The 54,155-nt window shown below is 64.4% G+C and carries 50 protein-coding genes and 2 pseudogenes (1 of these 52 cut by a window edge); 32 read left to right on the top strand and 20 right to left on the bottom strand.

Translation table 11 applies throughout. The annotated features are described in order from the left end of the window. Nucleotides 1–212 precede the first annotated feature (212 nt). Together LXM55_RS30035 and LXM55_RS30030 are read right to left on the bottom strand one after the other, a co-directional pair. On the bottom strand, nucleotides 213–1,706 hold the full coding sequence (locus LXM55_RS30035; RefSeq protein WP_233323747.1) for a CoA-acylating methylmalonate-semialdehyde dehydrogenase: 1,494 nt from the start codon (nucleotides 1,704–1,706) through the stop codon (nucleotides 213–215). Between the two features lie 73 nt (nucleotides 1,707–1,779). Then, nucleotides 1,780–3,129: an aspartate aminotransferase family protein gene (locus LXM55_RS30030; protein WP_233323746.1), complete on the bottom strand. Its 1,350-nt coding sequence runs from the start codon at nucleotides 3,127–3,129 to the stop codon at nucleotides 1,780–1,782. Between the two features lie 124 nt (nucleotides 3,130–3,253). Here LXM55_RS30030 and LXM55_RS30025 point away from each other — a divergent pair, with 124 nt between their 5' ends. The 6 genes from LXM55_RS30025 to LXM55_RS30000 all read left to right on the top strand — a co-directional run bounded on the left by LXM55_RS30025 (nucleotide 3,254) and on the right by LXM55_RS30000 (nucleotide 9,842). Further along, nucleotides 3,254–4,174, top strand: coding sequence for a LysR family transcriptional regulator (locus tag LXM55_RS30025; RefSeq protein ID WP_233323745.1), 921 nt, complete (start codon nucleotides 3,254–3,256; stop codon nucleotides 4,172–4,174). 267 nt (nucleotides 4,175–4,441) lie between these two features. Continuing rightward, a complete protein-coding gene (locus LXM55_RS30020) occupies nucleotides 4,442–5,104 on the top strand; it encodes a TetR/AcrR family transcriptional regulator (RefSeq protein WP_233323744.1) in 663 nt (220 codons plus the stop codon). Nucleotides 5,105–5,118: 14 nt separating this feature from the next. Continuing rightward, nucleotides 5,119–5,700: an IMPACT family protein gene (locus tag LXM55_RS30015; RefSeq protein ID WP_233323743.1), complete on the top strand. Its 582-nt coding sequence runs from the start codon at nucleotides 5,119–5,121 to the stop codon at nucleotides 5,698–5,700. A gap of 532 nt (nucleotides 5,701–6,232) precedes the next feature. Continuing rightward, nucleotides 6,233–7,798, top strand: coding sequence for an ABC transporter ATP-binding protein (locus tag LXM55_RS30010; protein ID WP_233323742.1), 1,566 nt, complete (start codon nucleotides 6,233–6,235; stop codon nucleotides 7,796–7,798). An 11-nt stretch (nucleotides 7,799–7,809) separates the two neighbouring features. Then, nucleotides 7,810–8,916 (top strand): ABC transporter permease, encoded by a 1,107-nt coding sequence (locus LXM55_RS30005; protein ID WP_233323741.1) that lies wholly within the window; start codon nucleotides 7,810–7,812, stop codon nucleotides 8,914–8,916. After that, on the top strand, nucleotides 8,916–9,842 hold the full coding sequence (locus LXM55_RS30000) for an ABC transporter permease (protein WP_233323740.1): 927 nt from the start codon (nucleotides 8,916–8,918) through the stop codon (nucleotides 9,840–9,842). Before LXM55_RS30005 ends, LXM55_RS30000 begins: the two co-directional genes overlap by 1 nt. Here LXM55_RS30000 and LXM55_RS29995 read toward each other — a convergent pair. After that, nucleotides 9,839–10,276 (bottom strand): hypothetical protein, encoded by a 438-nt coding sequence (locus LXM55_RS29995; RefSeq protein WP_233323739.1) that lies wholly within the window; start codon nucleotides 10,274–10,276, stop codon nucleotides 9,839–9,841. The genes LXM55_RS30000 and LXM55_RS29995 overlap by 4 nt on opposite strands. Before the next feature lie 82 nt (nucleotides 10,277–10,358). Between LXM55_RS29995 and LXM55_RS32855 the strand changes: the two are divergent. The 4 genes and pseudogenes from LXM55_RS32855 to LXM55_RS29980 all read left to right on the top strand — a co-directional run bounded on the left by LXM55_RS32855 (nucleotide 10,359) and on the right by LXM55_RS29980 (nucleotide 13,879). Continuing rightward, nucleotides 10,359–10,530 (top strand): annotated as a pseudogene (locus LXM55_RS32855) (hypothetical protein). A gap of 25 nt (nucleotides 10,531–10,555) precedes the next feature. Further along, a complete protein-coding gene (locus LXM55_RS29990) occupies nucleotides 10,556–11,239 on the top strand; it encodes an SDR family oxidoreductase (RefSeq protein ID WP_233323738.1) in 684 nt (227 codons plus the stop codon). A 159-nt stretch (nucleotides 11,240–11,398) separates the two neighbouring features. Then, nucleotides 11,399–12,757 (top strand): 8-oxoguanine deaminase, encoded by a 1,359-nt coding sequence (locus tag LXM55_RS29985; RefSeq protein ID WP_233323737.1) that lies wholly within the window; start codon nucleotides 11,399–11,401, stop codon nucleotides 12,755–12,757. Between the two features lie 219 nt (nucleotides 12,758–12,976). Further along, nucleotides 12,977–13,879: a formylglycine-generating enzyme family protein gene (locus LXM55_RS29980; protein WP_233323736.1), complete on the top strand. Its 903-nt coding sequence runs from the start codon at nucleotides 12,977–12,979 to the stop codon at nucleotides 13,877–13,879. Here the strand turns inward: LXM55_RS29980 and LXM55_RS29975 are convergent. Then, nucleotides 13,876–14,964, bottom strand: a complete 1,089-nt coding sequence (locus tag LXM55_RS29975) for a calcium:proton antiporter (RefSeq protein WP_233323735.1) — start codon at nucleotides 14,962–14,964, stop codon at nucleotides 13,876–13,878. The genes LXM55_RS29980 and LXM55_RS29975 overlap by 4 nt on opposite strands. A gap of 325 nt (nucleotides 14,965–15,289) precedes the next feature. On the opposite strand from LXM55_RS29975, the gene LXM55_RS29970 reads away from it, so the two are divergent. The 3 genes from LXM55_RS29970 to LXM55_RS29960 all read left to right on the top strand — a co-directional run bounded on the left by LXM55_RS29970 (nucleotide 15,290) and on the right by LXM55_RS29960 (nucleotide 18,535). Beyond that, the gene (locus LXM55_RS29970; protein WP_233323734.1) at nucleotides 15,290–16,372 is read left to right on the top strand and encodes a BMP family ABC transporter substrate-binding protein; all 1,083 of its coding nucleotides are present in this window, start codon (nucleotides 15,290–15,292) and stop codon (nucleotides 16,370–16,372) included. 65 nt (nucleotides 16,373–16,437) lie between these two features. Next, nucleotides 16,438–17,403: a 2-oxoglutarate and iron-dependent oxygenase domain-containing protein gene (locus LXM55_RS29965; RefSeq protein ID WP_233323733.1), complete on the top strand. Its 966-nt coding sequence runs from the start codon at nucleotides 16,438–16,440 to the stop codon at nucleotides 17,401–17,403. Between the two features lie 178 nt (nucleotides 17,404–17,581). Further along, nucleotides 17,582–18,535: an adenosine deaminase gene (locus tag LXM55_RS29960; protein ID WP_233323732.1), complete on the top strand. Its 954-nt coding sequence runs from the start codon at nucleotides 17,582–17,584 to the stop codon at nucleotides 18,533–18,535. Between the two features lie 61 nt (nucleotides 18,536–18,596). Here the strand turns inward: LXM55_RS29960 and LXM55_RS29955 are convergent, their stop codons facing one another. Both LXM55_RS29955 and LXM55_RS29950 read right to left on the bottom strand, forming a co-directional pair. Next, nucleotides 18,597–19,973 carry an MFS transporter gene (locus LXM55_RS29955; protein ID WP_233323731.1) on the bottom strand — a complete coding sequence of 459 codons (1,377 nt, stop codon included), beginning with the start codon at nucleotides 19,971–19,973 and terminating at the stop codon, nucleotides 18,597–18,599. Between the two features lie 135 nt (nucleotides 19,974–20,108). Further along, a complete protein-coding gene (locus LXM55_RS29950; protein ID WP_233323730.1) occupies nucleotides 20,109–21,017 on the bottom strand; it encodes a LysR family transcriptional regulator in 909 nt (302 codons plus the stop codon). Nucleotides 21,018–21,135: 118 nt separating this feature from the next. Here LXM55_RS29950 and LXM55_RS29945 point away from each other — a divergent pair, with 118 nt between their 5' ends. The 3 genes from LXM55_RS29945 (at nucleotide 21,136) to LXM55_RS29935 (ending at nucleotide 22,795) form a co-directional block, all read left to right on the top strand. Continuing rightward, nucleotides 21,136–21,429 carry a putative quinol monooxygenase gene (locus LXM55_RS29945; protein WP_233323729.1) on the top strand — a complete coding sequence of 98 codons (294 nt, stop codon included), beginning with the start codon at nucleotides 21,136–21,138 and terminating at the stop codon, nucleotides 21,427–21,429. 31 nt (nucleotides 21,430–21,460) lie between these two features. Then, nucleotides 21,461–22,474: a zinc-binding alcohol dehydrogenase family protein gene (locus LXM55_RS29940; protein ID WP_233323728.1), complete on the top strand. Its 1,014-nt coding sequence runs from the start codon at nucleotides 21,461–21,463 to the stop codon at nucleotides 22,472–22,474. Between the two features lie 144 nt (nucleotides 22,475–22,618). Further along, on the top strand, nucleotides 22,619–22,795 hold the full coding sequence (locus tag LXM55_RS29935; RefSeq protein WP_233323727.1) for a hypothetical protein: 177 nt from the start codon (nucleotides 22,619–22,621) through the stop codon (nucleotides 22,793–22,795). Nucleotide 22,796: 1 nt separating this feature from the next. Here the strand turns inward: LXM55_RS29935 and LXM55_RS29930 are convergent, their stop codons facing one another. Together LXM55_RS29930 and LXM55_RS29925 are read right to left on the bottom strand one after the other, a co-directional pair. Further along, nucleotides 22,797–23,993, bottom strand: coding sequence for a multidrug effflux MFS transporter (locus LXM55_RS29930; protein WP_233323726.1), 1,197 nt, complete (start codon nucleotides 23,991–23,993; stop codon nucleotides 22,797–22,799). A gap of 92 nt (nucleotides 23,994–24,085) precedes the next feature. Continuing rightward, complete coding sequence (locus LXM55_RS29925) at nucleotides 24,086–24,283, bottom strand: heavy-metal-associated domain-containing protein (RefSeq protein WP_233323725.1); 198 nt, start codon at nucleotides 24,281–24,283, stop codon at nucleotides 24,086–24,088. A gap of 145 nt (nucleotides 24,284–24,428) precedes the next feature. On the opposite strand from LXM55_RS29925, the gene LXM55_RS29920 reads away from it, so the two are divergent. The 3 genes from LXM55_RS29920 (at nucleotide 24,429) to cueR (ending at nucleotide 27,774) form a co-directional block, all read left to right on the top strand. Further along, nucleotides 24,429–24,812, top strand: coding sequence for a hypothetical protein (locus tag LXM55_RS29920; RefSeq protein WP_233323724.1), 384 nt, complete (start codon nucleotides 24,429–24,431; stop codon nucleotides 24,810–24,812). Nucleotides 24,813–24,976: 164 nt separating this feature from the next. Next, on the top strand, nucleotides 24,977–27,373 hold the full coding sequence (locus LXM55_RS29915; RefSeq protein WP_233323723.1) for a heavy metal translocating P-type ATPase: 2,397 nt from the start codon (nucleotides 24,977–24,979) through the stop codon (nucleotides 27,371–27,373). Continuing rightward, nucleotides 27,370–27,774 carry a Cu(I)-responsive transcriptional regulator gene (cueR, locus tag LXM55_RS29910; protein WP_233323722.1) on the top strand — a complete coding sequence of 135 codons (405 nt, stop codon included), beginning with the start codon at nucleotides 27,370–27,372 and terminating at the stop codon, nucleotides 27,772–27,774. Before LXM55_RS29915 ends, cueR begins: the two co-directional genes overlap by 4 nt. A 215-nt stretch (nucleotides 27,775–27,989) precedes the next feature. Here cueR and LXM55_RS29905 read toward each other — a convergent pair whose 3' ends face one another. After that, nucleotides 27,990–28,886: a PA4780 family RIO1-like protein kinase gene (locus tag LXM55_RS29905; RefSeq protein ID WP_233323721.1), complete on the bottom strand. Its 897-nt coding sequence runs from the start codon at nucleotides 28,884–28,886 to the stop codon at nucleotides 27,990–27,992. A gap of 468 nt (nucleotides 28,887–29,354) precedes the next feature. Here LXM55_RS29905 and LXM55_RS32850 point away from each other — a divergent pair. After that, a pseudogene (locus LXM55_RS32850) lies at nucleotides 29,355–30,443 on the top strand (cache domain-containing protein); the annotation flags it as partial. 90 nt (nucleotides 30,444–30,533) lie between these two features. After that, nucleotides 30,534–31,301: a methyl-accepting chemotaxis protein gene (locus LXM55_RS32845; RefSeq protein WP_442799800.1), complete on the top strand. Its 768-nt coding sequence runs from the start codon at nucleotides 30,534–30,536 to the stop codon at nucleotides 31,299–31,301. 12 nt (nucleotides 31,302–31,313) lie between these two features. Here LXM55_RS32845 and LXM55_RS29895 read toward each other — a convergent pair whose 3' ends face one another. Continuing rightward, nucleotides 31,314–32,591 carry an acetyl-CoA C-acetyltransferase gene (locus LXM55_RS29895; RefSeq protein ID WP_233323719.1) on the bottom strand — a complete coding sequence of 426 codons (1,278 nt, stop codon included), beginning with the start codon at nucleotides 32,589–32,591 and terminating at the stop codon, nucleotides 31,314–31,316. A gap of 130 nt (nucleotides 32,592–32,721) precedes the next feature. Between LXM55_RS29895 and LXM55_RS29890 the strand changes: the two genes are divergently transcribed. Both LXM55_RS29890 and LXM55_RS29885 read left to right on the top strand, forming a co-directional pair. Then, a complete protein-coding gene (locus LXM55_RS29890; protein ID WP_233323718.1) occupies nucleotides 32,722–34,074 on the top strand; it encodes a 3-oxoacyl-ACP reductase in 1,353 nt (450 codons plus the stop codon). 2 nt (nucleotides 34,075–34,076) lie between these two features. After that, complete coding sequence (locus LXM55_RS29885; RefSeq protein ID WP_233323717.1) at nucleotides 34,077–34,931, top strand: MaoC/PaaZ C-terminal domain-containing protein; 855 nt, start codon at nucleotides 34,077–34,079, stop codon at nucleotides 34,929–34,931. Nucleotides 34,932–34,936: 5 nt separating this feature from the next. Here the strand turns inward: LXM55_RS29885 and LXM55_RS29880 are convergent, their stop codons facing one another. Next, the gene (locus LXM55_RS29880) at nucleotides 34,937–35,386 is read right to left on the bottom strand and encodes a DMT family transporter (protein ID WP_233323716.1); all 450 of its coding nucleotides are present in this window, start codon (nucleotides 35,384–35,386) and stop codon (nucleotides 34,937–34,939) included. A gap of 407 nt (nucleotides 35,387–35,793) precedes the next feature. Here LXM55_RS29880 and LXM55_RS29875 point away from each other — a divergent pair, with 407 nt between their 5' ends. Together LXM55_RS29875 and LXM55_RS29870 are read left to right on the top strand one after the other, a co-directional pair. Continuing rightward, nucleotides 35,794–37,374, top strand: coding sequence for a collagen-like triple helix repeat-containing protein (locus tag LXM55_RS29875; RefSeq protein ID WP_233323715.1), 1,581 nt, complete (start codon nucleotides 35,794–35,796; stop codon nucleotides 37,372–37,374). 187 nt (nucleotides 37,375–37,561) lie between these two features. Beyond that, nucleotides 37,562–39,238 carry a ShlB/FhaC/HecB family hemolysin secretion/activation protein gene (locus LXM55_RS29870; RefSeq protein WP_233323714.1) on the top strand — a complete coding sequence of 559 codons (1,677 nt, stop codon included), beginning with the start codon at nucleotides 37,562–37,564 and terminating at the stop codon, nucleotides 39,236–39,238. Between the two features lie 159 nt (nucleotides 39,239–39,397). Here LXM55_RS29870 and LXM55_RS29865 read toward each other — a convergent pair whose 3' ends face one another. The 3 genes from LXM55_RS29865 to LXM55_RS29855 are packed head-to-tail and all read right to left on the bottom strand — an operon-like array spanning nucleotide 39,398 to nucleotide 40,339. After that, nucleotides 39,398–39,811, bottom strand: coding sequence for a response regulator (locus LXM55_RS29865; RefSeq protein WP_233323713.1), 414 nt, complete (start codon nucleotides 39,809–39,811; stop codon nucleotides 39,398–39,400). A 57-nt stretch (nucleotides 39,812–39,868) separates the two neighbouring features. Next, nucleotides 39,869–40,075, bottom strand: a complete 207-nt coding sequence (locus LXM55_RS29860) for a Flp family type IVb pilin (protein WP_233323712.1) — start codon at nucleotides 40,073–40,075, stop codon at nucleotides 39,869–39,871. Between the two features lie 57 nt (nucleotides 40,076–40,132). Continuing rightward, nucleotides 40,133–40,339: a Flp family type IVb pilin gene (locus tag LXM55_RS29855; protein ID WP_233323711.1), complete on the bottom strand. Its 207-nt coding sequence runs from the start codon at nucleotides 40,337–40,339 to the stop codon at nucleotides 40,133–40,135. A gap of 331 nt (nucleotides 40,340–40,670) precedes the next feature. Between LXM55_RS29855 and cpaB the strand changes: the two genes are divergently transcribed. Genes cpaB through LXM55_RS29830 form a run of 5 tightly spaced genes read left to right on the top strand, consistent with a single transcriptional unit; the run spans nucleotide 40,671 to nucleotide 45,891 of the window. Then, entirely contained in the window at nucleotides 40,671–41,609 is a 939-nt protein-coding gene (gene cpaB / locus LXM55_RS29850) for a Flp pilus assembly protein CpaB (RefSeq protein WP_233323710.1), read from the top strand. Nucleotides 41,610–41,648: 39 nt separating this feature from the next. Then, nucleotides 41,649–42,836, top strand: coding sequence for an AAA family ATPase (locus tag LXM55_RS29845; protein ID WP_233323709.1), 1,188 nt, complete (start codon nucleotides 41,649–41,651; stop codon nucleotides 42,834–42,836). Then, nucleotides 42,833–44,107 carry a CpaF family protein gene (locus LXM55_RS29840; RefSeq protein ID WP_233323708.1) on the top strand — a complete coding sequence of 425 codons (1,275 nt, stop codon included), beginning with the start codon at nucleotides 42,833–42,835 and terminating at the stop codon, nucleotides 44,105–44,107. Before LXM55_RS29845 ends, LXM55_RS29840 begins: the two co-directional genes overlap by 4 nt. Nucleotides 44,108–44,123: 16 nt before the next feature. Continuing rightward, nucleotides 44,124–45,005, top strand: coding sequence for a type II secretion system F family protein (locus LXM55_RS29835; RefSeq protein ID WP_233323707.1), 882 nt, complete (start codon nucleotides 44,124–44,126; stop codon nucleotides 45,003–45,005). Between the two features lies 1 nt (nucleotide 45,006). Further along, nucleotides 45,007–45,891 carry a type II secretion system F family protein gene (locus LXM55_RS29830; protein ID WP_233323706.1) on the top strand — a complete coding sequence of 295 codons (885 nt, stop codon included), beginning with the start codon at nucleotides 45,007–45,009 and terminating at the stop codon, nucleotides 45,889–45,891. A gap of 63 nt (nucleotides 45,892–45,954) precedes the next feature. Here LXM55_RS29830 and LXM55_RS29825 read toward each other — a convergent pair whose 3' ends face one another. Both LXM55_RS29825 and LXM55_RS29820 read right to left on the bottom strand, forming a co-directional pair. Beyond that, nucleotides 45,955–46,746: a response regulator gene (locus LXM55_RS29825; RefSeq protein WP_233323705.1), complete on the bottom strand. Its 792-nt coding sequence runs from the start codon at nucleotides 46,744–46,746 to the stop codon at nucleotides 45,955–45,957. A 125-nt stretch (nucleotides 46,747–46,871) separates the two neighbouring features. Beyond that, nucleotides 46,872–47,342, bottom strand: a complete 471-nt coding sequence (locus tag LXM55_RS29820; protein ID WP_233323704.1) for a prepilin peptidase — start codon at nucleotides 47,340–47,342, stop codon at nucleotides 46,872–46,874. Between the two features lie 73 nt (nucleotides 47,343–47,415). On the opposite strand from LXM55_RS29820, the gene LXM55_RS29815 reads away from it, so the two are divergent. Beyond that, nucleotides 47,416–47,853 carry a TadE/TadG family type IV pilus assembly protein gene (locus LXM55_RS29815; RefSeq protein WP_233323703.1) on the top strand — a complete coding sequence of 146 codons (438 nt, stop codon included), beginning with the start codon at nucleotides 47,416–47,418 and terminating at the stop codon, nucleotides 47,851–47,853. Beyond that, complete coding sequence (locus tag LXM55_RS29810) at nucleotides 47,850–50,615, top strand: ATP-binding protein (protein ID WP_233323702.1); 2,766 nt, start codon at nucleotides 47,850–47,852, stop codon at nucleotides 50,613–50,615. Before LXM55_RS29815 ends, LXM55_RS29810 begins: the two co-directional genes overlap by 4 nt. Here the strand turns inward: LXM55_RS29810 and LXM55_RS29805 are convergent. From LXM55_RS29805 to LXM55_RS29790, 4 genes are all read right to left on the bottom strand, one after another. After that, nucleotides 50,600–52,618 (bottom strand): pilus assembly protein TadG-related protein, encoded by a 2,019-nt coding sequence (locus LXM55_RS29805; RefSeq protein ID WP_233323701.1) that lies wholly within the window; start codon nucleotides 52,616–52,618, stop codon nucleotides 50,600–50,602. The two genes, LXM55_RS29810 and LXM55_RS29805, sit on opposite strands and share 16 nt — an antisense overlap. Before the next feature lie 167 nt (nucleotides 52,619–52,785). Further along, complete coding sequence (locus LXM55_RS29800; protein WP_233323700.1) at nucleotides 52,786–53,343, bottom strand: DUF4136 domain-containing protein; 558 nt, start codon at nucleotides 53,341–53,343, stop codon at nucleotides 52,786–52,788. A 36-nt stretch (nucleotides 53,344–53,379) separates the two neighbouring features. Beyond that, nucleotides 53,380–53,988 carry a DUF4136 domain-containing protein gene (locus LXM55_RS29795; protein ID WP_233323699.1) on the bottom strand — a complete coding sequence of 203 codons (609 nt, stop codon included), beginning with the start codon at nucleotides 53,986–53,988 and terminating at the stop codon, nucleotides 53,380–53,382. A gap of 11 nt (nucleotides 53,989–53,999) precedes the next feature. Continuing rightward, nucleotides 54,000–54,155, bottom strand: partial view of a methyltransferase gene (locus LXM55_RS29790; protein ID WP_233323698.1) — the final stretch only. It continues 594 nt past the right edge of the window; 156 of the gene's 750 nt are visible here — the last part of the coding sequence; its start codon lies beyond the right edge, outside the window; it ends in the stop codon at nucleotides 54,000–54,002.

Below are 54,155 nucleotides of genomic sequence, written 5' to 3'. Positions count from 1 at the left end.
ACTTCGATGAACCGAAGCGTAACCGCTGTCGAAAATCGTGTAACTCATTGAATCTCAAGGAGTTTTCCGTTTCGACTGCGCCGGAAGTGGGGCGAATTATAGGCCTATAGAATCTGCCGTCAACAGTTTTGTTCATAAATCTGTCAAAACGGTCAAAAAGCCCCATAAAAGCAAAGGCCGGCCCCTGGGGGCCGGCCTTTACGCCTTACGACTTACAAACTAGGGAACGCGAACTGCGAGGCTTCATGGCTGGCGCGCTGCGGCCAACGCTGAGTGATTGCCTTGCGGCGAGTGTAGAAACGCACACCATCAGGACCGTAGGCATGCAGGTCACCGAACAGCGAGCGCTTCCAGCCACCAAAGCTGTGATAGGCCACAGGCACCGGCAGCGGCACGTTGACGCCCACCATGCCCACTTCGATTTCGTCGCAGAACAGACGCGCCGCTTCACCGTCACGGGTAAAGATGCAGGTACCGTTGCCATACTCGTGATCGTTGATCAGTTGCATGGCCTCTTCCAGGCTGTTGACCCGGACGATGCACAGCACAGGCCCGAAAATCTCTTCCTTATAGATGCGCATCTCTGGAGTGACACGGTCGAACAGGCAGCCGCCAAGGAAGAAGCCGTCCTCATGACCCGCCACGCTCAAGCCGCGGCCGTCCACCACCAGCTGCGCGCCCGCGGCAACGCCGTCTTCTACATAGCCACTGACCTTGTCACGCGCCTGGGCGGTAACCAGCGGCCCCATGTCCAGACCACAGGAAGTGCCGGCACCAATCTTCAGCGCCTTGATCTGTGGCACCAGCTTGGCAACCAGGGCATCAGCTACCTGGTCCCCCACACACACGGCTACCGAGATCGCCATGCAACGCTCGCCACAGGAACCATAGGCGGCCCCCATCAGCGCACTGACCGCGTTATCCAGATCGGCATCCGGCATCAGTACCGCGTGGTTCTTCGCCCCGCCCAGTGCCTGGACGCGTTTGCCGCGCTTGGTGCCTTCGGCGTAGATGTATTCGGCAATCGGCGTCGAGCCGACAAAACTCAGCGCCTTGACTTCCGGCGCCTCGATCAGCGCATCCACCGCAGTCTTGTCACCGTGCACCACGTTCAGCACGCCTTTGGGCAGGCCGGCTTCATGCAGCAGTTCGGCAATCAGCAGGGTCGAGCTTGGGTCGCGCTCGGAAGGCTTGAGGATGAAGCAGTTGCCACAAGCGATCGCCAGCGGATACATCCACAGCGGCACCATGGCCGGGAAGTTGAACGGGGTGATGCCCGCCACCACGCCCAGCGGCTGGAAATCGGACCAGGCGTCGATGTTCGGCCCCACGTTACGGCTGTACTCGCCCTTCAGAATCTCCGGCGCCGCACAGGCGTACTCAACGTTCTCGATTCCGCGCTTCAATTCACCCGCGGCGTCTTCCAGCGTCTTGCCATGTTCTTCGCTGATCAGTTGGGCAATGCGTGCTTCGTTTTGCTCCAGCAGTTGCTTGAAGCGGAACATCACCTGGGCGCGCTTGGCCGGTGGTGTATTACGCCAGGCCGGGAACGCGGATTTGGCAGAGTCGATGGCCTGCTGGATGGTTTCACGGCTGGCCAGCGGCACTTTATGAATCGCCTGACCGGTGGACGGGTTGAATACGTCGGCACTGCGACCGTTGTCGCTTACCAGCTCACCATGGATCAGGTGTTGAATCAGACTCATGCGGGGACTCCTGAAAGGGGGAAGGCGCAGGCACGAACCACTTCGTGCCTGCTTCTATATAAGAAGGATCGAATCAGTCGAGCTTGCTCAGCACTTCGCCAACCGCATCGAACAGGCGATCGAGGTCCTGCGGCTTGCTGTTGAAGGTTGGGCCGAACTGCAGGGTGTCGCCGCCAAAGCGCACGTAGAAGCCGGCTTTCCACAAGGCCATGCCCGCCTCGAATGGACGCACGATGGCGTCACCATCACGCGGGGCAATCTGGATCGCGCCGGCCAGGCCGAAGTTACGGATGTCGATCACGTTCTTCGTGCCCTTGATGCCATGCAGTGCATTCTCGAAATGCGGGGCGACCTCAGCCACGCTCTGCACCAGGTTTTCCTTCTGCAGCAGATCCAGCGCCGCCAGGCCTGCCGCACAAGCCACCGGGTGCGCCGAGTAGGTGTAGCCGTGCGGAAACTCGACGGCGTACTCAGGCGTCGCCTGGTTCATGAAGGTCTGATAGATCTCGGAGCTGGCAATCACCGCGCCCATGGGAATGGCGCCGTTGGTGACTTGCTTGGCCACGCACATCAGGTCCGGGGTCACGCCGAAGCTGTCAGCACCGAACATGGCACCGGTACGACCGAAACCGGTGATCACTTCGTCGAACACCAGCAGGATGCTGTGCTGGTCGCAAATTTCCCGCAGACGCTTGAGGTAACCCTGTGGTGGCACCAGTACGCCAGCCGAACCCGCCATCGGCTCGACGAAGACCGCTGCGATGTTGGAAGCGTCGTGCAGTTCGATCAGTTTCAGCAGCTCGTCAGCCAGGGCGATACCGCCCTGCTCCGGCATGCCGCGGGAAAACGCGTTGCTGGCCAGCAGGGTGTGCGGCAGGTGGTCGACGTCCATCATCGCCTGGCCGAACAGTTTGCGGTTGCCGTTAACGCCCCCCAGGCTGGTGCCGGCGATGTTCACCCCGTGGTAGCCACGGGCACGGCCGATCATCTTGGTCTTGGTCGACTGGCCTTTCAGACGCCAGTAGGCACGCACCATTTTCACTGCGGTGTCAGCGCACTCGGAGCCGGAGTCAGTGAAGAACACGTGGTTCAGGTTGCCCGGGGTCAGGTCGGTGATTTTTTCCGCCAGTTGGAACGACAGCGGGTGACCGTATTGGAAACCCGGGGAGTAATCCAGGGTGCCCAGTTGCTTGGATACCGCCTCCTGGATCTCCTTGCGCGAGTGACCGGCGCCGCAGGTCCACAGACCGGACAGCGAGTCATAGATCTTGCGGCCCTTGTCATCCACCAGCCAGCTGCCTTCGGCGCCGACGATCAGGCGCGGGTCACGCTGGAAGTTGCGGTTGGCGGTGTAGGGCATCCAGTGAGCGTCAAGCTTGAGCTGACTGGCCAGGGACTGAGGAGCGGTTTCCGGCATGTTCATGAGCAAAACCTCGCAAGGCAATGAAGCGGCGTAGGAATAAAAGCGTTGTTGCAGCTAAGTTGCCACGGCTATAAAGTCGGTGAAATCCAACTTTAATAACCTTCAGTCTGGCATCCACTAAACTATGAGCAGCCGTCGAGCCGACCCGCTGGCGCAAGTCAGCGACTTTGATATCCGCCTGCTGCGCATCTTTCGCAGCGTGGTGGAGTGCGGCGGCTTCTCTGCCGCAGAGACGGTGCTCGGCATCGGCCGCTCGGCCATCAGCCAACAGATGAGCGACCTGGAGCAACGCGTCGGCCTGCGCCTGTGCCAACGCGGACGCGCCGGCTTCTCCCTCACCGAAGAAGGCCGCGAGGTCTACCAGTCGACCCTGCAGTTGCTCAGCGCCCTGGAAAGTTTTCGCACCGAGGTCAACGGCCTGCACCGCCATCTGCGCGGCGAGTTGATCATCGGCCTCACCGACAACCTGGTAACCCTGCCCCACATGCGCATCACCCACGCCCTGGCGCAATTGAAGGAACGCGGCCCGGACGTGCAGATCCAGATCCGCATGATCGCCCCCAACGAAGTCGAGCAAGGGGTGCTCGACGGTCGCCTGCATGTCGGCGTGGTGCCGCAGGCCAGCGCCCTGCCCGGCCTGGAATACCAACCCTTGTATGACGAACGCTCACTGCTGTACTGCGCGGTGGGTCATCCGCTGTTCTACGTGGACGACAAGCAGCTGGACGACCAGCGCCTCAACGACCAGGACGCCATCGCCCCGACGTTCCGCCTACCGGCCGAGATCCAGGCCCACTACCAGGCCCTGAACTGCACCGCCAGCGCCTCCGACCGCGAGGGCATGGCCTTCCTGATTCTCACCGGGCGCTACATTGGCTACCTGCCGGACCATTACGCCAGCCTCTGGGTGCAGCAGGGCCGGTTGCGCGCCCTCAAGCCCAAGTCGCGCTTCTATGACCTGAGCCTGGCATCGGTCACGCGCAAGGGCCGGCGCCCCCATTTGGTGCTGGAAAGCTTCCTGGAGAGCCTCGCGGCGACCCGCTGAAAATCCTCCAGACACCTGCAAGGTCCTTCGCTCGATGCCCCTGATCGGCAACACGCAAAAACAACCTGGACAGCTTTTTGCAAAAAAAACGCCCGCAGACACTTCAACCCGAACGCCACGCAAAGCGTGGTGAATGACACAAATCCGGCGCCGGAAAACCATAGCCTGAAGGCCCATTGAGGCTTTTGTCGCACCAAGGCTTGTCGGATCAACCTGGGTGCGCTATCAACGCACAGGTTGCACCCACAGACTTGCTCGGAAACCTCCATGACCTTTGAAGTCCCCGCCCACAGCGCTCCTCACCCCGGCAAACCCGCCAGCCGCATTCGGCAGAAAAATGAAGAGGCCATCATCCAGGCCGCCGAAAACGAGTTCGCCCGCCACGGTTTCAAAGGCACCAGCATGAACACCATCGCGCAGAATGCCGGCCTGCCCAAAGCCAACCTGCACTACTACTTCACCAACAAGCTGGGGCTGTACATCGCGGTACTGAGCAACATCCTCGAACTCTGGGACAGCACCTTCAACACCCTCACCGCCGAGGACGACCCGGCCGAAGCCCTGACCCGCTACATCCGCGCCAAGATGGAGTTTTCCCGCCGCCAGCCGCAAGCCTCGCGAATCTTCGCCATGGAGATCATCAGCGGTGGCGAATGCCTCAGCGAGTATTTCAGCCAGGACTACCGCACCTGGTTCCAGGGCCGCGCCGCGGTGTTCCAGGCCTGGATCGACGCCGGCAAGATGGACCCGGTGGACCCGGTGCACCTGATCTTCCTGCTGTGGGGCAGCACCCAGCACTACGCCGACTTCGCCACGCAGATCTGCCGCGTCACCGGCCGCAGCCGGCTGACCAAGCAGGACATGGAAGACGCCGGCAACAACCTGATCCGCATCATCCTCAAAGGCTGTGGCCTGACGCCCGCCTCTTAAAAAGACCGATACGCATGCCTTTTACCTTGGCCGGCCTTTGCGAATACCGCGAGGAAATTCGCAAAAGCCGCTTCATCACCTACGCCGCGCCCATCAGCAGCGCGGCCGAGGCTCAAGCCTTCATCCAGCAGCACAGCGACCTCAACGCTTCGCACAACTGCTGGGCGTGGAAACTCGCCGACCAGTACCGCAGCAACGACGACGGTGAGCCCGGCGGCACCGCCGGGCGGCCGATCCTCGCGGCCATCGAGGCCCAAGACTGCGACCAGGTGGCGGTGCTGGTGATCCGCTGGTACGGCGGCATCCAGCTGGGCACCGGCGGGCTGGCCCGAGCCTATGGCGGCGGTGCCAACAAATGCCTGCAGGGCGCCGAGCGCATTGCCCTGGTCAACCGTGTGCCACTGCGCTGCGCCTGCAGTTTCAGCGAGCTGGCACTGGTCAAACTGCGGGTCGCCGAACTGGGCGGTGTGCTGGTCGAGGAAGACTTCACTGCCAATGGCGTAGAGCTGCAACTGGCCCTCGGCGAAGCGCAGATCGACACCCTGCAGCACCAGCTGGCGGACCTGAGCCGCGGACGCATCCTCTTGCAGCGCTGAGTGCACCAACCCGGCCCGGGGCGTCCTGTGCATAACCCGCCCGGGGCTGGGGCACTTGCCCACATCTACTGTGCACCCGACTGTGGATAAGCTGAGTACATAGCGCTGTAACCCTTCTGCAACGTGGCTTTGCGAGCTTTGTTCATTTTTTGTCCAAAGCTCGAACGGCGCGCTTTTTTCCACAGTAAAACAGCGGCTTAGGCCGGTTTATCGCGGTTCGAAGACAAGCCGGCCGTGCTTATGCCCGAGCTCCGGGCTTGCACACAAATACTGTGGAGCAAGCTGTGGATAACCCGTGCAAGGCTGCTCCAGCCCCTGACTGCACAGGGCCTGCAGGCAACTGATCATTTTCTGCCCAACCCCAGCGGGACAAAAACGGCGCCTTTTCAAGCACTTTGCCCCGAACTGGTGCCAGCACCCGACGCCTTCCAGATCATCCGGGTGCCGCCGGGCGCGCGGCCCAGGCGTTCCTGACCCACTGGCCAGGAAATTGCTTTATCCACAGGCACACCTCCCAGTAGCCGAGCCTGTCATGCCCAATCCTCCTGCCTCCAGCGGCCAGACACCGCGCCTGCAACTGCGCCAGATCAGCAAAAGCTATCCCGGCTGCCGGGCCAACGACGCCATCGACCTGAGCATCGCCCCGGGCGAAATCCATGCCTTGCTGGGTGAAAACGGCGCCGGCAAAAGCACCTTGATGAAGATCATCTACGGGGTGCTCCAGGCCGACTCAGGGGAGCTGTTCTGGCAAGGCCGGCGCCAGCTCATCGCGAATCCGGCCCAGGCCCGTGGCCTGGGAATCGGTATGGTGTTCCAGCATTTCTCGCTGTTCGAAACCCTCAGCGTGGCGCAGAACATCGCCCTGGCCATGGGCCCCGACGCTGGCCCGCCGCGCTTGCTGGAAGGCAGGATCCGCGAGGTCTCCCAGCGCTACGGCATGGCCCTCGAACCCCACCGGCTGGTGCACAGCCTGTCCATCGGCGAGCGCCAGCGAGTGGAAATCGTCCGCTGCCTGATGCAGGACATTCGCCTGCTGATTCTCGACGAACCGACCTCGGTACTGACGCCGCAGGAGGCCGACGATCTGTTCGTGACCCTGCGCCGGTTGGCCGACGAAGGCTGCAGCATCCTCTTCATCAGCCACAAGCTCGCCGAGGTACGCGCCCTGTGCCACAGCGCCACGGTGCTGCGTGCCGGCCGGGTGGCCGGGCATTGCATCCCGGCGCAGTGCTCGGCCCCTGAACTGGCACGGCTGATGGTGGGCGACGCGGCGGCGCTGATCACCGACTACCCGAAAGCCCATGGCACGAATGACTTCCTGCGCATCGACAACCTCAGCTGGGACAACCCCGACCCCTTCGGCTGCTCGCTGAAGCACATCAGCCTGCGCCTGCGCAGTGGCGAGATCGTCGGCATCGCCGGGGTCGCCGGCAATGGCCAGGACGAGTTGCTGGCGCTGCTCAGTGGCGAGCAGCGCCTGCCCCGCGGCGAGGCCGAACGCATCTGCTTTGCTGGCCTTGGCGTGGCTCATCTGCACCCCGATGCGCGGCGCCAGCGCGGCCTGGCGTTTGTTCCCGCCGAACGCCTGGGCCACGGCGCGGTGCCGGAGCTGAGCCTGGAAGACAACGCCCTGCTCAGCGCCTTTCAACAGGGCCTGGTGCGCCATGGGCTGATTCAACGGCGCCAGGTGCGGGACTTGGCCGAGCGCATCATCCAGCGTTTCGGGGTCAAAAGTGCCGGCATCCAGAGCCCGGCCCGCAGCCTGTCCGGCGGCAACCTGCAGAAGTTCATCCTCGGCCGCGAGATCCTTCAGCAGCCCCGCCTGCTGGTGGCCGCGCACCCGACCTGGGGTGTGGACGTCGGCGCCGCGGCAACCATTCACCAGGCACTGATTGCCCTGCGCGATGCCGGCGCGGCGATCCTGGTGATCTCCGAAGACCTGGATGAACTGTTCCAGATCAGTGACCGCATCAGCGCCCTGTGCGCCGGCCGGCTTGCCCCCCTCAAGGCCTGCACCGACACCTCGCTGATCGAAGTCGGCGGCTGGATGGCCGGCCACAACGCTTCCCTGCCCTCAGCCACCGCCCTGGCGGTTTAACGGAGCCCGTCATGCTGCTTTCACTTGAACCCCGCGGCCGCCAGTCACGCCTGATGCTCTGGTGCTCCCCGCTGCTCGCCGCGCTGCTGACCTTAAGCTGCGGCGCCCTGCTGTTCATGGCCCTGGGGCATGACCCGCTGCCGACCTTGCACACCTTGCTGATCGCCCCGATCAGCGACCTGTATGGGGTTTCCGAACTGCTGGTCAAGGCGCTGCCGATCCTGCTCTGCGCCCTGGGCCTGGCGGTGGCCTACCGGGCGCGGATCTGGAACATCGGCGCCGAAGGCCAACTGTTGCTCGGCGCACTGGCCGGCAGCGCCGTGGCGGTCAACCTCATCGAACTGCAAAGCCGCTGGGCGCTGGTGTTGATCCTGCTCACCGGCACCCTGGCCGGGGCCGCCTGGGCCGGGCTCACCGCCTGGTTGCGCACGCGCTTCAACGCCAATGAAATCCTCACCAGCATCATGCTCAACTACATCGCCCTGAACCTGTTGCTGTACTGCGTGCACGGCCCGTTGAAGGACCCCGCCGGGTTCAACTTTCCCGAGTCGGCGATGTTCGGCGACGCCAGCCGCCTGCCGTTGCTGATGGAGGACGGCCGAGTCCACGCCGGGGTGTATTTCGCCCTGCTGGCGCTGGTGGCGGTCTGGGTGCTGTTGCAGAAAAGCTTTGTCGGCTTCCAGATCAAGGTGCTCGGCCTGGACTCGCGCGCCGCCGGTTTCGTCGGCTTTCGCCAGAAGCGCCTGATCTGGCTGGCGCTGTTGATCAGCGGCGCGCTGGCCGGGTTGGCCGGGGTCTGCGAAGTCAGCGGCCCCATCGGCCAGTTGGTGCCGCAGGTGTCTCCCGGCTATGGCTACGCGGCAATCACCGTGGCGTTTCTCGGGCGCTTGAACCCCATCGGCATGGTGTTTTCCAGCCTGCTGATGGCGCTGCTGTACATCGGAGGCGAAAGCGCGCAGATGAGTCTCAACCTGCCCCAGGCCATTACCCAGCTGTTCCAGGGAATGATGCTGTTCTTCCTCCTGGCCAGCGACGTGCTGATTCTCTATCGACCGCGCCTGAACCTGCGCTGGGCGCGCCGCGACATTCCCGCCACCGCTGCCGCAGGAGCCCTGTGATGGATATCGATCTGCTGAGCAATATTCTCTACGCCATGGTGCGCTGCGGTACGCCGTTGCTGCTGGTGGCCCTGGGGGAGCTGATCTGTGAAAAGAGCGGCGTCCTCAACCTCGGCCAGGAGGGCATGATGCTGTTCGGTGCGGTGATCGGTTTTATCGTCGCCCTCAACAGCGGCCATTTGTGGCTTGGCGTGCTGCTGGCAATGGCCGCCGGGATGCTGCTGTCGGCGCTGTTCGCCCTGGTGGCCCTGGTGTTCAACGCCAACCAGGTGGCGACCGGGCTGGCGTTGACCATCTTCGGCGTCGGCCTGTCGAGCTTTGTCGGCGCGGCCTGGGTCGGCAAGCCGCTGACGGGGTTCGAGCCCCTGGCACTGCCATTGCTCAGCGACATCCCGCTGATCGGCCACATGCTGTTCGCCCAGGACCCGCTGGTGTACCTGTCCTTCGTCCTGTTCGCCCTGGTGGCCTGGGTGCTGCTCAAGAGCCGGGTCGGCCTGATCATCCAGGCCGTCGGCGAAAACCCCGATGCCGCCAGCGCCATGGGCCTGCCGGTGCTGCGGGTGCGGACGCTCGCGGTGCTGTTCGGCGGGGCCATGGCCGGGCTGGCCGGGGCCTACCTGTCCCTGGCCTACACGCCGATGTGGGCCGAGAACATGAGCGCCGGCCGCGGCTGGATCGCCCTGGCGCTGGTGGTGTTCGCCAGCTGGCGCGTGTGGCGCCTGCTGCTCGGCGCCTACCTGTTCGGCCTGGCCAGCATCCTGCACCTGGTGGCCCAGGGCCTGGGGCTGGCGATTCCGGCCAACCTGCTGGCGATGCTGCCCTATGCCGCGACCATCCTGGTGCTGGTGCTGCTGTCCCGGGACGCCTTGCGCACCCGCCTGTATGCGCCGGTATCCCTGGGCCAGCCATGGCGAGCGGGGCATTAAACGACCGGCGCACGCCCCGCTGGAGCCGGCTTGCCGACGAAGCCTTTCACCGGCAGCAACTGGGCCACGCACCAGGCCAGCTCGAACAACAGGAACACTCCGATCAACGCCGTGGCGCCGTGCATCAAGGCATAGACCTGCCAGCTGGCGAACAGGACGCGCCCCACCGCGTCGTAACGGCCAAACGCCTGCTGCGGATCGCGAATCCGCAGCACCGCCCACACGCAGACAATCGAGCCCATCAGGTTGGCCATCAACAGGTGTGCCGGTTCGAAAGGCGGCAGGCTGCCCGGCAGGTTGAGGGCCTGGGCGGTGTTCTGCAGCAGCCCGTGCAAGGCCATGAAACTCCAGGGGGTGACAAAGGCCAGAGTCACCAGCAAGTCGTACCAGCCGCTGGCCCGGACCAATGTCCGATATTGCTCGGTCGTCCACATGGATGTCGCTCCATCAATTCAAGGAGCGCGCAGGCTAAAGCCTGGAGTATGCTCCAGGGTCAAGCCCTTTCGAGACCCCGGCATGCGCATTGGAGAATGGGCCGCAGCCTGCACCGTCAGCCGCGCCACCTTGCGCTTCTACGAGCTGCGCGGGCTGATCGCAGCGCCTGGGTTTCAGCCTGGGGGAAATCGTCGGCCACTTGCGCCAGGAGCCGCAACCTCGGCTCGGCCAAGCCTGTCCATTGAATCCGTGATCCTCACTTATCAAGGAACCTCATCATGTCCACGGCAAAAACCGCATTGATCATCGGCGCCTCCCGGGGCCTGGGCCTTGGCCTGGTCCAGCGCCTGCTCGAAGACGGCTGGCAGGTCACCGCCACCGTGCGCAACCCGCACAAGGCCGAGGCCCTGCAAGCCCTGGGCAAGGTACAGATCGAGCAACTGGACATGGACGATCAACAAGCGGTGATCGCCCTCAGCCAGAAGCTCAAGGATCAGGTGTTCGACCTGCTGTTCGTCAACGCCGGGGTCAAGGGCCCGGACAACCAGTTACCGGGCCACGCGACCCTGGCCGAAGTCGGCCAGCTGTTCTTCACCAACGCCGTGGCCCCGATCAACCTGGCCCAGCGCTTTGTCGGGCAGATCCGCAAGGACAGCGGCGTGCTGGCGTTCATGAGTTCGGTACTGGGCAGCGTGACCATGCCCGACGCGCCAGAGCTGGCGCTGTACAAGGCCAGCAAGGCGGCGCTGAACTCCATGACCAACAGCTTCGTGACCCAGCTGGGGCAGAAGCTCACCGTGCTTTCGCTGCACCCGGGCTGGGTGAAGACCGACATGGGCGGCGAAGGCGCCGACATCGATGTGGAAACCAGCACTCGCGGGCTGATCGCCCAGGTCAATGCCTACACCGGCAAGGGCGGCCATCACTTCGTCAACTACAAGGGCGAAACCATCCCCTGGTAAGCCGGACCTGAGCGGGCCCGGCCCTTGGGCGCCGGCTTGCCGGCAAACGGGCCCGCACCGTAAACTGCCCCCCGCGCCCACCCCGGGCGCCCCTGGATCAGCAGACAGGGCAACACTGAGCTGGCTAACCTGAACCCACTTTCAGAGGAGCCGGCCACCATGCCTGCGACCCGTACCTGGTTAAAAAATCCCCTGGCCATCTTCACCGGCAATGCCCTCGACGCCCGTGGCGGCCTGGTCGTGCAAGACGGTCTGATCGTTGAAGTGCTGGGCCTCGGCCAGCAGCCTGCAAGCCCCTGCCAGCAGGTCTTCGATGCCCGCGAGCACGTCGTGCTGCCGGGCCTGATCAACACCCACCATCACTTCTACCAAACCCTGACCCGCGCCTGGGCGCCGGTGGTCAACCAGCCGCTGTTCCCCTGGCTCAAGACCCTGTACCCGGTCTGGGCCCGGCTGACCCCGGAAAAACTCGCCCTGGCCACCAAAGTGGCGCTGGCCGAACTGCTGCTCTCCGGTTGCACCACCGCCGCGGACCATCACTACCTGTTCCCCGAGGGCCTGGAAAACGCCATCGACGTGCAAGTCGAAAGCGTGCGTGAACTGGGCATGCGCGCCATGCTCACCCGCGGCTCCATGAGCCTGGGGGAAAAGGACGGCGGCCTGCCACCGCAACAGACCGTGCAAGAGGGGCAGGTGATTCTCGACGACAGTCAGCGCCTGATTCGCCAGTACCATGAGCGTGGCGACGGCGCACAGATCCAGATCGCCCTGGCGCCCTGCTCGCCGTTCTCGGTGACCCCGCAAATCATGTCGGCCAGCGCCGAGTTGGCGAACACACTCGATGTGCGCCTGCACACTCACCTCGCCGAGACCCTCGACGAAGAAGACTTCTGCCTGCAGCGTTTCGGCCTGCGCACCGTGGATTACCTGGACAGCGTCGGCTGGCTCGGCCCACGTACCTGGCTGGCCCACGGCATCCACTTCAACCCCGATGAAATCGCCCGCCTGGGCGCTGCCGGCACCGGCATCTGCCATTGCCCGAGTTCGAACATGCGCCTGGCGTCCGGCATCTGCCCCAGCATCGAGCTGACCGACGCCGGCGCGCCCCTGGGGTTGGGCGTGGACGGCTCGGCGTCCAACGATGCGTCGAACATGATCCTCGAAGCGCGTCAGGCGCTGTACATCCAGCGCCTGCGCTACGGCGCCGAGAAGATCACCCCGGAGCGGGTACTGGGCTGGGCGACCCGGGGTTCGGCGAGCCTGCTGGGCCGCACCGACATCGGCGAACTGGCGGTGGGCAAGCAGGCGGACCTGGCGTTGTTCAAGCTCGATGAGCTGCGTTTCTCGGGCAGCCATGATCCGGTTTCGGCGCTGCTGTTGTGCGGCGCGGATCGTGCGGATCGGGTCATGATCGGCGGCAAGTGGCGGGTGATTGATGGCCAGGTCGAAGGGCTGGACCTGAAAAACCTGATCGCCGATCACAGCCAGGCGGCCCGGCAACTGATCGCCGGCACCTGATCGTCAACTCCAGCGGCGAGGGAGCACCTCCCTCGCCTGCGCGTCGAGCGCAATCGGCTCGAGGAAACATGTTAGTTTCCCACCCCCTCCAACGAGCCGTTACAAGGACATTACGTGAAACAAAGGCACGGACTGGCGCTCTGCATCGCGCTGCTGATTTCAGGCTGTGGGCAACAGGGCGCTGCAGGCCCGGCCAGCACAGCGCTGTCCCCTGAAAAAGTGGCCAGCATCGCTTCGACCATCAAGCGCCAATACCCGGATCTTTCCCCGCAAGTCCGCGATGCCGTGCTCAACACGGTCGTGCGCTCGATGGACAACATGGTGCTGATTGAAGGGGGCGAATTCCAGATGGGCGATTTCGGCTGGCCCCGTGGCTTCGACCCACAGGCCTTGTGCCAATGGCCCTGTGGCGTGGCCCCGGAAAAAATGGAGCGGATCAGCCTCGAGGTCGATGACGACTTCGTTCATCCGGTCAAATTGAGCAGCTATTACCTGTCCTCGTTGCAAACCACCCTGGGCGATTTCGATCTGTTCTTCCTCGCGCAAGGCAAGCCGCCGTTCGAGGAAAAACTGCGCGAACTCGCCGAGATGAAGCACCTTTACCAGGCAAACCTGCCCGCCCCGGCGTCTAAAGAATGGCAAGAAGCCAAGGATTACTGCGGCTGGCTGGCAGAGCTCAGCGGCTATCCCGTCGATCTACCCACCGAGGCCCAATGGGAATACGCGGCGCGCAACCGTGGCCAGCCGGTGATGTTCGCTACCGACAACGGCAACCTGGACTACGGCCGCAACTTTCCGGCGCCCGACGACAACCAAACCTTCGCCGTGGATAGGTTCGTGCCCAATCCGCTTGGCCTCTACAACCTCACCGGCAATGCCAGTGAATGGGTCAACGATTGGTACGACAAACACTACTATCGCGAGTCTCCCGTGGAGAACCCGCAGGGGCCTGAAACAGGCATTTATCGGGCGCAACGGGGCGCCAACAACGTAAATGCCAACGACCCGACCTTTTCGCCCTCGGCCAGCACCGTGCGTCGTTGGAGTTGGGGGGCACTCGCGGCCTGGAATGCCCCCGGAGTCAGCTTTCGCTGTGCCATCCAGTCAGCGCAGCCGCTTTAAAGACCCAGCAGCGACAGCATGATAAAGGTCGCAAACAGAACGAAGTGGGTCATGCCTTCAATGGCGTTGGTTTCACCGTCGTTGAGGTTGATCGCGCTGACAATCAGGGTGATGAACACCATCACCGTCTGCACCGGGGTCATGGCCATCTGAAACGGCTGCCCGGTGTACAGGGCCATGGCCTCCATCACCGGAACCGTGAGGATCACCGTCGACAGGGAGGCCCCCAGGGCCACGTTGACCACCGACTGCATGCGATTGGCCAGCGCCGCGCGCAGGGCCGTGAGAATTTCCGGCGCAGCGGAAATGGCCGCCACCAGAATCGCCGTGATCACCGGCGGCGCACCTGTACCTTCCAGCCCCAGGTCCAGGGTCTTGGACATCACCTCGGCCAGGGCGCCGATCACCACCACGCCGAACACCAGGATGCCGACGCTCCAGGCCAGGTTGACGGCGTGGGGTTGTTCCTGGGCCTCTTTACTACGGCGCTTTTCCGGGTAGCTGTAGCTGAAGAAGTAACTGTGCGGCCCGACCTGCATACGCAGGAACAGGGTGTAGAGCACCACCATCGCGCCAATGGTGAAGGCCGAGTAGACCTTCCAGTCGGCTTCGGGGATGAACTCCGGCACCACCATCGACACGCCCATGGCGGTGAGGATCATCACGCTGTAGGTGCGCGCCGAATCGTCGTTGTAGGGCTGCTCGCCATGCTTGATGCCGCCCATCAGAGCGGCCAGGCCGAGGATGCCGTTGATGTCCAGCATCACCGCCGAATAGATGGTGTCGCGCACCAGGGTCGGCGAGGCTTCGTTGCTCATCATGATGGCCAGGATCACCACCTCCACCAGCACCGCGGCCAGGGTCAGGATCATGGTGCCGTAGGGGTCACCGACCTTTTCCGCCAGCAGCTCAGCGTGGTGGGCAACGCGCATCGAGGCGATGACGATAAAGCCGATCAGCACCAACCCGGCCGTCAGGGCGATGCCTTGGCCGCTATTGAGCAACAGGTGTTCCAGGGGATAGGCGGCCACGGCAGCCAGCAGCGCAAGCAGTAGAAACTGTTCTTGCTTGAGAGAAGTGAGCATTGCAGTCCTTTGACGGGAATAAAAACGAGTACAGGAGATGAGTGAAAGACGGCTTCGAGTCACTAACGTTTCGTTACATGTTAGTGCACCAGCCTCAGGCGCCGCGCACCGGGTTGGTTCCTGAAAGGCGCTTCGCCGGCACGCCCGCTTCTACACCCGTGCCGGCAGGAGTTGGCTTGCCAGCGAAAAGCGCGCCCCCAAACCCCATGGCAACCGCCCCGCCGGCGCAACGCCGCTCTTTGTTGTCCTGTTGGTCAGCTATTTGCATTGCCCTCCAGCGCTTGCCGCCCCAGCCAACCCTCACAACAAGATGGAGCTTTCATTCATGCATACACGCCCGTTGCACAAGTTGCTCTGCGCCCTGGCCGCCGCCGTCGGCCTGAGTGCCAGCCTCGCCGCCAGTGCCGCCGATCCGCTGAAGGTCGGCTTCGTCTACATCGGCCCCATCGGCGACCATGGCTGGACCTATCAGCATGAGCAGGGACGCAAGGCCCTGGCGGAACAATTCGGCGAGCAGATCAAGACCAACTACGTCGAGAACGTGGCCGAGGGCGCCGATGCCGAGCGGGTGATCCGCAACATGGCCAAGGACAACTACGACCTGATCTTCACCACCTCCTTCGGCTACATGAACCCCACCCTGAAAGTCGCCCGGCAGTTCCCCAAGGTGACCTTCGAACACGCCACCGGCTACAAGCAGGACAAGAACCTCGGCACCTACCTGGCGCGCACGTACGAGGGGCGTTACGTCGGCGGCTTTCTCGCGGCGAAGATGACCAAGAGCAAGAAGATCGGCTACGTCGCCTCGTTCCCGATCCCGGAAGTGATCCGCGACATCAACGCCATCCAGCTGGCCCTGAACAAGTACAACCCGGGCACCGAGATCAAGGTGGTGTGGGTCAACTCCTGGTTCGACCCGGGCAAGGAAGCCGACGCCGCCAACGCCCTGATCGACCAGGGTGCCGACGTGATCTTCCAGCACACCGACAGCCCGGCCCCGATCCAGGCCGCGGAGCGCCGCGGCGTCTACGCGGTGGGCTACGCCTCGGACATGGCCCACTTCGGCCCCAAGGCGGTGCTGACCTCCATCGTCAACAACTGGGCCCCGCACTACATCCAGGCCACCCAAGGGGTGCTGGACCACAGCTGGAAATCCCAGGACTACTGGGGCGGCCTGAAAGAGGGTACGGTTGAGCTGCCCCTCAGCGACCTGCTGCCGGCCCCGGTGAAAGCCGAGGCCGAGCAGATCATCGCCAGCATCAAGAGCGGCGAGTTCCACCCGTTCACCGGCCCGATCAAGGACCAGGCCGGGGTCGAAAAAATCGCCGCGGGGGTCAGCGCCAGCAACGCCGAACTGGCCTCGATGAATTACTACGTCGAAGGCCTGCGGGCGGACCTCCCTAAATAAGCCGGTCGTCGCTGCCGGAGCAGCCGGCAGCGACGGCGGACCGCCAACCGGATGGGAGCCTTTTCATGAATCAACTGCCGATCATCGATATCAGCCCGCTGTATCAGGATGCCCAGCCAGGCTGGGACAGTGTCGCCAAGCAGATCGACCGCGCCTGTCGCGAGTGGGGCTTCTTCTACATCAAGGGCCACCCGATCAGCGCGCAACGCATCGAGCAATTGCTGGCCATGGCCAAGCACTTCTTCGCCCTGCCCAACGCCGAAAAACTCAAGATCGACATCACCCAGAGCCGCCACCATCGCGGCTACGGCGCCATCGCCACCGAGCAGCTGGACCCAAGCAAGCCCAGCGACCTCAAGGAAACCTTCGACATGGGCCTGCACCTGCCGGCCGAGCATCCCGAAGTGCTGGCGGACAAGCCCCTGCGCGGCCCCAATCGCCACCCGCACCTGCCCGGCTGGCAGGCCCTGATGGAGCAGCACTACCAGGACATGCAGGCCCTGGCCCAGACCCTGCTGCGGGCCATGACCCTGGCCCTGGGCATCGAGCGCGACTTCTTCGACCGCCGCTTCCAGGACCCGGTCAGCGTGCTGCGGCTGATCCACTACCCACCGCGCCACACCGCCAGCAGCGAAGAACAGCAAGGCGCTGGCGCCCACACCGACTATGGCTGCATCACCCTGCTCTACCAGGACGCCGCCGGCGGCTTGCAGGTGCGCAACGTCCAGGGGCAGTGGATCGACGCACCGCCCATTGAAGGCAGCTTCGTGGTCAACCTCGGCGACATGATGGCGCGCTGGAGCAACGACCGTTACCTGTCGACCCCGCACCGGGTCATCAGCCCGCTGGGGGTGGACCGCTACTCGATGCCGTTCTTCGCCGAGCCGCACCCGGACACCCGCATCGAATGCCTGCCCGGCTGCCAGGACGCGGAGCACCCGGCCAAGTACCCGGTGACCACCTGCGCCGAATTCCTGCTGTCGCGCTTTGCCGATACCTACGCCTATCGCCGCGAGCTGGAGCAGGCCTGATCGCCCATTCGGTCAGGTTTTACCGAACAATGGCGCCGCCAGATGTAGAATGGCGGCTTTTTCGGGCCCGGTGAAAACCTGGCGATAGCCGCAACCGCGGCCCGTTCCCCAGAGAAGGGCACGGCCCCGGCAGCGCATCACTCTGGCAGCGCCCGCCTGCACCTGATGAGACAACACCATGTATGACTGGCTGAACGCCTTGCCCAAGGCCGAGTTGCACCTGCACCTGGAAGGTTCCCTGGAACCGGAACTGCTGTTCGCCCTGGCCGAACGCAACAAGATCGCCTTGCCCTGGAGCGACGTCGAAACCCTGCGCAAGGCCTACGCCTTCAACAACCTGCAGGAATTCCTCGACCTGTATTACCAGGGCGCCGATGTGCTGCGCACCTCCCAGGATTTCTACGACCTGACCTGGGCCTACCTGCTGCGCTGCAAAGAGCAGAACGTGATCCACACCGAGCCGTTCTTCGACCCGCAGACCCACACCGACCGCGGCATCCCGTTCGAAGTGGTGCTCAACGGCATCGCCAGCGCCTTGAAAGACGGCGAGCAGCAACTGGGCATCACCAGCGGCCTGATCCTCAGTTTCCTGCGCCACTTGAGCGAAGAAGAAGCACAGAAGACCCTCGACCAGGCGCTGCCGTTTCGCGATGCCTTCGTTGCCGTGGGCCTGGACAGCTCGGAAATGGGCCACCCGCCGAGCAAGTTCCAGCAGGTGTTCGACCGCGCGCGCAGCGAAGGCTTCCTGACCGTCGCCCACGCCGGCGAGGAAGGCCCACCGGAGTACATCTGGGAAGCCCTGGACCTTTTGAAGATCCAGCGCATCGACCACGGCGTGCGCGCCTTCGAGGACGAGCGGCTGATGCAGCGCATCATCGACGAGCAGATCCCGCTGACCGTGTGCCCGCTGTCCAACACCAAGCTCTGCGTGTTCGACCACATGTCCCAGCACAACATCCTGCAAATGCTCGAGCGCGGGGTGAAGGTCACGGTCAACTCCGATGACCCGGCGTACTTCGGCGGCTACGTCACCGAGAACTTCCACGCCCTGTACACCGACCTGGGGATGACCCAGGACCAGGCCCGGCGCCTGGCGCAGAACAGCCTGGATGCACGGCTGGTCAAGCCGTAACGGCCTTCGCCGGCCAGCCGTCTCCTACACCAACCTGTAGGAGACGGCTGGCCGGCGAACCTCAATTTCCCGCCTCGCTCAACTCCTCCAGGGTCCTGCCCCGGGTTTCCATCCCGAACAGCCAGACCACTCCCGCGGCAATCACAAAGCACGCCGCCCCCAAGGCAAACACCCCGCCCTGCCCGGTGACGGGAAACACCAGCCCGGTCACCAGCGGCCCCAGCAACGAACCGATGCGCCCCACCGCCGAAGCAAAACCCGAGCCCGTGGCCCGGGCCGATGTCGGGTACAGCTCGGGCGTATAGGTGTAGAGCACCGCCCACATGCCGAACAGGAAAAACTGCATCAGCAGCCCGGTGCCGATCAGCAGCCCGACGTTGCCGCCAAACACCGCGCTCTGTCCGTAGAAGAACGCCATGACCCCACCACCGAGCAAGGTCACGATGCACACCGGCTTGCGTCCCCAGCGCTCCACCAGCCAGGCGGCCATGAGGAACCCGGGAATCCCGCCCAGGGAAATCAGCACCGTGTAGTACACCGACTGCGTCACCGCAAAACCGGATTGTTGCAGCAAGGCGCTGAGCCACGAAGTCAGCCCGTAGAAACCCAGCAGGGCGAAGAACCACAGGCTCCAGATCATCATCGTGCGTTGCCGGTACAGGGGCGACCAGATCTGTTTCAGCGCGGAGAAAAAGTGCCCCGGCGCACTGTCGACGCGTGGCAGGCGCACCGGCTCCGGCAACTGCGCCGTGCCCAGGGAAGCCCGTACCTTGTTCTCGATGTCACCCAGCACGCGGTCCGCATCGGCGTGACGCCCGGCCTGCTCCAGCCAGCGCGGCGACTCGGGAATGAAGAAGCGGATCACCAGCACGAACACCGCCGGAATCGCCAGCACCAGGAAGATGTCGCGCCAGCCGATCAGCGGCAGGAGGAAATACGACAACACCCCGGCGGCAACGAAACCCAGGGGCCAGAAACCGTCCATCAAGGCGATGTAGCGCCCGCGGCGCTGCGCCGGGATCATCTCCGAAAGCATCGATTGGGCGATGGGAAACTCCATGCCCATGCCAATTCCCAGCAGCACCCGAAACAGGGTCAGGCTGTCCACGCTCTGGGCGGTGGAACACAGGTAGCTGGCCACGCCCCAGAGCACGATGCTCCACTGGAACACCGGCTTGCGCCCGAAGCGGTCGGCGAGCATGCCCGACAGCGAAGCGCCGAGCACCATGCCGAAAAAACTCGAGCTGGCCAGCAGGCCGGCCTGGGCCGAGCTCAGGCCGAACTCGGTTTTGATCGAGCCGAGGAGGAACGTCATCATCGCCAGGTCCATGGAATCGAAGAAAAACGCCAGGGCGATAATGATGAAGATCACTCGGTGATAACCGCTGATGGGTAACCGCTCCAGGCGCTCAGCGGCGCTGTATCCCTGTATGGCCATGCCCGTTCCCCCGGTTGAATGCTGGACCGTCCGAGTGTGCGGGATCGAGGCCGGGACTGATTGCCGAGGGCGACCTGTTCGCGTCCGCCAGCGACGCCGAGGGCGCGGCGCCCGGGTTCACTGGCAAGCCGGCTGCTACGGGCGGCGGGCAATGATCTCGGCGCAACGCTGCTGAAGCAGGTCGCGCAGCAACTTCACCGGTTTGCTCAAGTGCGCCCTATGGGTGCACAGCAGGTTCAGCGAGGCACCTTCGCAGCGCAGCTCCGGCAGCAGGATCTGCAGGCGACCGGCGAGCACATCGTCGGCCACGTCCAGCCAGGACTTGTAGGCAATCCCCTCGCCGGCCACGGCCCAGCGCCGCACCACATCGGCATCGTCGCTCAAGCGGTCGCCACTGACGGTCAGGCTCACCTCGCGCTTGCCGTCAAAAAAGCTCCAGAGGTCGTGAGCCCGGCTGTCGAGCATGTACAGCAGGCAGTTGTGCTGGGCCAGTTGCTCCAACTGCCGCGGTTCGCCATGACGGGCCAGGTAGCTGGGAGCGGCGCACAGCACCCGCCGGTTGTCCGGGGCTATCGGCAGCGCCACCAGGCTCGAATCTTCCGGCTCGCCATAACGCAGGGCGATGTCCACCGGCTGGCGGAACAGGTCGGCGATGCGGTCCCCCAGCAGCAGGCGCACGCTGAGCTTGGGGTGCTCGCGCTGGAATGCGTCGAGCCAGGGCAGCAGCAGGTTGCGGCCAAAATCCGAGGGCGCCGACAGCTGCAGCACACCGCTGACCTGATCCTGGCCGCTGGCCAACAGGCGCCGCCCCTCATCCAGGTTGCTCAAGGCGGCGCGGGCGTATTCGAGGAACCCCTCACCTTCAGCGGTCAACCGCAAGCTGCGGGTGGAGCGGGCCAGCAGGCGCGCGCCCAGGTGTTCTTCGATGCGCTTGAGGGCGGCGCTGGCCACCGCCGGCGACAGGTCCATGACCCGGGCCGCCGCCGACAGGCTGCCCAGGTCCGCGGCCCGGACGAACAATTGCAGGTCATCGAATCGCAGCATCGGTGTACATCCGGATTATCAAAAAAATATTGAAAGAGACTGCTCTTTTAGCGGGTTTTATCTTCAGGAGAAATAGCCAATTATCCCCTCCATTGCCCAGCCCCCTGAGGAAAACCCCATGTCCCAAGCCTTCACCGCGATTGCGACGCTGATCGCCAAGCCCCAGCAGCAAGCCGTCCTCAAGCGCGAACTCAGCGCCCTGGTCCCGCCCAGCCGCGAAGAAACCGGCTGCCAGTACTACGAACTGCATGAGGACGCCGCACAGCCGGGCACCTTCTACGTACTGGAACGCTGGGACGATGAAGCCGCCCTGGAGTTTCACAACAACACCGCGCATTTCCAGCACTTCATCGCCCAGACCCGTGAAGCGATCGAGCACTTCGAGCTCAAGCGCCTGCAATTGCTCGTCTGAGCCCATTTCTCACACTCATCAGGAACTCATCATGAAAGCCATCGCCTACTACGCCTCCCTGCCGATCGACGACCCCAAGTCCCTGCAAGACATCGAACTGCCCGAGCCGGTGGCCGGCCCCCACGACCTGCTGGTTCAGGTCAAGGCCATCTCGGTCAACCCGGTGGACACCAAGGTCCGCGAGAACGTCCAGCCCGAAGGCGGTGCGGCCAAGGTGTTGGGCTGGGACGTGGCCGGGGTGGTCAAGGCCGTGGGCAGCGAAGTCAGCCTGTTCAAGGTCGGCGACCGGGTGTTCTACGCCGGCTCCATCGCCCGGGCCGGCGGCAACAGCGAGCTGCACACCGTGGATGAGCGGATTGTCGGCCACATGCCCAAGAGCCTGGATTTCGCCGCCGCCGCAGCCCTGCCACTGACCGCGATCACGGCCTGGGAGCTGCTGTTCGAACGCCTGCAGATCAGCCAGGACCCTGCTGACAAAGGCCAGAGCCTGCTGATCGTCGGCGCTGCCGGCGGGGTCGGTTCGATCCTTACCCAACTGGCCCGGCAACTGACCGGCCTCAAGGTGATCGGCAGCGCCTCCCGCGAGCAGACCCAGGCCTGGGTCCGCGAGCTGGGCGCCCATGCGGTGGTGGACCACAGCCAGCCCCTGAGCGTCGAACTCAAGCGCATTGGCGCAGGCCAGGTGACCCATGTCGCCAGCCTGACCCAGACCGATGCCCACCTCGATCAGTTGGTGGAAGCCCTGGCACCCCAGGGCAAACTGGCGCTGATCGACGATCCGAAAAGCCTCGACGTGACCAAGCTCAAGCGCAAGAGCCTGTCGTTGCACTGGGAGTTCATGTACACCCGTTCGCTGTTCGAAACCGCCGACATGCAAGAACAGCATGTACTGCTCAACAAGGTCGCCGAGCTGATCGACGCCGGCACCCTGAAGACCACGGTCGGCGAGCACTTCGGCCAGATCAACGCGGCCAACCTGCGCCGAGCCCATGCCCTGCTGGAGAGCGGCAAGGCCAAGGGCAAGATCGTCCTGGAAGGTTTCTGAGGGCACGCCAAGCGGCCGCCAGCCCCCAGGAAAAGGGCTTGGCGGCCGTCAGTCAGAGAGTTGATTCCGGTCATATTTCTGACCGTATTCAGGTCTACACTGGGACCCCTTGCACTGCACTCTTTTACCGTTAGGAGGTCAGCAATGAAGATCCTGATAAAAGAACTGGCAACTCCCCAGGGCCCTCAATGGCAGGTCCGCCTCGACCAGCATGGCGTGACCTTTCGCAGCGAGGCCGAGGCCCGGGCCTTTACCCAGACCCTGCAGGCCCGCTTGCAAGCCCCCCACTCGATTCCCCAGCGTCAGCGCGCCACCGGCTGACTCAGAGCTCGGCAGCTTTCAGCGCCCGGGCATTCTGCAAGCGCCGGGTCATGACGGCCATGCTCACCGCCAGGACACCGCACAGGCTGATGACCATGGCCATCGGCATGGCGCTGCCATCGTGCAAGACCCCCACCAGATACGCCGCGCCCGCGGCGACGCTGAACTGCAGGCAGCCGAGCATCGCCGAAGCGCTGCCGGCCCGCGCGCCCTGGCCGTTCATGGCGCAAGCCGCGGCGTTGGGAATGATGCAACCCAAGCTGGCGATACACACGAACAACGGCAACAGCAGCGGCCACAGCGCGCTGGTGTGCAAGGCGCTGACGCCCAGCAGGCTCAAGCCCGCCGCCAGGTAGATCCACACGGTACGCGCCAGCAGGAAGGCCGGCCCGCGCTTGGCCAGCAGGCGCGCATTGATCTGCGCCACCAGGATGAAGCCCCCGGCGTTGATCCCGAAGAACCAGCCGAAGTGCTCCGCTGGCACCCCGTAGAGCTTGATAAAGACAAAGGGTGAACCGGCGATGTAGGAAAACATTCCGGCGATGGCGATCCCGCCGGTCAAGGCGTGGCCGAGGAACACCCGGTCCGACAGCAGCAGGCCGTATTGACGCAACGCCCCGGACAAGGGCAGGCGCGGGCGAGTGGCCGGCATGCTTTCCGGCAAGCCCAGGGCCACCGCCAGCCCGGACAGGGCACTGAACACCGTGAGCATGATGAAGATCGACTGCCAGCCATAGAGGTTGACCAGCAGGCCGCCGAGCATCGGCGCCAGAATCGGCGCCAGGCCCATCACCAGCATCAACTGGGAGAACACCTTGGCCGAACCCACCGCGTCGCACTTGTCGCTGACCACCGCGCGGGAAATCACCATCCCGGCGCAACCGCCCAGGGCCTGGACGAAGCGTGCGCCGATCAGCCATTCCAGGTTCGGCGCGTAGGCGCAGGCCAGCGACGCCAGGGTGAACAGGCCAACCCCGACCAGCAACGGCAGGCGCCGGCCGAAGCGGTCGGCCACCGGACCATAGGCCAACTGGCCGATGGACAGTCCTAGGAAATAAGCAGCCAGCGTGAGCTGAACGTGTTTTTCATCGGTGCCGAAGGCCAGGGCCATCGCCGGAAAGGCCGGCAGGTAAAAGTCGATGGCCAGGGGGCCGAAAGCGCTCAGGGCGCCGAGAATCAGGATTGTGCGGAGGTTCATGGCATCCAAGCGAGCGTTGGTCAGCGGTTGCACAGTCTAGCCGCGCTTGGACGCCTTGAACATTCCGATAGGTCGCTAACTATTAAAAAGGCTCAAGCCACCTTGACCGCGTAGCCTTCCTCACTGATCAGGCTGATCACCTCTTCGCTGGACAGGCGGCTCTCGACCCCGACTTCCTTGGCCGCCAGATCCACGCGCACGGTGGCCGCGGGATCCTTGCTCTGCAGCGCCTGAGTGATGGCACGCACACAGTGACCGCAGGACATGCCTTGAACGTTGAATACTTGCATTGCGCTTCTCCTGTATTGGGTTGGAGCAAGTCTTGTCCTTGCCACCGTGGCAAGGTCAAGTTCCGGATTGATCTGCCGGGCTGGAAATCGGCGCCGCGCTCGGCCAAGCTGCACGTCTTACGACATCACAGCGGGAGATTCAGCCATGCGCTGGTCAACTTTCAGCCTCGTCGGCCTCCTTGGCCTGCTCGCGGCAACGCCACCGGCCCTGGCCGCCGGAGAGGATTACGGCGTACTGATCATTTCCAGGGAGCGGCTGGAAGTCGCCACGTCCTGCGAAATCGGCCTGTACATTCAGGACCAGCTCGCCGGGCGCCTGTTCCAGGAACAGAGCGCTTCCTTCAACCTGCCGCCGGGCAAGGTTTCCCTGCGCCTGAAACTGTTGCCGGGCCAGGCCCCGGGCTGCAATGCGGGCCTGCTGGCCCCGGGTTCCCAGGACATCAACCTGCGGGCCGGCGACGTGCTGAAATTCCGCATCGCCATGAACGCCTCGGGCATGTACCTCAAGCCCGCCGCCCTGGAGTACTGACTCTCCCGCCCTGAACTCTGACCTGAATCTTGGCCCCGGGGCCGGTTGTCCGCCCCCTGGCGACAGCCCCCTGGGACAAAATGAAGCAGCCGCGCAATGCCCCCTTGACCTTGCCTGCATGGCAAGGTTGATCCTGTAGGCAACATTTACAGGGAGCGTCAGACATGCCTGAGTCAACCACCTTCGACCTGCCGATTGCCGGCATGACCTGCGCCAGCTGCGCCGGGCGCGTAGAGCGCGCCCTGGGCAAGGTCGCGGGCATTCGCACCGTCAGCGTCAACCTGGCCACGGAGCAGGCCCGGGTAGAAGCACCGGGCGACAGCCTGCCAGCCCTGCTCGAAGCCGTGGAAAATGCCGGCTACAGCGTGCCGGTACAGTCCGTCGAACTGAGCGTCGGCGGCATGACTTGCGCCACCTGCGCCGGGCGTGTCGAACGCGCCCTGAACAAGGTTCCCGGGGTACGCAGCGCCAGCGTCAACCTGGCCACCGAGCGCGCCCACGTTGAGCTGCTGGGCCAGGTCGACCCGGCGCTGCTGATCAATGCCGTGACCCACGCCGGCTACTCCGCCAGCCTGTGGCAGGCCGAACAGAAACAGGGCGACGAGCAACAGCAGCACCTGCGCCGTGAACGCTGGAGCCTGGTGCTGGCGATTCTCCTGGCCCTGCCCCTGGTACTGCCGATGCTGGTGCAACCGTTCGGCCTGCACTGGATGCTCCCGGCCTGGGCCCAGTTCGCCCTGGCCACTCCGGTGCAGTTCATCTTCGGTGCACGCTTTTATGTCGCGGCCTGGAAAGCCGTGCGCGCCGGCAGCGGCAACATGGACCTGCTGGTGGCCCTGGGCACCAGCGCCGGTTATGGACTGAGCCTGTATCAATGGGCCACTGCCGCCGCCGGCAGCATGCCGCACCTGTATTTCGAAGCGTCAGCGGTGGTGATCGCCCTGGTGCTGCTGGGCAAGTACCTGGAAAGCCGCGCCAAGCGCCAGACCGCCAGCGCCATCCGCGCCCTCGAAGCCCTGCGCCCCGAGCGGGCGATCCAGGTCATCGACGGGCGCGAGCAGGAAGTCGCCATCAGCGCCCTGCGCCTGGGCGACCTGGTGCTGGTCAAGCCCGGCGAGCGCTTCCCGGTGGACGGCGAAGTCATCGAAGGCCAGAGCCACGCCGATGAGGCGCTGATCAGCGGCGAAAGCCTGCCCGTGCCCAAGCAGCCCGGTGACAAGATCACCGGCGGCGCCATCAATGGCGAAGGTCGTTTGCTGGTACGCACCCTGGCCCTGGGGGCGGAAACCGTGCTGGCGCGGATCATTCGCCTGGTGGAAGACGCCCAGGCCGGCAAGGCGCCGATCCAGAAGCTGGTGGACAAGGTCAGCCAGGTGTTCGTGCCCACCGTGCTGGTGCTGGCGCTGATCACCCTGGTGGGCTGGTGGCTGTACGGCGCGCCACTGGAAACCGCAGTGATCAACGCCGTGGCGGTGCTGGTGATCGCCTGTCCTTGCGCCCTGGGGCTGGCCACCCCTACCGCGATCATGGCCGGCACCGGAGTGGCCGCCCGCCACGGCATCCTGATCAAGGACGCCGAAGCCCTGGAGCGGGCCCACGAAGTCAGCTCGGTGGTGTTCGACAAGACCGGCACCCTGACGTCCGGCACCCCGCGCATCGCCCATATGCAGGCGGTGGAAGGCGACGAAAACAGCGTGCTGCAACTGGCCGGCGCGCTGCAGCGCGGCAGTGAACACCCCCTGGCCAAGGCGGTGCTGGACCTGTGCCAGGAACGCCAACTGCCGGTGGCCGATGTCAGCGCCAGCCAGTCCCTGACCGGGCGCGGCATCGCCGGCACCCTGGACGACCGCCAGCTGGCCCTGGGCAACCGCCGCCTGCTGGAAGAATGCGGCCTGAACCCGGGCAGCCTGGCCCAGGCGGCCAAGGACTGGGAGCACGAAGGCCGGACCCTGTCCTGGCTGATCGAGCAGAGCCCGCAATCCCGGGTGCTGGGCCTGTTTGCCTTTGGCGACACGCTCAAGCCCGGTGCCTTGCAGGCGGTGCAGCAACTGCGCGCGCGACAGATCAGCAGCCACCTGCTGACCGGCGACAACCGTGGCAGCGCCAAGGTCGTGGCCGATGCCCTGGGCATCGACGACGTGCACGCCGAAGTGCTGCCGGCGGACAAGGCGGCAACCGTAGCCGAGCTGAAAAAGACCGGCGTGGTGGCCATGGTCGGCGACGGCATCAACGACGCCCCGGCCCTGGCGGCGGCAGACATCGGCATTGCCATGGGCGGCGGTACCGACGTGGCGATGCACGCGGCCGGCATCACCCTGATGCGCGGCGATCCACGCTTGATCCCCGCAGCCCTGGAAATCAGCCGCAAGACCTACGCGAAGATCCGCCAGAACCTGTTCTGGGCCTTTGTCTACAACCTGATCGGCATCCCGCTGGCGGCCTTCGGCCTGCTCAACCCGGTGCTCGCCGGGGCGGCCATGGCGCTGTCCAGCGTCAGCGTGGTGAGCAATGCGCTACTGTTGAAAACCTGGAAACCCCAAGACCTGGAGAACGCCGAATGAACATCGGCCAAGCAGCCCGCAAGAGCGGCCTGAGCGCCAAGATGATCCGTTACTACGAGTCCATCGGCCTGCTCAAGCCCGCCCATCGCAGTGACAGCGGCTACCGCCTGTACGGCGACGAAGACCTGCACAGCCTGGCCTTCATCAAGCGCTCCCGGGACCTGGGCTTTTCCCTGGAGGAAGTGGGCAAGCTACTGACCCTGTGGCAGGACCGGCAACGGGCCAGCGCCGATGTGAAGGCCCTGGCGCGCCAGCACATCGACGAGCTAAACCAGAAGATCCGCGAACTGGCGGGGTTGCGCGACACCCTGCAGGACCTGGTGGAACACTGCCAGGGCGACCACCGTCCGGACTGCCCGATTCTCAAGGAGCTGGCGTCCGGCAGTTGCTGCGGATCCTGAGTATTTGCAAGAAGCGATCTCTGTAGCCGCAGCCGAGCCCTGGCGAGGCTGCGAAAAGGCCCGCAGGGCCTTGCTTGGCGATCCCTTGCAAAACCTCGATGCCCTCAAGATCCTCGCGTCCCTTCGGGCCGTGCGCAGCCTGCGGCAGCGGCTACAAGGCGCCAGGTAGTTTGCAGGAATAAAAAATCCGGCCATGGCCGGATTTTTTTATTCCATCACTGCATCCAGGGCGGAGGCGGTGGCTCTTCGGACTTGCCTGGCGGCGCATCATCCGCCGCACGCAGCGCCTGGCGGCGCTCCTCGTCGAGACGTGCCGCTTCGATCTCGCGGATCACGCTGCCGACATCCGCCAGCTCCTCGGGGTCGTCGAACTCGCCGGTCAGCACACTGCCCGGATGCAAGGTGCCGGCCTCGTACAGGGCCCACATTTCCTTGGCATATCGGGTGCCCTTGAGCTCCGGGGCAAAACGCCCGAAGTAGGACGCCATGTTGCCGACGTCACGCTCCAGCATGCTGAACGCGTGGTTGTTACCCGCCGCGTCCACTGCCTGAGGCAAGTCGATGATCACCGGGCCCTCCGGCGTCAGCAGCACGTTGAACTCGGACAGGTCACCGTGCACCAGGCCGGTACACAACATCAGCACGATCTGGGAAATCAGGAAGGCGTGATATTCACGGGCCTGGTCCGGCTCCAGCACCACATCGTTGAGCCGTGGCGCCGCATCGCCGTACTCGTCGGCCACCAACTCCATCAGCAGCACGCCTTCGAGGAAGTCGAACGGCTTGGGCACCCGCACCCCGGCATTGGCCAGGCGGAACAGGGCCGCGACTTCGGCGTTCTGCCAGGCGTCCTCGGTTTCCTTGCGGCCAAACTTGGACCCCTTGGCCATGGCCCGCGCCTGACGGCTGTTACGGACCTTGCGCCCTTCCTGATACTCCGCCGCCTGACGGAAACTGCGTTTGTTCGCCTCCTTGTAGACCTTGGCGCAACGTAGCTCGTTGCCGCAGCGCACCACATATACAGCTGCCTCTTTACCACTCATGAGTGGGCGCAGCACCTCGTCTACCAGACCGTCTTCGATCAACGGTTCAATGCGTTTTGGAGTCTTCATCAGCTTTTATTGTGGGTCCCTTGTTACCAAACACGCGAAAGTCACTCGTTATACGGCAATCCTCCCACGGCGGGAAAGGGCTGCCGAGCAGCGAACGACAGCAATGCACTCAATGTGCCAGATCAATCCGTCGACGCCGCCAAGGATCATAGCCGAGACCGCGCCGTGAGCGATCCGCGGACAGTCGCGGGCTTGCCTCGTTGCGGCAGTCTTTTGGCCGCAGAAAGCCGGAGCCTGCCTCAACGGTTTTTTTTCGAGCGCCGGCTCAATATTGCGCGGCGTCAGCCGAAGCCCTCATAGACACCGGGCGTTTGTCCGACAATCCAATAAAGACGTCAGCGGCCGGCCAAGGTTCGATCGCCCAAGCTCGACTTCACCCTCAGGAACGCCAGCAACACCGTCTTTCAAGCTGCCGATAAATCCGCGAGTCGCCTGCACTTCGTGGTCTTACAAAAAACTGGAGCGCGGATGAACATCAAACAGAAATTGACCTGGGCCTTCGCCGTCATTGCCTGCCTGCCCGTGGTGCTGGTGGCCACGCTGGTGGTGATCAACCTGCGCAGCGAAGCGCAAAACACCTTTGTCGACGGCAGCGGCCGCGAGATCCGCCAAGTGGCCAACGCCATGCAGCTGTTCTTCGAAGGCATCAGCCAGAACATCGATTACCTGGCGGCACAACCGCTGCTTACCCAGGCCGGCGACAACCTCAAGACCTGGATGAGCGCCGATGCCGCCAAGGTGCCGGAAGGCGAGCAGGACAAACGCATCTTCGAGCTGTTCGCCGCCATGGCCGCCAGCCATCCCGCCTATTCCTACGTGTCCTACGGCGTGAGCAACGGCGGCTACGTCTCCTGGCCCGCCGACCTGAAGCTGGCCAACTACGACCCGCGCGTACGCCCCTGGTACAAGACCGCCCTGGCCAACCCGGGCAAGACCCTGCGCACCGACGCCTATTACTGGGCCAGCGACGACGCGGTGCTGGTCAGCACCGTGCGCTCCCTGGCCAACCAGTCGGGCCCCCAAGGCGGCGTGGTGGCGGTCGACGTGTCGCTCAAGCAGCTCACCGAAATCGTCAAGCAGATCAAGCTGGGCGAGTCCGGCTACCTGATGCTGATGGAAAACAACGGCACGGTGCTGGTCGACCCCAAGCAGCCGGAGCATAACTTCAAGGCCCTGGGCAGCCTCGGCGAGGGTTACGCGCAGTTGGCCAAGACCGGCAAGGGCCTGGTGCAAGTGGAACTGGGTGGCGAACACTACATGGCCAACGTCTGGCCTTCGGAACAACTGGGCTGGACCTTCATCGGCCTGATCAAGCAGAGCGAAGTCATGGGCGCGGCCACCCAGCTGACCTGGATCATCGCGGTGATCGCCGGGGTCCTGGCAGTGCTGTTCGCGGTGGTCGGGGCCAGTTTCGCCAGCCTCATCGTGCGACCGATCCGCGGCGTGGCCAGCGGCCTGGAAGGCATTGCCCAGGGCGAAGGCGACCTGACCCAGAACCTGAATATTCGCGGCAGCGACGAAACCGCGCAGCTGGCCAACTGGTTCAACCAGTTCCTCGCGGCGATCCGCAGCCTGATCCAGCACATCGGCCAGGCGGCGCAAAAGATTCTCGCCACTTCCCACTCCTCGACCCAGGTGTCCAGCGACATGGCCGAAGCCGCCGGGCGCCAGCGCGAAGCCGTGGACATGGTGTCCACCGCCTTCCACGAAATGGTTGCCACGGCCAACGAGGTGGCCCGCTCCTGCAGCCAGGCCGCCGAGTCGGCCGACAGCGGCCAGCGCCAGGCCCGGGAAGGCCAGCAGCAGATCGACGACGCGGTGCACAGCGTCGACCGCCTGAGCCAGGAGATCGAACAGTCGGCGCAATCGATGCAGCAGCTGGAACGCGACAGCACCGATATCCAGTCGATCCTTGGCACCATCCGCTCGATTGCCGAGCAGACCAACCTGCTGGCCCTCAACGCTGCCATCGAAGCCGCCCGGGCCGGTGAGCAGGGCCGCGGCTTTGCCGTGGTCGCCGACGAAGTGCGGGCCCTGGCCAAGCGCACCGCCGACTCCACCGCCGAGATCGACGGGCTGCTGGGCAACCTGGCCAAGCGCACCAGCGCGGTGACCCAGCAGATGCACGCCAGCCTGGAGGTGTCTCAGCAATCGGTGAACCGCATCGGCCTGGCGCGCAACAGCTTCGGGCAGATCCGCGAATCGGTGGACGTGATCCGCGACATGAACACCCAGATCGCCACCGCCGCCGAAGAGCAGCATCAGGTGGCGGAAGACATCAACCGGCACATCAGCCAGATCCATGGCGATGCCCAGTTGGTGGCGGAACTGGCGAACTCGGCGCGCCTGGATTCCCAGAGCCTGGCGGGCTTGTCCAATGAGCTGGACGTCCTGGTGCGGCGCTTCAAGACTTGAGGGCCACGCGCCTCAGCGTTCGATAATCGCCGTCACTCCCTGGCCACCCGCCGCGCAGATGGAAATCAAGCCGCGGCCCTGCCCCGCCACGCTCAACAACTTCGCCAGGTGGGCGACGATGCGCCCACCCGTGGCGGCAAACGGGTGCCCTGCCGCCAGGGAGCTGCCTTTGACGTTGAGCCGGGCGCGATCGATGCTGCCCAGAGGCGCCTCCAGCCCCAGGCGGGTCTTGCAGTAGTCGGCGTCTTCCCAGGCCTTGAGGGTGCACAGCACCTGGGCGGCGAAGGCTTCATGAATCTCGTAGTAGTCGAAGTCCTGCAGGCTCAGGCCGTTGCGCGCCAGCAAGCGTGGCACGGCGTACACCGGCGCCATCAGCAGGCCCTCGGCGCCGTTGACGAAATCCACCGCCGCCGCCTCGCCGTCACGCAGGTAGGCCAGGATCGGCAGGCCGCGCTCCCTGGCCCACGCTTCACTGCCCAGCAGCACCAGGGACGCGCCATCGGTCAGCGGCGTGGAGTTACCGGCAGTCAGGGTGCCCTGGCCGCTGCGGTCGAAGGCCGGCTTGAGGGCGGCGAGTTTTTCCAGGGTCAGGTCCGGGCGCAGGTTGTTGTCCCGGGTCAGGCCGAGAAAGGGGGTGAGCAGGTCGTCCTGCCAGCCCTCGGCATAGGCGGCGGCCAGCTTCTGATGGCTTTCCAGCGCCAACTGGTCCTGGGCATCCCGAGGAATGTTCCAGGTCTTGGCCATCTGCTCGCAGTGTTCGCCCATCGACAGGCCGGTGCGCGGCTCGCCATTGCGCGGCAACTCCGGCTTGAGGTGATGGGGCCGCAGTTGCAGCAAGGTCTTGAGCTTGTCCGCGGTGCTCTTGGCCCGGTTGGCCTGCAACAGGATCTTGCGCAGCCCCTCGTTGACCCCGATCGGCGCATCCGAGGTGGTATCGACACCGCCGGCGATGCCGCAGTCGATCTGCCCCAGGGCGATCTTGTTGGCCACCAGCAACGCCGCTTCCAGGCCGGTGCCGCAGGCCTGCTGAATATCGTAGGCCGGGGTGCTGGGCGAGAGCCGCGAGCCGAGCACGCATTCGCGGGTCAGGTTGAAATCCCGCGAGTGCTTGAGCACCGCCCCCGCAGCCACCTCGCCCATGCGCAGGCCGTGCAGGTTGTAGCGTTCGATCAGGCCTTCCAGGGCCGCGGTGAGCATCGCCTGGTTGCTGGCGGTGGCGTAGGGGCCGTTGGAACGCGCGAAGGGGATGCGGTTGCCGCCGATAATCGCGACGCGACGCAGCTGTGTCATGGAAAGCTCCCTATTCTGTGAGTGTGACTGCGGTGGGTAACTCCTCCAGCGTAGGAGGGATCTGGCCGATCGAACGACCCGGGGCCATTCATGGTCCACACTTTGAGCCCCAACCTTCGGAGTGCGTTCCATGTCTGACCGTTATATCGACTTCGCCAACTCGTCCATCGGCCAGCGTCTGGTCGGGGCCCTTGGCCTGCCGTCACCGGTGCGCCTGGAACGCTGGCAGGCTGGCCGCCTGCGGCCCATCGAGGGCGCGCTGTTGATCGGTGGCGGCACGCTGGCGCAGCAGGTGGCGGCCCTGGCACCGCGCCTGACCGACGCGATCTACAGCTACGGCAGTGACCCGTCACTGGCCACCCCCTGGATTCCCGGCCACGGCCCCAGGCTCAAGGCCGTGGTGTTCGACGCCAGCGAATTGCTGCATACCGAGCAGCTCAAGCAACTGCGGGAATTTTTCCAGCCGCTGTTGAGAAACCTTGAACCCAGTGCGCACCTGGTGATTCTCGGACGGCCCCCGGAAAGCCTCGCCCCCCCCTTCGCCGCCAGCGCCCAGCGCGCCCTGGAAGGCTTCAGCCGTTCCCTGGCCAAGGAGCTGCGCAACGGTGCCACCCTGCAACTGCTGTATATGGCGGCCGGGGCCGAGGACCAGCTGGAAGGCGCGCTGCGGTTTTTCCTTTCACCCAAGAGCGCCTACGTGTCCGGACAGGTGCTGCGCTTGCAGCCCTGCCCGGCCCAGGTCAAGGACTGGAGCCGACCGCTGGCCGGACGCAAGGCCCTGGTCACCGGTGCGGCCCGGGGCATTGGCGCGGCCATCGCCGAGACCCTGGCACGGGACGGCGCCCAGGTCCTGCTGCTGGATGTCCCCCCGGCCAAGGCCGACCTGGAAGCCCTGGCGGCCCGTCTCGGTGGCCGCGCCATCAGCCTGGACATCTGCGCCGAGGACGCCTCGGCGCAGTTGCTCGAACAACTGCCGGACGGCATCGACATCCTGGTGCACAACGCCGGCATCACCCGGGACAAGACCCTGGCCAACATGACCCCGGAATACTGGGACGCGGTGCTGGCGGTGAACCTCAACGCGCCGCAGGTGCTGACCCAGGCCCTGCTGGACAGCGGGCGCCTGCACGAACATGGCCGGGTGATCCTGCTGGCCTCCATCAGCGGCATCGCCGGCAATCGCGGGCAGACCAACTACGCCGCCAGCAAGGCCGGGCTGATTGGCCTGGCCCAGGCCTGGGCACCGCTGCTGCAGGCCCGGGACATCAGCATCAATGCCGTGGCTCCGGGCTTCATCGAAACCCAGATGACCGCCAAGGTGCCCTTCGCCCTGCGCGAAGCCGGGCGGCGCATGAGTTCCCTGGGCCAGGGCGGCCTGCCCCAGGACGTTGCCGAAGCGGTGGCCTGGCTCGGCCAGCCCGGCAGCGGCGCGGTCAGCGGGCAGGCCCTGCGAGTCTGTGGGCAAAGTGTCCTGGGGGCGTGACGATGACTGCACACTGGCAAGAACTGAACATTCCCCGCGCCCTGCCATCGTTGTTTCTCAAGGCGGCCATGCGCCGGCGGGTCCAGGGCACGCAGTTGCCCGAGCAGGGGCTGCGCTGCTGGATCAGCCTGAACCCCGAGCAGCTGGCGGCCTACCGCCAGGTCTGCGGCTTTGCCGATGACGGCCTGCTGCCCGCCACCTATCCCCATGTACTGGCGTTTCCCTTGCTGATGCAGCTGCTGACCGCCGGGGACTTTCCGTTTCCGCTGCTGGGGCTGATTCACCTGAGCAACACGATTCGCGTATTGCGCCCCATGGGCAATGTCAGCAGCGTTCGGGTCGGGGTTCAGGTCGGCAACCTGCAACCCCACGCCAAGGGCGCGACCTTCGACCTGGTGACCCTGGTCGACGACTTGCTCGGCCCGCTCTGGGAAGCCGAAAGCCGCCTGCTGTGCCGCGCCGTGAAGCTGCCGGGAGAACCGCCCAGCCAGCCATTGCCACCTGGCGAAAACCTCAGCGAAACCAGCCGCTGGCGGGCCGAGAGCGATATTGGCCGGCGCTACGCCAGGGTTTCCGGCGACTACAACCCCATCCACCTGAGCGCCTGGAGCGCGAGGCTGTTCGGTTTCCCCCAGGCCATCGCCCACGGCCTGTGGAACAAGGCCCGAACCTTGGCGGCCCTGAGCGAACAACTGCCGGCGGCGAACATCGAAGTGGCGGTGCAGTTCATCAAGCCGGTGCTGCTACCCAGCGAAGTACGCCTGCTGGCCAGCACGGCAGGCTCAAGCGGAGCCCTGCAACTGTTAGGCAGCGGCGAGCTGCAACACATGCAAGGCTGTTGGCAGCCCATTGCCTGACACCCTCACCCCCGGCGGATCAGCACGACCCCGAAGACGATCAGCAGCAATCCGGCGATCTTGCCGAGGCTGACCGGCGCTTCGCGAAACCCCACCCAGCCGAAGTGATCAAGGGCCAGGGCCATGCTCAACTGGCCGGCCAGCACCAGAGCCATGAACAGCAAGGCGCCGATCCGCGGCCCGGCAAAGGCCGCCGTGGTGATGAAAAACACCCCCAGCAGACCGCCACACCAATGCCACCAGGTGAGCCCCTTGAGGGCACTCAGCGAAGGCATCTCGCGCTGCAGCAACACCAACACCAGCAATGCGGCAGTCCCGACAAAGAACGAGATCAGCGCAGCCCCCAGCACACTGCCGACCTGCTTGGCCAACTGACCATTGATGCCCGCTTGCAAGGCCAGAAAGGCCCCGGCAAAAAACGGCAGGCACAGCAACCACCAGACAGGATTGAGCATCACAGGCTCCTTTGAGTTTTTGGCCGCGCAGTATAAGTCAGCGGCGCTTGCGTGGCCTGCTGCTAGTTGCCTCCAAACCAATGAAAAGTTGCAGGCACCTTCCTTGAACCGAAATAACACCTGTTAATTGTGTGTATATAACTTTAGTTAAACAGCTCACCACTCCCATTTCGCCATTAACTTTAATCATTGTTTTAAAATGACTTTTCCAATTTGAATACTACTTTCCAACTAGTTCCCTGGTAGAAATTACACCTCGACAAATAAGTCATTAATACCAAGTTCATAATTGTTCAAACCCTGCCCCTGGCCTTTGATAACTGCAACGGACGACGGTATCTCCAGCAATAGAACTGGGGAGCTATCGAAAACAACGAACGTTGTAACAGGTGCAAGGAATATCTCTCATGAATACTCAATTTGGATGGAAAGCGTGTACAGCACTGGCCCTGACTCTGACCTTAAGCCTGGCTGGCTGCAGCGGTGGTGGCGGCCATAAGAGCGGTGGTAGCAGCTCATCTCCCAGCAGCTCTAGCGGTGAGACCGGAGGTACTGGAGGTACTACAGGCGGAACCGGTGGGACCGGCGGTACTACAGGAGGAACCGGCGGCACGGGTGGCACTACAGGAGGAACCGGCGGTACTGGCGGTACTACAGGAGGGACCGGCACCGGCACCGGCACACTGGCGACTGCTAATGTAGTGTCCGGTCTGGGCACTACGGTAAGCGGTGTCGGCGACGGCGTCAGCAGCCTGGGCAACTCTCTGGGATCAACCCCTCTGGTCGGCAATGTGGTCAAAAGTGCCGTTGATACCACCGGCAATGTAGTGGACAGCGTAGGCGCAGGCTTGACCAATGGGTTAGGCAAGCTGGGCTCCAGTCCCAACGCACTGAGCAATACCACCGCGACAGTCGGCAACGTAGTGGGTGATGTCGGAGCTGGGGTCACTGACCTCAGCGGCCAGCTGGCCACTACCACCCAGAGCATTCCTGTAGTGGGCGGTGTTGTGACACGAGTGGCACCGGTTCTTGGAGGCGTAGGCACCCAGGTAACCATGCTAGGGAATACCCTGAGTACCGTCACCAGCAGCGGTCCGGTGGGGAGCCTGAGTAATGGCGTGGGCAACGGCGTTCTGGTTCCAGTGGTGACCATGGCAGAGAGCCTGACCAAAAATGTTGGCACTGCTAGCGGTCTCGGCACACCACTCAACGGGCTGATATCCGGTGTTACCGGCGCGGTCAGCACTGCCGGCAACGGCGTCAGCAATGCTGGTAACGGCAACCCTGTGACCAGCCTCCTGGGCAATGCCTTGAACAGCACCGGCGGTACCGTAGCCAGCGCCGGCGGGTATGTGGGCAGCTCTGGTAGTGGCAGCGCAGGAGCTGGCACGCCTAACAATGGCCTGCTGGAAACCGTCGGCGGTGCAGTGGCCAATCTGAGCAACGGCCTGAACGTCGGGAATACCAATGGCACCGTCAGTGCCGGCGGCGTCGCCGGTGGCGCGGTCGGCGGGTTGGTCGCATCGGCAGGCGGTGCTCTAGGTGGAACAGGCACCCCTAACATGGTGGTCACCGCCCCTCTGGCCAGCGTTGGAGTGAACCTGGGCTCGGCCTTGAATCCTGTCACCAGTTCGGTCACTGGTCTAACCCAGCAAGTAGGCGCAGCCAGCGGCCTAGGTGGCTCGGCCAGCGGTTTGCTAGGCCAGGTGGGAGGCGCAATCAGCACCGCTGGCACTGGCGTCACCGGCAGCACCGGAGGCAACCAAGTCGGCGGCGCACTGGGAGGCACCTTGGGCGCAGTAGGAGGGGTTGTGACTTCGGTAGGAGGCCTGGTCAACGGCGGCGGAACAGCCCCTAGTGGCGGCCTGCTGGGTGGCCTGAATGTTGGGGCAAACGCCAGCGGCAGTGCTTCTGCCGGAACAAGTGCCAACGGCGGCCTGGGGGGTGTACTGGGAGGCCTGACCGGCGCCCTGGGCAGCACGAAATAAATTGCACCTGGCCGGTTCGACGGCCTCACCTACAGCGCCTACGCTTGGTTGAGGGCGAGAGATTCAAATGAGTCTCTCGCCTTTTTGTTTATCCAGAGCATCACATTCCGGCGCCAAGGCCCAGCCCCTTGACAACGCCTGGCATGAGGACTTTTAGCATCGCTGCAGTTCGACCATGGAGTGTCCTATGCGCACGTTGGCCAGCTTGTTGTTACTTGGATGCTGCACTTCCGCTTTCGCCGACTCCCTTCCTCGCTTCCTCAACAGCAACGACGGTATCAACAATCTGCCGCAACCCAACCTGCCGGTGGATGCCTATCGCCCACCGGCCCCACAGTTGCAGGTTCCCGAACAACCGACCGCGCCCCAAGGTCAGCAGCCGCTGATGATGGGCACCAAAGTCACCGTGCGCCAGGTACAGATCGAGGGCGGTACTGTCTACCCTCTGGAAGAACTGGCGGCGATCTACCAGCCCCTGATCGGCCATGAGGCCAGCTTCAGCCAACTGATCGAGGCCACCCGCGACATCACCCGACGCTACCAGAACGACGGCTACCTGCTGTCCTACGCCTTCATGCCGCAACAGAACTTCGACCACGGCGTGCTGCGGGTGGTACTGGTGGAAGGCTATATCAAGGACTACCAGCTACAGGGCGATATCGGCCCGATCTCCGCCTACCTGGACAAACTGGTGAGCAAGCTCAAGGCCGAGCGGCCACTGACCCGCAAGACCTTCGAACGCTACACCACGCTGATGAGCCGGGTCCCCGGGGTGACACTGCAAGCCGTGGTGCCGCCGCCGGGCACCACCGACGGGGCCACCCAGCTGGTGGCGGTGGCCAGTCGCAAATCCATCAACACGACCCTCAACAGCACCGACGACAACCGCAACGGCCTGCAGGCCCTGGTGGGCCTCACCAGCAATTCGCAAACCGCCTGGGGCGAGCAGCTCAGCCTCAGCGGCCTGTTCCCGCCGGGCAAGGACAAGGAGCATTACTACCGCCTGGACTACAGCCAGTTGCTCGGCTCGGAGGGAACCCAACTGAGCCTGTACGGCGCGCGCTATCGCAGTGATCCGCGAAGCAACATCCAGCTGGACAACGGGCTGGAACTGGAACCCCATCGAGAGAACGACCGCTTCTCGATAGGCCTCAACCACCCCTTCATTGCCTCCCCCAACGAAATGCTCACCCTCGGCACGCGCCTGTACGCGGTGAACGACAAGACCCGCTACCGGATCCGCAACACCCCTCTGAGCCTGGAAGAAAAAACCGATATTCGTGCCCTGGCGCTGGAAGGCGACTGGAGCAAATCCGATCCGCGCCAGTTGCGGATTCTCAGCGCCGGCCTGTATCGCGGCCTCGACAGCATGGGCGCCACCACCAACAACAGCCTCTATGACCTGGACTTCTTCCGCCTGCGCCTGGCGGGGGTGCAGAGCGACCGTTTCTTCGACAACTGGCAAGGCGTGCTGTCTGGCGCCTTGTACTGGAGCCAGGACAACCTTCCCGACAGTGAACGGGCGAGTTTCGGCGGTCAGAACTTCGCTCGCGGCTACCCCGATGACCAGGCCACAGGCGACAAGGGCTGGGGCGTGGCCTATGAGGTGAACTACAGCTTCAACCGCGAAGGCCCCTGGGTTCGAGTGCTACAGCCCTATGTGGTGCTGGACCGTTCGAAAACCTGGTTCAACCAGTTGCCGGTCCAAGGCAGCAACCTGTCATCGGCTGCCGTCGGCCTGCGCTTCGGCGACGCCAAGCACTACAACATTGCCCTGGAGGCCGCCAAGCCGATGTCCGACGAAGCCCTCGACACCTACAACCGCCGACCGCGCTACACCCTGAGCTTCAGCTACCAACTGTGAACCCGCACAGCACCGAGGCCTGCCCAACGGCAGGCCTTTTTCCGCCCGCACCAAGCCTCCCGCGGAGGGCTCGGCGTTCGGGGTTTGAGTGGCGTTCGAAACAGGCGCCGCTGGCGCCCCGGCAAGCCGAAGGGCTTGAACCCGGGCGGCCGCTGGCGATCAGGGGCCGACTATATGCAGACGGGGTTCGGGAAACAGATTGTTGAGGGTTTCCAGCAGGCGCACGTGATAGATCGGCTTGCGGAACAGGTCGAGTACCTGCAGGCGCAGCAGATCGCTGACGTCGTCCATATCGGCATGGCCGGACATGACAATGACCGGCAGATGCTGCCGTGAGGTGTGTTCACGCAGGCGCTTGATCAACGACAGGCCACTCTCCTCCGGCATGCGCAGGTCAGTGATGACCAGCGCAATGTCCGGATGGCGGGTGAGGTGCTCCAGCGCCCGTTTCACCGAGGTGGCGGTGAAGCAACAGAAGCCCTCACCTTCCAGCCATTCGGCGAGCTCCAGCAGCGCGTCTTCTTCATCGTCCACCAGAAGCAGTTGCTGGCGTTGGGGGGAAGCAGTATTCATCGACATTACCTTGAACTGACTGTCCGACGGCCTTCACAACAGGAGCAATCGCCGGTCTCAAGGCACGGGGCGGGCAACCGTGGCACCTCCCATGGCAACGAGGATGTTGTTGAAGATGGCCAGGACCCGATCGCCCATCGGCGTCACGAACACCACCACGACCACGGCAACCATGGCCACCACGATCGCGTATTCGATGGCCGATGCGCCGTGGGTTCTGGCCAGGAACAGACGTGCGCGAAGCAGCAGGTATTCAATCAGCATGAAGCACCTCCGAGTTATCGATCGCAGCCACAGCCGGCGAAGCACTCATGCGTTGAATCACGGAACTGGACGAGCGACCGTGGCGCCTCCCAGGGCAACCAGAACGTTGTTGAAAATGGCCAGAACCCGATTACCCAGAGGGGTCACGAACGCCACCACCACAACCGCAACCATGGCCACCACAATCGCGTACTCGATCGCCGAAGCGCCATCGGTACGGTCAAAAAACAGGCGCGCCCTGAGCCACAAATATTGAAGGATCATCCTAGCTCTCCTATGCGCCAGACGGCGCCGATGCAAGCGCACCGGAACAGAGTTCCCCGATGCAACTTGAGCATTGTCAACAAAGCGGCGACCAGCAACTGTAAGAACTGATTAATCACTAAGTATTAGTGGGGACACCTGGCGCCAAAAAGCTTCTCCCAGTTGCATGGCTCATCCCCCTGCCAGCTATTTTTCGACAAGTTAATGGCATTTCGTCCTAGCTCTACTACCTTCACATAGCGAAATAGTTGCATGTTCATAGCGGCCTGATTGCGAAGTTAACTCGTTTGGAAGCGCGGACTGGTAATGCAGCAGGATAGGGAGAGCCTTTATGAACAGCCGCGTCACCATGGGTCTGGCTGGACTTCTTCTACTCGGTGCGGTGTTTTTCGGTTACTGGGGGCTGGTACTCAGCCGCCAGCCCGCCCCCGCCCCGCCCCCTGCGCCAGCAGCCCCGAGCATTGTTGAAAAAACCACCGCCAGCGCCGAAGACCAGGCCCGCCAACCCGTGGTGGTACTGGTGCGCGATGTGCCGCCTTTCGTTCCCATCACCGCCGCCGATCTGGCGCTGGAAAAACTGCGCACCGCACCGGCCGGCAGCCTCAGCGCGATCGATCAAGCGGTGGGCCGCACGCCCTGGCGGCAGTTGAGTGCCGGGACCTGGCTCAATGCCCAGAGTTTCGACAGCGGTGGCGCCTTGGCCCGAATGATTCGCCGCGACGAACGAGCCCTGGCAGTGGCGGTGGACGAAGTGATCGGCGCCGCCGGGCAACTGAGCCCGGGGGACTATGTCGACGTGCTGCTGTTCCTGCGCCAGGACACCACCAATCTGCAGCAATCGGCGCAGATTGCGGTGCCTGCCATTCGGGTGCTGGCGGTCGGCGAACAGTTGGGGCTGACCAATGACGGACAGCCGGCCACCCCCGCGCTGAGCAACGAGGAAAAACTCAAGCAGGACCAGCGCCGGATCGCCGCCCGCACGGTGGTCCTGGCCGTTCCCGAACAACTCTTGAGCCGGCTGATGCTCGCGACCCAGGTGGGCGTGCTGCGCCTGGCGGTTCGCAGCAGCGAGGAACAGCGCCTGGCCCAGTACTGGGTCGGCGACAAGAACGCTGTCGGCCACCTCAATGTGGCCAACAGCAATCTGTTCCAGTTCACCCAGTTGGCGCTCGGCAATGCCCCCCGCAGTCAGGTCGCCCAGCAAAACGGCGCAGCACGACCGGCGGTGGAGGTGATTCGTGGCAACCAGATCACTCAACAAACGCCCTGATCAGGCGAGGGTTCACGACATGCGCAGCGGGCTATCACCATGAGTCAAAGCCTGAACCAGACCTTTCTCGCCATCACCCGCAACAGCACCGACCTTGAATGGCTGCAAGGCGCTCTCGCGCCCCTGGGCCAGGTGGTGGGTGCCGATGGCAGCCTCGACGAATTACTGGCTCTGGTGGACGTGACCTTCGCCAACCTGGTGTTCGTCGGCCTCGACCGCGAACACGTGGTGGCCCAGGCCGCCTTGATCGAAGGCGCCCTGGAAGCCAAGCCGATGCTGGCGATCGTCGCCCTCGGCGATGGCATGGACAACCAGCTGGTGCTCAACGCGATGCGCGCCGGCGCCCGGGATTTCGTCGCCTACGGCTCGCGCTCCAGCGAAGTCGCCGGCCTGGTCAGGCGCTTGAGCAAACGCCTGCCGGCGGTAACGCCCAATGCCCAGTTGGGCGGCCTGACCGTGCTCTACGGAGTCCAGGGCGACGGGGACGGCGCACTCCTGGCCGGGCACCTGGCGCTGGTGGTGCAAAAGAGCGGTCAGCAGACCCTGCTGCTGGACCTCGGCCTACCTCGGGGCGACAGCCTGGCCTTGCTGGGGCTGGAGAGTTCGTTCCACTTCGGCGATGCCCTGCGTCATTTGCGGCGCCTGGATACGACCCTGATCGACAGCGCCTTCACCAGTGCCGAGGCCGGCTTGCGCATCCTCGCCTATGCCCCCCACGACGAGCCTCTGGAGCACACCAGCGCGGCTGAGCTGTACATGTTGCTCAGCGCCTTGCGCCAGCATTTCCAGCACATCGTGGTGAACCTGGTGGGGCAGCCGGACAGCGAGGCCCTGCGCACCTTCGTCAGTCATTGCGACAAGCTGATCTGGTGCACCGACCAGAACGTGCTCGACTGCCGGCGCAACCTGGCGGTGCTCAACCATTGGCGCGAAAAGGGCTTGAAGCTCGATCACGCGCGCCTGCTAGTGGACCGCTACCTGAAGGCCGTCGCACCGGATTCCGAGACCCTGGGCAAGACCTTCGGCCTGGAGGTGATCGCCGTACTGGCCTACAGCCCGGAGGTGCGCCTGAATGCCAAGAACCAGGGCGTCACCCTGTTTGAAATGGCCCCCCGCGAGGCCCTGACGCAAAGCCTGAAGACCCTCGGCGAGCGGCTGGCCAAGCGCTCCCAGGGCCTGCCTCAGCCCAAGGGCGGCTGGCTCAATCGGATCATGGGGGGCAAATGAGCGGCGAAAAACTGTTTGGCGCACCGGCCCGCACGAGCGCGGGCAACAGCGACCACGAAGGCCTGAAACTGGTGCTGCATCGCTACATCATCGATGCCATCGAAGAGTCGGGAAAAAACCTGCTGGAAAGCTCCCGGCAGAACCTCTCGCAGTTCGTCACCGACAAAGTGGCGGAGTACATCGCGCGCATGCACCTGGCGATATCCCGCTATGAAATGGAACGGCTGGCGGAGGAAATCGTCGATGAGCTGACCGGCTTCGGCCCCCTGGAAGTCCTTCTGCGCGATCCGGCAGTGACCGAAATCCTGGTCAACGGCCCGCACCGGGTGTTCGTCGAACGCGACGGCGTGCTGCACCAGAGCGACCTGCGGTTTATCGATGCCCATCATGTGGAACGGGTCATGCAGCGGATTCTCGCGCCGCTGGGCCGGCGCCTCGACGAGTCTTCGCCCATGGTCGATGCGCGCCTGCCCGATGGCAGCCGGGTCAACGCGATCATTCCCCCCATTGCCCTGGATGGCCCCTGCCTGTCGATTCGTAAGTTTCGCAAGGACATGCTCAAGAACAGCGACCTGATCGTCATGCAGACCATCGACCTGGCGATCTTCGAGTTCCTCCAGGAGGCCGTGGGCAAGCGCTGCAACATCCTCATCAGCGGCGGCACCGGCACCGGCAAGACCACCCTGCTGAACATTCTCAGCCAGTTGATCAACCCCCATGAGCGCCTGGTCACCATCGAGGACGTAGCCGAATTGCAACTGGGGCACCCCCACGTGGTGCGCCTGGAGACCCGGCCGCCGAACGCCGAAGGGCACGGCGAGGTCAAGGCCAGCGACCTGATCCGCAACGCCCTGCGGATGCGCCCGGACCGGATCATCCTCGGCGAGATCCGCGGCGTGGAAGTGCTGGATGTCCTGACCGCGATGAACACCGGCCACGACGGTTCCATGAGTACGGTGCACGCCAACAACGCCCAGGACGCCCTGCTGCGCCTGGAAACCCTGGTGGGCCTGACCGGGCGCCAGGTGGCCGAACGCACCCTGCGGCAAATGATCTGCGCGGCCCTGGATGTGGTGATCCAACTGACCCGCCTGCCCGACGGCCGACGCTGCGTCAGCGAAGTGGTGGAAGTGGTGGGCCTGCGCGATGACATCTACGTCACCAACACCCTGTTTCGCCTGAATCGGCGCAATGGCTTCGGCTTCGAGCGCGAGGCTCTGAATCCGGCGGGCGACAAACTGCGCCGCGAAAGCGGGCTGGGCATCAATTGAACCGGCGAGGTGGCCCATGATCGGTTTGCTGCTGACCTTGATCTGCCTGCTTCTGCTGGGGCTTTCCGGCTGGGTGTTCTACCACGGCGTGCGCAAGACCGAACGCGAGCGCGTGCTCAACCGCTTGGCCCAGGGGCAACCCGAGCTCAGCCCGCAACGCCGTTCATGGACCGGCCTGGAGCAGGCCTTCGCCCGCGCCGGCCTGGGCCAGCCCAATGACCGCCTGGGCCTGTGGCTGGCGGTGTGGGCGGTACTGGCACTGCTGGGCTACCTGCTGGAGGACTGGCTTGGCCTGCTGGCCGGGGTGCTCGTGCCGCCGCTGTTGCTGCGCGTGTCGATTGCCTGGCTGTACCAGCGCCGGCTCAAGCGCATGATCGAACAACTGCCCGCGCTGCTGGATCACAGCGTGCGCAGCCTGAAATCCGGACGCACCCTGGCGGATGCCGTGCTGGGGGCCATCGAGGCCAGCAACGACCCACTGAAACAAGCCATGGGACGCATCCAGCGCAACGTGCAACTGGGGGTCAACCTGCCGGACGCGGTCAATGATTTTGCCGAGTTCTACGACCAGGATGAACTGCGCATGTTCGCCCTGGGCCTGAAGGTCAATCACCGGTACGGCGGCAATGCCAGCGAGTTGCTGGAAAACCTGATCAAGCTGATCCGTGAACGCGAGCAAGGGGCCCGGCAGCTGCGCGCAATGACCGGGGAAACCCGCATGACGGCCTGGGTCCTGGGCAGCCTGCCGCTGCTGCTGGTGAGCTACTTCATGCTCACCAACCCGGGCTACATGCTGGGCATGTGGCACGACCCTTCCGGCCAGGCCATGCTGATCACCGCGGTGTGCCTGCAGATCTTCGGGTGCCTGGCCCTGTGGCGCATGTTGAGGAGTATCTGAAATGCTTCTGCTGGCAGCTGCGCTGTTGTTTCTCGGGGCCTTGCTGCTGCTCAGCAATGGCCTGCTCACGCAACGTCGGCGCGAGCGCCAGATTGCCCAGCGGCTGCAGGGCAACATGACTCGCGACAGCCGCCTGGGCAGTTGGCTGCGACTGCTGGGCGACAGCCGCTTCGGCCAGCGTGCGGTGAACATGGACAGCGAAACCCAGACCCTGCTCAATCGCCTGGGCTGGCGCCGCTCCACGCAGCGCTCGCTGTTCGCGGCCTGCCAGATCGGCACCCCGGTGCTGGCGGTGTGCCTGGTGATCTTCATCCAGGAGGTGGTGTTTCCCCACATCCAGAGCCACTGGCTGACGCCCACGCTCGCCGCCGGCGCCGGCTACCTGCTGCCCAAGCGCGCCCTGGCCTACGCCGCTCAACGCCGGCAGAAACATATCGCCCTGGAGATCTCCACCTTCATTCCCTTGCTGCGCATCCTGTTCGAATCGGGCATGGCGGTGGAGCAAGCGTTGCGGGTCCTGAGCAACGAGGCCGGGAAACTGCTGCCGGAACTGACCCATGAGCTGCGCCTGATCCTGGCGCGGGTGGATTCAGGCCTGGAGCTGGGCCAGGAACTCAATCAGACCGCGACCCTGCTGGCGGTGGACGAGTTCACCGACACCTGCGTGATCCTCCAGCAACTGATCCTGCAGGGCGGCGGGGCGATGAAATCCCTGCAGGCCCTCAAGCAATTGCTGGACGACCGGCGCCTGACCCGCTTGCAGGAATACATCTCGAAAATGTCGGCCAAGATGTCGGTGGTGATGATGCTGTTTCTGTTCCCCGCGCTGTTGATCGTGCTGGCCGGGCCAGGCTTCACCGCCATTGCCCGGGCCTTCGCCTACTGAAACAGGAGGGGGAGGAAATGCGCCGCCGGCGACGCGGGGCTCGGCGCCGGAATGCCGACGGGCTCAGTGGGCGGTGACTCGCTGGCGCAATCCCGAGGTGCTCGGCGACAGGGCCAGGGCCAGTTGCGTGCGGTTGTGCATGTGGGTCAGCCGCAGAACCTGGGAAACGTAGAGCTTGACGGTGTTTTCGGTGATGCCCAGTTCACAGGCGATCTGGTAGTTGGTCTGGCCCTTGCCTACCAGTCGCGCCACATCCAGCTGTCGTGGCGACAGCTGGTTGAAGATGGCCGGCATCTCGATCGGGTCCGCGTCGCCACTGCCGTCGCCCAGCGATGGCTCGGTGCGGCTGGCGGCTGGCGTGCGCCGGACCTTGTCCAGATCCTGGTACAGGTCGTCGATGGATTCGGAAAGGAACTGCAGCTTCTGGTTCAAATGCCCCAGGTGCAGGTTCTTCTGCCGTTCCTGCAAGGCGACTTCCTGACGTTGCAGGCCTTCGAGGAGCTCATCCAGGTCGATGGGTTTCTGGTAGTAATCGGCGATGCCGGCACGCATGGCCTTGATCACGTCCTGCTTGTCGGACTGCCCGGTGAGCATGATGGCCTCGAATACCCGCTGCTTGCCGGCAAGGCGCTGCAACTCCTGCACCAGTTGGATGCCGTCCATATCGGGCATGTGCAGGTCGCAGAGCACCAGGGAAATGTCCGGGTCCCTGTTGAAGCACTCCACCGCCTGGCGGCCGGATTCGCAAGGAACACAACGGTAGCCGCTGCTTTCAAGAAACTCGCACAACTCTTCGACAATCAGCGGCTGATCATCAACCACGAGCACTTTCATCTGGGAGGTGAGTTTGTTCACGTGCTACTCCGTGCGAGCCAATCGCCGATTGGTCACTCCTGTCCTGCCCGCAGGGCCCGGGCAGCCACGATGTAAAACCTAGACCTACTTTCCGACTATGTACATAGCATTAATCGGCGCGGCGACTAGTGGATCACGCTCACAGTTAAGACCATTCCAGCCAGGACAAAGGGGGCGAATGGGTATTTTTTTGACAGGCCCGTGGCGGGTCTCTCCCCTTGTGGTTCAAGCCCTTGTTTTGGCACGGCCCAGAGCCTGGGAACGATCAGCAGCCACAGCAGGCTGCAGAGCCCGGCGCCAATAAACGCCCCCAGCAGGTGCTCGGGATCGGAGGCCAGGCCCAGGGCGGCCATCAACTTGACGTCCCCCGCCCCCATCCGCCCCATGGCATACCCCGGCAGGGTGAACAGCAGGGCCAGCAACAAGGCCCAGCCGCCCTGCGCAGCCGCAGCGCCCAGCCAGGTGCTGCCGGTCCACAGCAGGTAGCCGGCCGCCAACAGCGCGGCGCCCAGCGTCAAGGTGTTGGCAATATGCCGTTGACGCAGATCCTGCAACGCGCAGAGTGCCAACCAGATCCACAAAACCCAGAAATGCATCGGCTAAAAAGTTCCTTTTACCGGATTGATCCTATGCTCAATGAACATAGTGGTTGTCAGGGTAGACGCACTCATGAAGCCAGGCCTCCCCAGCAAGCAGAAAGGCGCCGCAGCGATCGAGTTCGCGGCGGTGTTCGTGATCTTCTTCGCGGTGTTTTACGGCCTGGTCAGCTACAGCCTGCCGCTGTTGATGATGCAGTCCTTCAACCAGGCCACCGCCGAGGCCGTGCGCCGGGCCGTGGCGGTCGACCCCAACAGCGCCAACTACACCACCACGGTGCAGAACCTGGCCAACAGCGTGGTGCTGAACCAGACCCTGTGGATTCCCCCCCTCTTCAACTTCGCCGCCACCGACTACAGCGCGGTGTACACCAACGGCGTGCTCACCGTGCGGATCGACTACCCCACCTGGAAGCTGACCCAGGTGCTGCCCCAGTTGGTGCTGCCGGTGGTCGGCCCGGTCCCCAACCTGCCCACGACCCTGACCGCCATCTCGAGCCTGCAATTTTGAACTCCGGCGACAAGCTGTTCGGGCGCTTGCTGGGCCGTCAGCCGCTGCCCGCCGACGAACTCCAGGCCCAGGTGCCCACCCAGGCAGCCGGCCTGCAACTGGTGCTGGACCCCAAGGGCCGGATCCTTACCAGCAGCGGACCGTTGCGCCATGCGCTGGCACAGCTGCCCCCCTCGCCCCAGCCTCACCATCTGCTGGACTACACCCTGCCCGGCAGCGCCCTGGCGCTGGAGGGGCAGCCCGCCGACTGGAGCGGGCAAGTGCTGGATCTGGACCTGCGCGGGCTGGGCGGCAAGACCTTGCACCTGCGTGGCTGGGTCCAGAGCTGGGGCGCGCAGTGGCTGCTGCAACTGCTGGACATCGGCGACCTGGTCCAACAGCGCCAGCAGGCCCTGAGCCGGGAGCAATGCCAGATCTTTGCCGCGCAGATCAACGAGCAGATCCGCCTGTGCCACCTGAGCCGCCTGCCGGACGTGCTGCACGACCAGCTCGCCGACCTGGCCCGCTACTGGCACATCCCCTGCCTGGGCCTGGCCTTGCTCGACGACGAGGAACAGAGCTGGGTGCTGCACAGCGGCTACAGCGCCCACGACGCGCCCCGGCTGTGGCAGGACGGCCAGGCCCTGGGCAACGGCCTGGACAGCCTGAGCGGCAACACACCGCTGCACCTGAATCACACCCAGGGCCTGAATGAGCACCCGCGGCTGCAGGGGATCTTCGGGCATCGCGAAGGTTTCCTGGTGCCCTATCGGGACGACCATGGCGTTGCCGCCTGGTTGCTGTTCGGCTGCTACGCCGTGCAACAGCAGGCACCGAACCTGCTGGAGCGCGACTGGCTGATGCTCACCGCCGCCCTGGCCGAGCCCCTGCTCAGCCGCCTGCGCGAACAGCGCTACCACCTGCACCTGGAGCGCCTGGAGGCCCTGCAAGGCTTGCTGGGTGCCGGCTGGTGGGAACTGTGCCCGGCGACCGCCGAAATCCAGCTGGCCAGTCAACTGGCCGCCAGCCTGCAGTTGCCCGGCTCGCGCAGCAGGCTGCCGGTCCAGGACTGGCTGGAGCTGATTCACCCCGCCGACCGCAGTGAACTCACCAGCCGCCTGCACGCCCTGACACTCGGCAAGCCACTGCTGCTCTGCGTGCGCCTGCCCGAGCCCGATCCGGACCTGCCGCCACGCTGGTACCGCCTGCAGGGCCAGTCCCTGGGACGCGGGGAACAACAGCGGCTCGTGGGCTTCATGCTGGATATCAGCGACATCAAGAACCAGCAGCAACAGGCGGCTGCGGCCCATGCCCGCCTGGACAATCTGATTGCCAGCTCGCCGGCGGTGATCTATGTCCAGCGCTACCTGGAAGGCGCCCTGCAACCGAGCTTTTTCAGCGCCAGCCTGCAACCGCTGCTGGGCTGGAGCCTGGAGGACTGCACCACGGCCGGCCTGGCCGACTGGGTGCACCCCGAGGACCACGACCTGTACTTCCAGCGCTGCCGCCAGTTGTTGCGCGAAGGCAGCGTCCACGCCCGCTATCGCCTGCGCGACCGCCACGGGGCTTTCCATTGGGTCATGGATGAAGCCAAGCTGCTGCGCGATGACCTGGGGCTGCCGGTGGAGGCTGTCGGCCTGTGGCTGGACGTCACCGAGGCAACCCTGGCCGCCGAGCAGATGCGCCAGAGCGAGGAACGCTACCGGATTCTGGTGGAAGACTCGCCGGCGATGATCTGCCGCTACCGCCCGGACCTGACCCTGACCTTCGGCAACCGGCCCCTGGCGGCTTACCTGGAATGCCCCGCCGAGGAACTGCCGGGGAGTAACCTTGGGCAGTGGCTGTCCGCCGAACAGCGTGAAGGTTTCGAGCGGCGGATCCGCCAACTGAGCCCGGAATGTGCGCTCAGCACCGCCGAGATCTGCCTGCAGTTGCCGGGGCGTGAACACGCCTGGTGGGTGTGGTCCGATCGCGGGGTCTTCGATGAGCAGGGGCAATTGCTGGAGATCCAGGCCGTGGGCCGTGACAACACCGAAGTCCGGCGCTCCCAGCAGCAGCTCATGCAAAGCGCGAAAATGGCCACCCTGGGGGAGATGGCCACCGGCCTGGCCCACGAAATCAACCAGCCGCTCAACGTGATGCGCATGGCCATCGTCAATGTGCTCAAGCGCCTGAGCAGCGGCGAGATCCAGGTCGACTACCTCACCGACAAACTCCATCGCATCGACGCCCAGGTGCAACGGGCCGCCCGGGTGGTGGATCACATGCGGGTGTTCGGTCGACGCTCGGAGGTGGAGCAGCAGCCCTTCAACCCGGCCCTGGCCATTGAGGGCACCCTGTCCCTGCTGGCCGAAGGCATGCGCGGCAAAGGGATCGAACTGCGCATCGGTGAACTAGGGTTCGAGGTGCAGGTGCTGGGCTTCGTCGACCAGTTGGAGCAGGTGCTGATCAACCTCATGGTCAATGCCAGGGACGCGCTGCTGGGCCAGCAGCAGCGGCAACCCTTCAAACCGTGGATTGCCGTGCATGGCCAGCGCGACGAACAACGGGTGCGCCTGTGGGTCGAGGACAATGGCGGCGGTATCGACCCGCGCCTGCTGGAACGGATCTTCGAACCCTTCTTCACCACCAAGCCGGCGGGCGTCGGCACCGGGCTCGGGCTTTCGGTGAGCTACGGCATAGTGGAAAACATGGGCGGCCGCCTGAGCGTCAGCAACGGGCCGGACGGTGCGCGCTTTTGCATCGAACTGCCGATTGCCCAGGCGGATCAGATCACCAGGTAGGCCCGGCCAGTCTGCCCGCACGTGAGATTGGCCCCCACTTCAACGTCCATCAGGTTGATGCCGAGGGTCGTCAGCAGGCTGTTCAGCAGCGGATCGAGCAAAGGACTCAAGAGGTTGCTGATCAGCGGCATGATCAGGCTGGTCACCCCATTGATCAGGCCTCCCGCCCCCGCCACCACCGAACCCAGCAGATTGGCATTGACCGGCTGGTAAACCTCCAGGCTGATCCCGGCGATAGCGCCCGACAGGCTGTTGACCAGATTGTTGGTCGGTGCCGCGTTCTGGTAGCTCGGCGCCTGATTGACGTTGGGCGGCGTGGGATACGGCGGCGCGCTGCTGGCGTACACCAGGTCGCGCCCGACATTGGGCCCGGTCTGGCTGAGCCCCAGCGCACTGTCGACCTTGAGCCCGATGCCGCCGGCGGCGAACGCCGTCCGCGCCGGGCCGCAACTGCCGATGCCGAGAATCTTGTGGCAGGTCCAGATCCCCAGGTCGACGATCGGCACCGGCGTCACCACCGGTTCCGCCGACGAGGAGAAGGCGGTACTGGGATCGATCTGCCCCACCTTGATATCGGCCAGTGACGACTCGCTGTGCACCGTGAGGCTTTTGCTGCCCGCGTTGCCCGTCGGGCAGCTGTAGTTGGTGACATAGGCCTTGGCGCCCCCCAGTTCCAGGTTGATGTCGATGCGCGCCGTGGGCAGCACCTCGGGATCGACTTGCTGGCAGCCGGCGCCCAGCAGGCAACCGACGGAGTTGATGGTGGCCGCCAGGTTCAGGCTCAGGACGCTGTTGAGGGTCGGCGTCAGCGAGCCCACCAGGCCCAGCAGGGCGTTGGCCAGGCCGGTGATCCCGGACAGTCCGGTCAGGTTGACCGACACCAGGGTGCGCACCTGGGCCGTGCGCACATAGATGCGGTTGGCCCCCAGCGGGTCGAGGATGGCCAGCCGGGGGTCGCCGACCGCCGAGAACTGCGGCGGTTCTATGACCTTGACCCTGATGGTCACGTTGGCCAGGCCCAGCAGGTTGGCCGGCACCACCGCCGCCACCGCGCTCTTGCTATTGGCCAACTGGATCATCGCTTGCATCAACTGAAAGAGTTGCAGATTGGCGTCCAGGGCGGTGCTCGCCGCACCGGTCTGCAGCTTGAGGATATCCCCCAGCTTGAGTTGCGGTACCTGGCTGCTCACCGCCACTTGCAGGGCGCCCAGGGCCGCCAGCACATCGGCGGTCGCGCCATTGGCCTGGACCACGGTGGCGGCGGTCTGGATCAGCTGGGTCAGGCTGGCCTGAGTGTTGAGCAACTCGCTGTAGTTGCCTGCGGCAACTCCCAGATCGATGGCCAACTGGTCGAGGTAGCGCAGCAGGTTGATGTCGCTGTTGAGCAGGCCATTCCAACCCACGGCGCTGATGTTGAGGCTGCCGCCCAGCATGTCGCCCACCAGGGCATTGAGCAGCGGTGAATTGGCGCTGTTGACGGTGGCTATCGTGCTGCGAATGCTCAGTTGCGCCTGCGGCGGGGTGGGCGCGGCGGCAACCGCGGTGGCGCTGAGCTGAGTGTTGAGGTTGATCGGCCCCGGGGTGAACAGCGCCCCGATTCCCGCCGCCACACTGATGGGCACCGTGTGGGTCGCCACTACCCGCACGGCCGCCGATTGCGTCGGGTCGGCATTGAAGGTACGCAGGCTGTTGGCCCCGGTGCTCAGGGCCCCGCAGGCGGTCGTCAGGGTACTGCCGGCATCGACGGTAAAACCATTGCGGGTCGCGCTCTGCCCGGCATAGGCCGCGGCGCTGAGGCCGGCCTGGCAGTTGCCGCCCCGGCTCACGGCTTCCAGCGCGGCGTTGTCGGCGACCCGCTGCAACTTGCGCTGTTCCATGTACAGCCGGCCGCTGTCCACCACCACAACCATCAGCAACAGTGCCAAGCCCAAGGTCACCGCGGCCATCAGGCCAATGGCTCCGCGCTGGCGGCGCGGCCCGGTAAAACGCTTCAGGGGAGACATCGGGGCACTCCTTTACCGGCTCGCAGCCGAGCGCGCACTCCATCGATGCACAGCAGTGTAGTCAATGGCCGGGCCGTCGCCGGCAAGGTGCCAGCTCAACAGTGACGGGCGGCGCCAGGAGGCGCGCGCCGTCACTGTCGAAGCGGCGCAGCACTGGGCTGAAGGCCCTAGTGCGGTGGGTAGTTCTGCAGGATGCGCATCACCGTATTACGCACCGCGGCGCTGCGATCCACGGGGCTCGGCGAGCTGCTGAGCAACTGTTCGTCGCTGCCGCGCCACACCAGCTTGCCGTCCTTGCCGTCCAGCAGGTCGATCTGGATGGTCGCCACCTTGTAGGAGATGTTGCGGGTCTCGTTGTACATCGGCCCGCCCCAGTAGCCATTCCACGGGCCACCCCAACCGCCACCATAGTTGGTGGTGACCTGCTGCTGGCGGTCCTCGACGATCAGGTACGCCTGGACCTTGAGGTCGGCACGCGCTGAGCCCTGCACCGGACGCAGGCCACGCTGGTCCAGTTGCTCGGCCACGGCCTGGCGGATGCGCTGCTCGGTCAGGTCGCTCTTGATCCGCGGATCATCGGGACGGTATTGCAGGGCGGGTTCTTTCCAGCTCCAGCTGCGGTAGGCGCCAAAGTCCCGGCTGGCGTCGAAGTCATGGTTGACCTGGTTGGCGGCACAGGCACTGAGCAAGGCGGCACCGACCAGTAACGCGATTCGATGGAACATGCTGTTTCTCCCATTCAAGAAAAACCACTGGTGGCCCTAACTAGGAGGATAGGCCGCCATTGCCTTTTGCACCGCCTCACGCAAGGCATCGGCCCGCTCACTGAGGCTGCCGCGGCTGCTGGTTTCGGCGCTGGCGCTCCATACCGGTTGGCCACTGGCGCCGTCATACAGATTGACCCGTACCACCACCACTTCGACCTCGTAGGTGCGCACCACCGGCACGCTGCCGTACATGCCGTAGCCCGGGCCATAGCGGTTATAGCCGCCGTAACCGCCGTAGCCGTAGTCGTCCTGGACCTGGCGCAGGCGCTTCTCCAGGTGCAGGTCGGCACTGACCCACAGGTCCGCCGGCCGCTGGTCATGAACCGGACGCAGCCCTTGCTGATCCAGCGCATTGCTCACCGCCTCGGCAATCTGCGCCGAATCGGCCCAGGCCGAGCCGTTGGGCAGGCGCCCATTGAGCCAGGCCCAGTTGCGGTAGCGTCCATAATCCCGTTGCGGCGCCGGGTAGGCGCTGCGGTCAAAGGTGCTGGCCGCTTGCGGCGGAGCCGGCGGCAGCGGGTTGGAACTGGCGACATAGGGGTTGCTGCCCTGACAGGCAGCAAGCCCCGAACACAGGAGGATCAGACCCAGGCGGCGTTTCATTGCTCACTCCGTTAGACCGGCCGGCACAACCAATGCAGGTAACGCCCAAGCCCGGCGAAACTTGGGTGTCGGCGGTGAGCCAACTCCATTTCCAGCAGGTCCGTCAGCTCGGCCCGAGCCTGGAACTCCACCGGCATGTAATCGTGGAAAACCCGTACTCCGCTCTG

Source organism: Pseudomonas sp. Au-Pse12 (assembly GCF_021341665.1).
In the GTDB taxonomy this organism is placed as follows: Bacteria; Pseudomonadota; Gammaproteobacteria; order Pseudomonadales; family Pseudomonadaceae; genus Aquipseudomonas.
The sequence above is the reverse complement of the archived record's forward strand: the minus strand, read 5'-3'. Positions and strand labels throughout refer to the sequence as shown.

Excerpts from the sequence above, each read along its gene's own strand:
- LXM55_RS29880 (WP_233323716.1), bottom strand. The coding sequence starts at position 35,386 with ATGCTCAATCCTGTCTGGTGGTTGCTGTGCCTGCCGTTTTTTGCCGGG.
- LXM55_RS29965 (WP_233323733.1), top strand. The coding sequence starts at position 16,438 with ATGAATCAACTGCCGATCATCGATATCAGCCCGCTGTATCAGGATGCC.
- LXM55_RS29995 (WP_233323739.1), bottom strand. The coding sequence starts at position 10,276 with ATGTGGACGACCGAGCAATATCGGACATTGGTCCGGGCCAGCGGCTGG.
- LXM55_RS29945 (WP_233323729.1), top strand. The coding sequence starts at position 21,136 with ATGTCCCAAGCCTTCACCGCGATTGCGACGCTGATCGCCAAGCCCCAG.
- LXM55_RS29920 (WP_233323724.1), top strand. The coding sequence starts at position 24,429 with ATGCGCTGGTCAACTTTCAGCCTCGTCGGCCTCCTTGGCCTGCTCGCG.
- LXM55_RS29905 (WP_233323721.1), bottom strand. The coding sequence starts at position 28,886 with ATGAAGACTCCAAAACGCATTGAACCGTTGATCGAAGACGGTCTGGTA.
- LXM55_RS29800 (WP_233323700.1), bottom strand. The coding sequence starts at position 53,343 with ATGTTCCATCGAATCGCGTTACTGGTCGGTGCCGCCTTGCTCAGTGCC.
- LXM55_RS29950 (WP_233323730.1), bottom strand. The coding sequence starts at position 21,017 with ATGCTGCGATTCGATGACCTGCAATTGTTCGTCCGGGCCGCGGACCTG.
- LXM55_RS29990 (WP_233323738.1), top strand. The coding sequence starts at position 10,556 with ATGTCCACGGCAAAAACCGCATTGATCATCGGCGCCTCCCGGGGCCTG.
- LXM55_RS29970 (WP_233323734.1), top strand. The coding sequence starts at position 15,290 with ATGCATACACGCCCGTTGCACAAGTTGCTCTGCGCCCTGGCCGCCGCC.
- LXM55_RS29815 (WP_233323703.1), top strand. The coding sequence starts at position 47,416 with ATGAAGCCAGGCCTCCCCAGCAAGCAGAAAGGCGCCGCAGCGATCGAG.
- LXM55_RS30010 (WP_233323742.1), top strand. The coding sequence starts at position 6,233 with ATGCCCAATCCTCCTGCCTCCAGCGGCCAGACACCGCGCCTGCAACTG.
- cpaB (WP_233323710.1), top strand. The coding sequence starts at position 40,671 with ATGAACAGCCGCGTCACCATGGGTCTGGCTGGACTTCTTCTACTCGGT.
- LXM55_RS29955 (WP_233323731.1), bottom strand. The coding sequence starts at position 19,973 with ATGGCCATACAGGGATACAGCGCCGCTGAGCGCCTGGAGCGGTTACCC.
- LXM55_RS29865 (WP_233323713.1), bottom strand. The coding sequence starts at position 39,811 with ATGAATACTGCTTCCCCCCAACGCCAGCAACTGCTTCTGGTGGACGAT.
- LXM55_RS29875 (WP_233323715.1), top strand. The coding sequence starts at position 35,794 with ATGAATACTCAATTTGGATGGAAAGCGTGTACAGCACTGGCCCTGACT.
- LXM55_RS30020 (WP_233323744.1), top strand. The coding sequence starts at position 4,442 with ATGACCTTTGAAGTCCCCGCCCACAGCGCTCCTCACCCCGGCAAACCC.
- LXM55_RS29830 (WP_233323706.1), top strand. The coding sequence starts at position 45,007 with ATGCTTCTGCTGGCAGCTGCGCTGTTGTTTCTCGGGGCCTTGCTGCTG.
- LXM55_RS29960 (WP_233323732.1), top strand. The coding sequence starts at position 17,582 with ATGTATGACTGGCTGAACGCCTTGCCCAAGGCCGAGTTGCACCTGCAC.
- LXM55_RS29985 (WP_233323737.1), top strand. The coding sequence starts at position 11,399 with ATGCCTGCGACCCGTACCTGGTTAAAAAATCCCCTGGCCATCTTCACC.
- LXM55_RS30005 (WP_233323741.1), top strand. The coding sequence starts at position 7,810 with ATGCTGCTTTCACTTGAACCCCGCGGCCGCCAGTCACGCCTGATGCTC.
- LXM55_RS29935 (WP_233323727.1), top strand. The coding sequence starts at position 22,619 with ATGAAGATCCTGATAAAAGAACTGGCAACTCCCCAGGGCCCTCAATGG.
- LXM55_RS29895 (WP_233323719.1), bottom strand. The coding sequence starts at position 32,591 with ATGACACAGCTGCGTCGCGTCGCGATTATCGGCGGCAACCGCATCCCC.
- LXM55_RS29820 (WP_233323704.1), bottom strand. The coding sequence starts at position 47,342 with ATGCATTTCTGGGTTTTGTGGATCTGGTTGGCACTCTGCGCGTTGCAG.
- LXM55_RS29915 (WP_233323723.1), top strand. The coding sequence starts at position 24,977 with ATGCCTGAGTCAACCACCTTCGACCTGCCGATTGCCGGCATGACCTGC.
- LXM55_RS29890 (WP_233323718.1), top strand. The coding sequence starts at position 32,722 with ATGTCTGACCGTTATATCGACTTCGCCAACTCGTCCATCGGCCAGCGT.
- LXM55_RS32845 (WP_442799800.1), top strand. The coding sequence starts at position 30,534 with ATGGCCGAAGCCGCCGGGCGCCAGCGCGAAGCCGTGGACATGGTGTCC.
- LXM55_RS29930 (WP_233323726.1), bottom strand. The coding sequence starts at position 23,993 with ATGAACCTCCGCACAATCCTGATTCTCGGCGCCCTGAGCGCTTTCGGC.
- LXM55_RS29940 (WP_233323728.1), top strand. The coding sequence starts at position 21,461 with ATGAAAGCCATCGCCTACTACGCCTCCCTGCCGATCGACGACCCCAAG.
- LXM55_RS29975 (WP_233323735.1), bottom strand. The coding sequence starts at position 14,964 with ATGCTCACTTCTCTCAAGCAAGAACAGTTTCTACTGCTTGCGCTGCTG.
- LXM55_RS30025 (WP_233323745.1), top strand. The coding sequence starts at position 3,254 with ATGAGCAGCCGTCGAGCCGACCCGCTGGCGCAAGTCAGCGACTTTGAT.
- LXM55_RS30035 (WP_233323747.1), bottom strand. The coding sequence starts at position 1,706 with ATGAGTCTGATTCAACACCTGATCCATGGTGAGCTGGTAAGCGACAAC.
- LXM55_RS29855 (WP_233323711.1), bottom strand. The coding sequence starts at position 40,339 with ATGATCCTTCAATATTTGTGGCTCAGGGCGCGCCTGTTTTTTGACCGT.
- LXM55_RS29860 (WP_233323712.1), bottom strand. The coding sequence starts at position 40,075 with ATGCTGATTGAATACCTGCTGCTTCGCGCACGTCTGTTCCTGGCCAGA.
- LXM55_RS30015 (WP_233323743.1), top strand. The coding sequence starts at position 5,119 with ATGCCTTTTACCTTGGCCGGCCTTTGCGAATACCGCGAGGAAATTCGC.
- LXM55_RS29805 (WP_233323701.1), bottom strand. The coding sequence starts at position 52,618 with ATGTCTCCCCTGAAGCGTTTTACCGGGCCGCGCCGCCAGCGCGGAGCC.
- LXM55_RS29885 (WP_233323717.1), top strand. The coding sequence starts at position 34,077 with ATGACTGCACACTGGCAAGAACTGAACATTCCCCGCGCCCTGCCATCG.
- cueR (WP_233323722.1), top strand. The coding sequence starts at position 27,370 with ATGAACATCGGCCAAGCAGCCCGCAAGAGCGGCCTGAGCGCCAAGATG.
- LXM55_RS29795 (WP_233323699.1), bottom strand. The coding sequence starts at position 53,988 with ATGAAACGCCGCCTGGGTCTGATCCTCCTGTGTTCGGGGCTTGCTGCC.
- LXM55_RS30000 (WP_233323740.1), top strand. The coding sequence starts at position 8,916 with ATGGATATCGATCTGCTGAGCAATATTCTCTACGCCATGGTGCGCTGC.
- LXM55_RS29870 (WP_233323714.1), top strand. The coding sequence starts at position 37,562 with ATGCGCACGTTGGCCAGCTTGTTGTTACTTGGATGCTGCACTTCCGCT.
- LXM55_RS30030 (WP_233323746.1), bottom strand. The coding sequence starts at position 3,129 with ATGAACATGCCGGAAACCGCTCCTCAGTCCCTGGCCAGTCAGCTCAAG.
- LXM55_RS29840 (WP_233323708.1), top strand. The coding sequence starts at position 42,833 with ATGAGCGGCGAAAAACTGTTTGGCGCACCGGCCCGCACGAGCGCGGGC.
- LXM55_RS29925 (WP_233323725.1), bottom strand. The coding sequence starts at position 24,283 with ATGCAAGTATTCAACGTTCAAGGCATGTCCTGCGGTCACTGTGTGCGT.
- LXM55_RS29845 (WP_233323709.1), top strand. The coding sequence starts at position 41,649 with ATGAGTCAAAGCCTGAACCAGACCTTTCTCGCCATCACCCGCAACAGC.
- LXM55_RS29835 (WP_233323707.1), top strand. The coding sequence starts at position 44,124 with ATGATCGGTTTGCTGCTGACCTTGATCTGCCTGCTTCTGCTGGGGCTT.